General features: G+C 52.5%; 74 protein-coding genes and 1 other RNA gene (2 of these 75 cut by a window edge). 20 read left to right on the top strand and 55 right to left on the bottom strand.

The annotated features are described in order from the left end of the window. From lepA to rpoE, 5 genes are all read right to left on the bottom strand, one after another. On the bottom strand, positions 1-544 hold the beginning of the coding sequence (gene lepA / locus QNH99_RS06265) for a translation elongation factor 4 (RefSeq protein WP_063880599.1). It extends 1,256 nt beyond the left edge of the window; the window shows 544 of its 1,800 coding nt (coding positions 1-544); it begins with the start codon at positions 542-544; its stop codon lies beyond the left edge, outside the window. Between the two features lie 219 nt (positions 545-763). After that, positions 764-1,228: a SoxR-reducing system protein RseC gene (gene rseC, locus QNH99_RS06260; protein ID WP_096012799.1), complete on the bottom strand. Its 465-nt coding sequence runs from the start codon at positions 1,226-1,228 to the stop codon at positions 764-766. Continuing rightward, on the bottom strand, positions 1,225-2,181 hold the full coding sequence (gene rseB / locus QNH99_RS06255) for a sigma-E factor regulatory protein RseB (protein ID WP_109717519.1): 957 nt from the start codon (positions 2,179-2,181) through the stop codon (positions 1,225-1,227). The genes rseC and rseB overlap by 4 nt, the downstream gene beginning before the upstream one ends. Beyond that, positions 2,181-2,834: an anti-sigma-E factor RseA gene (gene rseA, locus QNH99_RS06250; RefSeq protein ID WP_109717518.1), complete on the bottom strand. Its 654-nt coding sequence runs from the start codon at positions 2,832-2,834 to the stop codon at positions 2,181-2,183. The genes rseB and rseA overlap by 1 nt, the downstream gene beginning before the upstream one ends. Positions 2,835-2,860: 26 nt before the next feature. Beyond that, the gene (gene rpoE, locus QNH99_RS06245; protein ID WP_006120509.1) at positions 2,861-3,439 is read right to left on the bottom strand and encodes an RNA polymerase sigma factor RpoE; all 579 of its coding nucleotides are present in this window, start codon (positions 3,437-3,439) and stop codon (positions 2,861-2,863) included. 371 nt (positions 3,440-3,810) lie between these two features. Between rpoE and nadB the strand changes: the two genes are divergently transcribed. After that, complete coding sequence (nadB, locus tag QNH99_RS06240; protein WP_096012796.1) at positions 3,811-5,472, top strand: L-aspartate oxidase; 1,662 nt, start codon at positions 3,811-3,813, stop codon at positions 5,470-5,472. On the opposite strand, the gene trmN is transcribed toward nadB, so the two are convergent. After that, a complete protein-coding gene (gene trmN / locus QNH99_RS06235; RefSeq protein WP_410517447.1) occupies positions 5,454-6,206 on the bottom strand; it encodes a tRNA(1)(Val) (adenine(37)-N(6))-methyltransferase TrmN in 753 nt (250 codons plus the stop codon). The genes nadB and trmN overlap by 19 nt on opposite strands. 167 nt (positions 6,207-6,373) lie before the next feature. Here trmN and srmB point away from each other — a divergent pair, with 167 nt between their 5' ends. Further along, positions 6,374-7,702 carry an ATP-dependent RNA helicase SrmB gene (srmB, locus tag QNH99_RS06230; RefSeq protein WP_410517446.1) on the top strand — a complete coding sequence of 443 codons (1,329 nt, stop codon included), beginning with the start codon at positions 6,374-6,376 and terminating at the stop codon, positions 7,700-7,702. Between the two features lie 208 nt (positions 7,703-7,910). On the opposite strand, the gene grcA is transcribed toward srmB, so the two are convergent. Then, on the bottom strand, positions 7,911-8,294 hold the full coding sequence (gene grcA, locus QNH99_RS06225; protein ID WP_063880605.1) for an autonomous glycyl radical cofactor GrcA: 384 nt from the start codon (positions 8,292-8,294) through the stop codon (positions 7,911-7,913). A 258-nt stretch (positions 8,295-8,552) separates the two neighbouring features. On the opposite strand from grcA, the gene ung reads away from it, so the two are divergent. Continuing rightward, a complete protein-coding gene (gene ung, locus QNH99_RS06220; RefSeq protein WP_241567947.1) occupies positions 8,553-9,233 on the top strand; it encodes a uracil-DNA glycosylase in 681 nt (226 codons plus the stop codon). Between the two features lie 57 nt (positions 9,234-9,290). On the opposite strand, the gene grpE is transcribed toward ung, so the two are convergent. Further along, positions 9,291-9,872, bottom strand: a complete 582-nt coding sequence (gene grpE / locus QNH99_RS06215; protein WP_063880607.1) for a nucleotide exchange factor GrpE — start codon at positions 9,870-9,872, stop codon at positions 9,291-9,293. A 122-nt stretch (positions 9,873-9,994) separates the two neighbouring features. Between grpE and nadK the strand changes: the two genes are divergently transcribed. From nadK to bamE, 3 genes are all read left to right on the top strand, one after another. Next, the gene (gene nadK / locus QNH99_RS06210) at positions 9,995-10,873 is read left to right on the top strand and encodes an NAD(+) kinase (RefSeq protein ID WP_063880608.1); all 879 of its coding nucleotides are present in this window, start codon (positions 9,995-9,997) and stop codon (positions 10,871-10,873) included. Positions 10,874-10,957: 84 nt separating this feature from the next. After that, a complete protein-coding gene (recN, locus tag QNH99_RS06205) occupies positions 10,958-12,619 on the top strand; it encodes a DNA repair protein RecN (protein ID WP_063880609.1) in 1,662 nt (553 codons plus the stop codon). Between the two features lie 186 nt (positions 12,620-12,805). Beyond that, complete coding sequence (gene bamE, locus QNH99_RS06200; protein WP_063880610.1) at positions 12,806-13,153, top strand: outer membrane protein assembly factor BamE; 348 nt, start codon at positions 12,806-12,808, stop codon at positions 13,151-13,153. Positions 13,154-13,255: 102 nt separating this feature from the next. On the opposite strand, the gene QNH99_RS06195 is transcribed toward bamE, so the two are convergent. Together QNH99_RS06195 and QNH99_RS06190 are read right to left on the bottom strand one after the other, a co-directional pair. Then, complete coding sequence (locus QNH99_RS06195; protein WP_063880611.1) at positions 13,256-13,549, bottom strand: RnfH family protein; 294 nt, start codon at positions 13,547-13,549, stop codon at positions 13,256-13,258. Further along, positions 13,542-13,976 carry a type II toxin-antitoxin system RatA family toxin gene (locus tag QNH99_RS06190; RefSeq protein ID WP_063880612.1) on the bottom strand — a complete coding sequence of 145 codons (435 nt, stop codon included), beginning with the start codon at positions 13,974-13,976 and terminating at the stop codon, positions 13,542-13,544. The genes QNH99_RS06195 and QNH99_RS06190 overlap by 8 nt, the downstream gene beginning before the upstream one ends. A gap of 158 nt (positions 13,977-14,134) precedes the next feature. On the opposite strand from QNH99_RS06190, the gene smpB reads away from it, so the two are divergent. Then, the gene (smpB, locus tag QNH99_RS06185; protein ID WP_063880613.1) at positions 14,135-14,617 is read left to right on the top strand and encodes an SsrA-binding protein SmpB; all 483 of its coding nucleotides are present in this window, start codon (positions 14,135-14,137) and stop codon (positions 14,615-14,617) included. A 43-nt stretch (positions 14,618-14,660) separates the two neighbouring features. Then, positions 14,661-15,023: a transfer-messenger RNA gene (ssrA, locus tag QNH99_RS06180) on the top strand. A 195-nt stretch (positions 15,024-15,218) separates the two neighbouring features. Here the strand turns inward: ssrA and QNH99_RS06175 are convergent. The 44 genes from QNH99_RS06175 to QNH99_RS05960 all read right to left on the bottom strand — a co-directional run bounded on the left by QNH99_RS06175 (position 15,219) and on the right by QNH99_RS05960 (position 45,174). Continuing rightward, the gene (locus QNH99_RS06175; protein ID WP_410517445.1) at positions 15,219-15,737 is read right to left on the bottom strand and encodes a tail fiber assembly protein; all 519 of its coding nucleotides are present in this window, start codon (positions 15,735-15,737) and stop codon (positions 15,219-15,221) included. Between the two features lie 9 nt (positions 15,738-15,746). Continuing rightward, complete coding sequence (locus QNH99_RS06170) at positions 15,747-16,949, bottom strand: hypothetical protein (RefSeq protein ID WP_410517444.1); 1,203 nt, start codon at positions 16,947-16,949, stop codon at positions 15,747-15,749. Next, on the bottom strand, positions 16,949-17,629 hold the full coding sequence (locus QNH99_RS06165; RefSeq protein ID WP_410517443.1) for a DUF2612 domain-containing protein: 681 nt from the start codon (positions 17,627-17,629) through the stop codon (positions 16,949-16,951). Before QNH99_RS06165 ends, QNH99_RS06170 begins: the two co-directional genes overlap by 1 nt. Next, complete coding sequence (locus QNH99_RS06160) at positions 17,626-18,825, bottom strand: baseplate J/gp47 family protein (RefSeq protein ID WP_410517442.1); 1,200 nt, start codon at positions 18,823-18,825, stop codon at positions 17,626-17,628. The genes QNH99_RS06165 and QNH99_RS06160 overlap by 4 nt, the downstream gene beginning before the upstream one ends. Beyond that, positions 18,825-19,178, bottom strand: coding sequence for a hypothetical protein (locus tag QNH99_RS06155; RefSeq protein ID WP_410517441.1), 354 nt, complete (start codon positions 19,176-19,178; stop codon positions 18,825-18,827). Before QNH99_RS06155 ends, QNH99_RS06160 begins: the two co-directional genes overlap by 1 nt. After that, positions 19,178-19,930: a Gp138 family membrane-puncturing spike protein gene (locus QNH99_RS06150; RefSeq protein ID WP_410517440.1), complete on the bottom strand. Its 753-nt coding sequence runs from the start codon at positions 19,928-19,930 to the stop codon at positions 19,178-19,180. Before QNH99_RS06150 ends, QNH99_RS06155 begins: the two co-directional genes overlap by 1 nt. Before the next feature lie 58 nt (positions 19,931-19,988). Beyond that, positions 19,989-20,621, bottom strand: coding sequence for a hypothetical protein (locus QNH99_RS06145; protein ID WP_410517439.1), 633 nt, complete (start codon positions 20,619-20,621; stop codon positions 19,989-19,991). Between the two features lie 286 nt (positions 20,622-20,907). Then, positions 20,908-21,219 (bottom strand): hypothetical protein, encoded by a 312-nt coding sequence (locus tag QNH99_RS06140; RefSeq protein WP_410517658.1) that lies wholly within the window; start codon positions 21,217-21,219, stop codon positions 20,908-20,910. 29 nt (positions 21,220-21,248) lie between these two features. Beyond that, on the bottom strand, positions 21,249-22,271 hold the full coding sequence (locus QNH99_RS06135; protein ID WP_410517438.1) for a hypothetical protein: 1,023 nt from the start codon (positions 22,269-22,271) through the stop codon (positions 21,249-21,251). A 3-nt stretch (positions 22,272-22,274) separates the two neighbouring features. Then, complete coding sequence (locus QNH99_RS06130) at positions 22,275-22,577, bottom strand: phage baseplate plug family protein (protein ID WP_110957641.1); 303 nt, start codon at positions 22,575-22,577, stop codon at positions 22,275-22,277. Beyond that, positions 22,574-23,191 carry a phage baseplate protein gene (locus QNH99_RS06125; protein WP_410517437.1) on the bottom strand — a complete coding sequence of 206 codons (618 nt, stop codon included), beginning with the start codon at positions 23,189-23,191 and terminating at the stop codon, positions 22,574-22,576. The genes QNH99_RS06130 and QNH99_RS06125 overlap by 4 nt, the downstream gene beginning before the upstream one ends. Next, positions 23,191-25,167, bottom strand: coding sequence for a transglycosylase SLT domain-containing protein (locus QNH99_RS06120; RefSeq protein WP_410517435.1), 1,977 nt, complete (start codon positions 25,165-25,167; stop codon positions 23,191-23,193). The genes QNH99_RS06125 and QNH99_RS06120 overlap by 1 nt, the downstream gene beginning before the upstream one ends. Then, on the bottom strand, positions 25,157-25,315 hold the full coding sequence (locus tag QNH99_RS06115) for a DUF6889 family protein (RefSeq protein ID WP_015700135.1): 159 nt from the start codon (positions 25,313-25,315) through the stop codon (positions 25,157-25,159). Before QNH99_RS06115 ends, QNH99_RS06120 begins: the two co-directional genes overlap by 11 nt. A 29-nt stretch (positions 25,316-25,344) precedes the next feature. Next, positions 25,345-25,821: a phage tail assembly chaperone gene (locus QNH99_RS06110; RefSeq protein WP_272847324.1), complete on the bottom strand. Its 477-nt coding sequence runs from the start codon at positions 25,819-25,821 to the stop codon at positions 25,345-25,347. Positions 25,822-25,823: 2 nt separating this feature from the next. Then, a complete protein-coding gene (locus tag QNH99_RS06105; RefSeq protein ID WP_110957637.1) occupies positions 25,824-26,267 on the bottom strand; it encodes a DUF3277 family protein in 444 nt (147 codons plus the stop codon). 12 nt (positions 26,268-26,279) lie between these two features. Further along, the gene (locus QNH99_RS06100; RefSeq protein WP_410517434.1) at positions 26,280-27,425 is read right to left on the bottom strand and encodes a DUF3383 family protein; all 1,146 of its coding nucleotides are present in this window, start codon (positions 27,423-27,425) and stop codon (positions 26,280-26,282) included. 3 nt (positions 27,426-27,428) lie between these two features. After that, positions 27,429-27,977, bottom strand: coding sequence for a hypothetical protein (locus QNH99_RS06095; RefSeq protein WP_410517433.1), 549 nt, complete (start codon positions 27,975-27,977; stop codon positions 27,429-27,431). Beyond that, positions 27,967-28,356 carry a hypothetical protein gene (locus QNH99_RS06090; protein ID WP_064352507.1) on the bottom strand — a complete coding sequence of 130 codons (390 nt, stop codon included), beginning with the start codon at positions 28,354-28,356 and terminating at the stop codon, positions 27,967-27,969. The genes QNH99_RS06095 and QNH99_RS06090 overlap by 11 nt, the downstream gene beginning before the upstream one ends. After that, positions 28,343-28,972, bottom strand: a complete 630-nt coding sequence (locus QNH99_RS06085; protein ID WP_410517432.1) for a hypothetical protein — start codon at positions 28,970-28,972, stop codon at positions 28,343-28,345. The genes QNH99_RS06090 and QNH99_RS06085 overlap by 14 nt, the downstream gene beginning before the upstream one ends. Beyond that, positions 28,969-29,376 (bottom strand): DUF4054 domain-containing protein, encoded by a 408-nt coding sequence (locus QNH99_RS06080; protein WP_410517431.1) that lies wholly within the window; start codon positions 29,374-29,376, stop codon positions 28,969-28,971. Before QNH99_RS06080 ends, QNH99_RS06085 begins: the two co-directional genes overlap by 4 nt. After that, positions 29,360-29,728: an STY1053 family phage-associated protein gene (locus tag QNH99_RS06075; RefSeq protein WP_410517430.1), complete on the bottom strand. Its 369-nt coding sequence runs from the start codon at positions 29,726-29,728 to the stop codon at positions 29,360-29,362. The genes QNH99_RS06080 and QNH99_RS06075 overlap by 17 nt, the downstream gene beginning before the upstream one ends. Positions 29,729-29,768: 40 nt before the next feature. Next, positions 29,769-30,707 (bottom strand): DUF2184 domain-containing protein, encoded by a 939-nt coding sequence (locus tag QNH99_RS06070; protein ID WP_064352503.1) that lies wholly within the window; start codon positions 30,705-30,707, stop codon positions 29,769-29,771. A 14-nt stretch (positions 30,708-30,721) separates the two neighbouring features. Then, positions 30,722-31,219 carry a structural cement protein Gp24 gene (locus tag QNH99_RS06065; protein WP_410517429.1) on the bottom strand — a complete coding sequence of 166 codons (498 nt, stop codon included), beginning with the start codon at positions 31,217-31,219 and terminating at the stop codon, positions 30,722-30,724. Further along, positions 31,219-32,460 carry a DUF2213 domain-containing protein gene (locus QNH99_RS06060; protein ID WP_410517428.1) on the bottom strand — a complete coding sequence of 414 codons (1,242 nt, stop codon included), beginning with the start codon at positions 32,458-32,460 and terminating at the stop codon, positions 31,219-31,221. Before QNH99_RS06060 ends, QNH99_RS06065 begins: the two co-directional genes overlap by 1 nt. 56 nt (positions 32,461-32,516) lie before the next feature. Then, a complete protein-coding gene (locus QNH99_RS06055; protein ID WP_410517427.1) occupies positions 32,517-33,197 on the bottom strand; it encodes a phage minor head protein in 681 nt (226 codons plus the stop codon). After that, positions 33,157-34,635, bottom strand: coding sequence for a DUF1073 domain-containing protein (locus QNH99_RS06050; protein ID WP_410517426.1), 1,479 nt, complete (start codon positions 34,633-34,635; stop codon positions 33,157-33,159). Before QNH99_RS06050 ends, QNH99_RS06055 begins: the two co-directional genes overlap by 41 nt. Beyond that, on the bottom strand, positions 34,625-36,256 hold the full coding sequence (locus tag QNH99_RS06045; RefSeq protein ID WP_410517425.1) for a TerL protein: 1,632 nt from the start codon (positions 36,254-36,256) through the stop codon (positions 34,625-34,627). The genes QNH99_RS06050 and QNH99_RS06045 overlap by 11 nt, the downstream gene beginning before the upstream one ends. A gap of 204 nt (positions 36,257-36,460) precedes the next feature. Beyond that, positions 36,461-36,934 carry a DUF2280 domain-containing protein gene (locus QNH99_RS06040; RefSeq protein ID WP_410517424.1) on the bottom strand — a complete coding sequence of 158 codons (474 nt, stop codon included), beginning with the start codon at positions 36,932-36,934 and terminating at the stop codon, positions 36,461-36,463. Between the two features lie 31 nt (positions 36,935-36,965). Continuing rightward, the gene (locus QNH99_RS06035; protein WP_410517423.1) at positions 36,966-37,583 is read right to left on the bottom strand and encodes a putative metallopeptidase; all 618 of its coding nucleotides are present in this window, start codon (positions 37,581-37,583) and stop codon (positions 36,966-36,968) included. A gap of 1 nt (position 37,584) precedes the next feature. Further along, positions 37,585-37,770 carry a hypothetical protein gene (locus QNH99_RS06030; protein ID WP_105088211.1) on the bottom strand — a complete coding sequence of 62 codons (186 nt, stop codon included), beginning with the start codon at positions 37,768-37,770 and terminating at the stop codon, positions 37,585-37,587. 46 nt (positions 37,771-37,816) lie between these two features. Further along, positions 37,817-38,143 (bottom strand): hypothetical protein, encoded by a 327-nt coding sequence (locus QNH99_RS06025; protein WP_410517422.1) that lies wholly within the window; start codon positions 38,141-38,143, stop codon positions 37,817-37,819. Positions 38,144-38,415: 272 nt separating this feature from the next. Continuing rightward, positions 38,416-38,589, bottom strand: coding sequence for a hypothetical protein (locus tag QNH99_RS06020; RefSeq protein ID WP_410517421.1), 174 nt, complete (start codon positions 38,587-38,589; stop codon positions 38,416-38,418). A 50-nt stretch (positions 38,590-38,639) separates the two neighbouring features. Next, positions 38,640-38,897: a hypothetical protein gene (locus QNH99_RS06015; RefSeq protein WP_410517420.1), complete on the bottom strand. Its 258-nt coding sequence runs from the start codon at positions 38,895-38,897 to the stop codon at positions 38,640-38,642. A gap of 4 nt (positions 38,898-38,901) precedes the next feature. Beyond that, on the bottom strand, positions 38,902-39,402 hold the full coding sequence (locus QNH99_RS06010) for a lysis protein (RefSeq protein ID WP_410517419.1): 501 nt from the start codon (positions 39,400-39,402) through the stop codon (positions 38,902-38,904). After that, positions 39,399-39,887: a lysozyme gene (locus QNH99_RS06005; protein ID WP_277284384.1), complete on the bottom strand. Its 489-nt coding sequence runs from the start codon at positions 39,885-39,887 to the stop codon at positions 39,399-39,401. Before QNH99_RS06005 ends, QNH99_RS06010 begins: the two co-directional genes overlap by 4 nt. After that, on the bottom strand, positions 39,887-40,240 hold the full coding sequence (locus tag QNH99_RS06000; RefSeq protein WP_014605618.1) for a class II holin family protein: 354 nt from the start codon (positions 40,238-40,240) through the stop codon (positions 39,887-39,889). Before QNH99_RS06000 ends, QNH99_RS06005 begins: the two co-directional genes overlap by 1 nt. 354 nt (positions 40,241-40,594) lie before the next feature. After that, the gene (locus QNH99_RS05995; protein ID WP_410517418.1) at positions 40,595-41,380 is read right to left on the bottom strand and encodes an antitermination protein; all 786 of its coding nucleotides are present in this window, start codon (positions 41,378-41,380) and stop codon (positions 40,595-40,597) included. 38 nt (positions 41,381-41,418) lie between these two features. Continuing rightward, a complete protein-coding gene (locus tag QNH99_RS05990; RefSeq protein WP_238493428.1) occupies positions 41,419-41,778 on the bottom strand; it encodes a RusA family crossover junction endodeoxyribonuclease in 360 nt (119 codons plus the stop codon). Next, a complete protein-coding gene (locus QNH99_RS05985) occupies positions 41,775-43,187 on the bottom strand; it encodes a replicative DNA helicase (RefSeq protein ID WP_238493429.1) in 1,413 nt (470 codons plus the stop codon). Before QNH99_RS05985 ends, QNH99_RS05990 begins: the two co-directional genes overlap by 4 nt. Continuing rightward, a complete protein-coding gene (locus QNH99_RS05980) occupies positions 43,180-44,244 on the bottom strand; it encodes a replication protein (protein ID WP_410517417.1) in 1,065 nt (354 codons plus the stop codon). Before QNH99_RS05980 ends, QNH99_RS05985 begins: the two co-directional genes overlap by 8 nt. After that, positions 44,237-44,389, bottom strand: coding sequence for a hypothetical protein (locus QNH99_RS05975; protein ID WP_155270046.1), 153 nt, complete (start codon positions 44,387-44,389; stop codon positions 44,237-44,239). Before QNH99_RS05975 ends, QNH99_RS05980 begins: the two co-directional genes overlap by 8 nt. 55 nt (positions 44,390-44,444) lie before the next feature. Next, positions 44,445-44,630: a DUF4222 domain-containing protein gene (locus QNH99_RS05970; RefSeq protein WP_110957206.1), complete on the bottom strand. Its 186-nt coding sequence runs from the start codon at positions 44,628-44,630 to the stop codon at positions 44,445-44,447. Further along, the gene (locus QNH99_RS05965) at positions 44,623-44,925 is read right to left on the bottom strand and encodes a CII family transcriptional regulator (RefSeq protein ID WP_072404004.1); all 303 of its coding nucleotides are present in this window, start codon (positions 44,923-44,925) and stop codon (positions 44,623-44,625) included. Before QNH99_RS05965 ends, QNH99_RS05970 begins: the two co-directional genes overlap by 8 nt. A gap of 12 nt (positions 44,926-44,937) precedes the next feature. Next, on the bottom strand, positions 44,938-45,174 hold the full coding sequence (locus tag QNH99_RS05960) for a transcriptional regulator (RefSeq protein ID WP_238493431.1): 237 nt from the start codon (positions 45,172-45,174) through the stop codon (positions 44,938-44,940). Positions 45,175-45,251: 77 nt separating this feature from the next. On the opposite strand from QNH99_RS05960, the gene QNH99_RS05955 reads away from it, so the two are divergent. Continuing rightward, positions 45,252-45,896: a helix-turn-helix domain-containing protein gene (locus QNH99_RS05955; RefSeq protein ID WP_157982869.1), complete on the top strand. Its 645-nt coding sequence runs from the start codon at positions 45,252-45,254 to the stop codon at positions 45,894-45,896. A 640-nt stretch (positions 45,897-46,536) separates the two neighbouring features. Here QNH99_RS05955 and QNH99_RS05950 read toward each other — a convergent pair. After that, positions 46,537-46,794, bottom strand: coding sequence for a hypothetical protein (locus QNH99_RS05950; protein WP_410517416.1), 258 nt, complete (start codon positions 46,792-46,794; stop codon positions 46,537-46,539). A gap of 10 nt (positions 46,795-46,804) precedes the next feature. Between QNH99_RS05950 and QNH99_RS05945 the strand changes: the two genes are divergently transcribed. The 11 genes from QNH99_RS05945 to QNH99_RS05895 all read left to right on the top strand — a co-directional run. Continuing rightward, positions 46,805-47,002, top strand: coding sequence for a hypothetical protein (locus tag QNH99_RS05945; RefSeq protein ID WP_410517415.1), 198 nt, complete (start codon positions 46,805-46,807; stop codon positions 47,000-47,002). A gap of 292 nt (positions 47,003-47,294) precedes the next feature. Continuing rightward, positions 47,295-47,729, top strand: coding sequence for a hypothetical protein (locus tag QNH99_RS05940; protein ID WP_410517414.1), 435 nt, complete (start codon positions 47,295-47,297; stop codon positions 47,727-47,729). Further along, entirely contained in the window at positions 47,726-47,854 is a 129-nt protein-coding gene (locus tag QNH99_RS05935) for a hypothetical protein (RefSeq protein WP_267897934.1), read from the top strand. Before QNH99_RS05940 ends, QNH99_RS05935 begins: the two co-directional genes overlap by 4 nt. Beyond that, a complete protein-coding gene (locus QNH99_RS05930; protein WP_410517413.1) occupies positions 47,851-48,060 on the top strand; it encodes a hypothetical protein in 210 nt (69 codons plus the stop codon). Before QNH99_RS05935 ends, QNH99_RS05930 begins: the two co-directional genes overlap by 4 nt. Then, positions 48,029-48,697, top strand: coding sequence for an exodeoxyribonuclease X (gene exoX / locus QNH99_RS05925; protein WP_410517412.1), 669 nt, complete (start codon positions 48,029-48,031; stop codon positions 48,695-48,697). Before QNH99_RS05930 ends, exoX begins: the two co-directional genes overlap by 32 nt. Further along, a complete protein-coding gene (locus QNH99_RS05920; protein WP_410517411.1) occupies positions 48,698-49,375 on the top strand; it encodes an ATP-binding protein in 678 nt (225 codons plus the stop codon). After that, on the top strand, positions 49,375-50,073 hold the full coding sequence (locus QNH99_RS05915) for a hypothetical protein (RefSeq protein WP_410517410.1): 699 nt from the start codon (positions 49,375-49,377) through the stop codon (positions 50,071-50,073). Before QNH99_RS05920 ends, QNH99_RS05915 begins: the two co-directional genes overlap by 1 nt. Before the next feature lie 168 nt (positions 50,074-50,241). Beyond that, entirely contained in the window at positions 50,242-51,168 is a 927-nt protein-coding gene (locus tag QNH99_RS05910) for a hypothetical protein (protein ID WP_410517409.1), read from the top strand. A 163-nt stretch (positions 51,169-51,331) separates the two neighbouring features. Continuing rightward, positions 51,332-51,871 carry a hypothetical protein gene (locus tag QNH99_RS05905; protein WP_410517408.1) on the top strand — a complete coding sequence of 180 codons (540 nt, stop codon included), beginning with the start codon at positions 51,332-51,334 and terminating at the stop codon, positions 51,869-51,871. 279 nt (positions 51,872-52,150) lie between these two features. Then, positions 52,151-52,432 carry a hypothetical protein gene (locus tag QNH99_RS05900; protein ID WP_410517407.1) on the top strand — a complete coding sequence of 94 codons (282 nt, stop codon included), beginning with the start codon at positions 52,151-52,153 and terminating at the stop codon, positions 52,430-52,432. Between the two features lie 476 nt (positions 52,433-52,908). Continuing rightward, positions 52,909-53,736 carry the 5' portion of a phage N-6-adenine-methyltransferase gene (locus tag QNH99_RS05895; RefSeq protein ID WP_410517406.1) on the top strand. 45 nt of this gene lie beyond the right edge of the window, so the window shows 828 of its 873 coding nt (coding positions 1-828); it begins with the start codon at positions 52,909-52,911; the stop codon falls past the right edge of the window.

The following is a 53,736-nucleotide window of genomic DNA, read 5'->3' as shown; positions in this document are numbered from 1 at the left end:
GCGGAATGTCGCGGACTAAACGCTCCAGGACTTCAGGAACGCCCACGCCAGTTTTGGCCGAGCAACGCACAGCGTCGGTCGCATCAATTCCGACGATGTCTTCGATTTCCTGAGCAACACGATCGGGATCGGCAGCGGGCAAATCGATTTTATTCAGCACCGGCACGACTTCCAGATCCATCTCAAGTGCGGTATAGCAGTTGGCCAGGGTTTGTGCTTCTACGCCCTGTCCGGCATCAACCACCAGCAATGCGCCTTCACAGGCTGCCAGTGAGCGGGAAACTTCATATGAGAAGTCAACGTGTCCCGGTGTGTCGATGAAATTGAGCTGGTAAGTTTCGCCGTCTTTCGCTTTGTAATCGAGCGTTACGCTCTGCGCTTTAATCGTAATGCCACGTTCACGCTCCAGGTCCATAGAGTCAAGAACCTGTGCGGCCATCTCGCGAGCAGTTAATCCGCCACAAATCTGAATCAAGCGGTCAGAGAGCGTGGATTTACCATGGTCAATGTGGGCGATGATGGAGAAATTTCTTATGTGCTTCATTTATAGGAATATCTTCACGTAGAGAATCAGTTAGGAACCTGAGCACAGACACATTCAGGAAGATCGCTCTTAACCCACAATCCTGTCAGCCTCATTAATGACGACGCATATTACACTGTTAAGGCCGCGCATAAAAGAATGGAACGTTGTGGAAACGAAACAGTTTTTTGCGAGGAGTCATAATGGCAAAAGCCGCAGCAAGTGCGGCTTGAGTGAGGATCAGGCTTCGCTTTCAACGCGCAGCGCATCAGGCGGCAAAGCGATGTTCAAAATAACAGGCTGGAAGGCTTCACGATCGCCAAATTTCATGGAAATGCCTTTAGCAACGATAAACCCGCCCACACCGCCTAACAGCGCACCGCTGGCTGCCGCAAGGTCGCTGCCAAACAGCGCCTGAAACAGGCCGGCAAACAGGAACAGGCCGAACAGTGGCGTCATATAAACCAGCAGCGCAGAACCCAGCAGGCTGCTCTCTTTGATTCCCAGTTCAACGCGCTGACCTGGCTGCAGTGGCTTGCTGCTGGCTATCTGCATCACGTGCGCATTCTTAGGACCCAGCTTATTCAGCATATGGCTGCCACAGCCTTTACGAGCCTGGCAGCTGTTGCAGGACGTTTTTGCTTCTGTGTGCAGCGTGGCGATGCCATCCTGCCATGCCACAACGGTGGCCCATTCTCTCATCATTTTTTTGCCCCGAGCTCGACGCTGTCTGCGATACGTTTTGCCGTCACGGGCGGTAGCTCGCCGACGACCGTAATCTCGTTATTATCGCGTATTACGGTCTGCACCGTACGACGTCCCGTGCGCAATGTCTGTGCGGTGCTGTTTTTATCTGCTGGCGTCACGTTGACGGCAAAGCTAAACAACCCATCGCTGTAAAGCCGTGACTCTAGCGATTTATTTAATGTGGGAATCATTCGACGGCTTTGAGACACCAGCGTCATTCCAGCGGGAAGCCAGTCGGGCTGCCAGTCTAACGAGACGTTATCGGCTTTAGTTAATGACAACGACGGCGGCAGATTAGCTTTCTCCAGCCCCTGCATCAGATTACGTACGCCATCATCGACCGCAAAGCTGATAACACGGAATTGCTCCATCGTTTCGCCATCGCGGTCCAGCAAATCGACGCGAAGAGGAAGCTTGGTATCCACGTCCAGCCATACGACATAGCTATAGCGCGTGCCATCGCGTGAAACGATGCGCACCACGTCACACATCTGGTCGGCAATGCGCGAGCGGCCTACGGTAATAAAGTCATAGGCGACATCCAGCTTGGCGAAATCGGCATAAATAATGGACGGGAGTGCATCCACAATGTGATTGCCCGGCAGAGAGAAAGGTTCAATCCCGGGTTCAAAATAGCTGATATCGTTGCCGCGCTGAATCACTTCACGACGCGGGCCGTCCATCTGCAGCACCTGCGCATACACGCGATCGTCAATAACCGCATGACGATAGCGCAGCGATTCCATGCCAAGGCGGGACACATTGATATAGGCGAATTCGTAGTTGAGGGTCTGGCTTGCCTGCTCCATCTGCTGCAATAACGCCCCAGACGCAGAAACCTGCGCTGGGGCGGCAGATGACCACAACAGGCTGCCTGCCAGAAGGCTGACGGCATACCATAGCGGCTTCATTACTGCTGCTGCATTCCTAATGACTGATTACCAGGGACATTGGCCTGCGCTTGTTTAGGCGCATTGGTTTCAAACTGCAGCTGGTCCGCATGGAGGCGACGCTGGAGTTCATAGTCCTGCAGCATGGCATTGACGCGGCGACGCTGGTCCTGCACCTGTTGCGTGACATTACCGCCGCCAAAGGCATCAGACGGCACGCCCAGGCTCACAGGTGAGGCTTTACCCATCACAGGTAAGGTATTAAACACCGGCGAGTCGGAACTTTCGACGCCGCCGCCGGCCGGTTGGTTGTAATGCTGGACGCCAACGATAACAGCCAGGGAAACACAGGCGGCGACGCCAACCTGGGTAATCTGTGCCGCCCACGGGCGAACTTTATGCCAGAACGGCATTTTTTCCCAGCGAGAAGGTTCGGGCTGTGCTTCGGGGATCAAGGTTGTAACGTTGCGCTGTGGCTCTTTTTCAATAGCAGCAGCGACGCGTGCAGCAATATCAAAATGCAGGTGCTCACCAACATCACCGCGCATGGTATCGCGGATGAGATGGTAGCGTTCCCAGCTTTTTTGTAGATCTGCATCTTTAGACAGCGCTGAAAACAGCTCGTTATCTAAAGCCTCACCATCCATTAAAGCGGAAAGTTTTTCTTTCTGCATGCCTAATACCCTTCCAGTAGCCGTTATCACTGACGTTGGATAAGCGGTTGAACTTTATTATCAATGGCCTCACGTGCACGGAAGATACGCGACCTCACCGTGCCCACCGGGCAATCCATAATGACGGCGATCTCTTCATAGCTCAGACCGTCAAGTTCCCTGAGGGTAATTGCCATTCGCAAGTCCTCAGGAAGCGCCTCGATGGTACGAAAGACGATTTGTTTCAGTTCATCTGACAACATTAAGTTCTCAGGGTTCGAAATTTCTTTCAATGCGCCCGCACTTTCGAAGTTTTCAGCATCAATTGCATCAACGTCACTGGAAGGCGGACGCCGTCCCTGAGCGACCAAATAATTTTTTGCTGTATTCACTGCTATCCGATACAGCCATGTGTAAAACGCGCTATCGCCACGGAACGAATCCAGTGCGCGATAAGCCTTAATGAATGATTCCTGAACGACATCAGGCACATCGCCTGAAGGGACATATCGTGAGACCAGGCTCGCCACTTTATGCTGGTAACGAATTACCAGTAAGTTGAAAGCCTTCTGATCCCCCTTCTGAACCCGTTCAACAAGAACCTGGTCCGCTAACTGCTCGCTCATCCGAGGTAATGTCTCCCCAAATACTTTCTTATGCGTTAAGGAACTGCCAGCACACCGCTATTGAGCAAGCATGCGCTTTGAGTCTTTGCGTGGCGAAAAGTTCACTCTCAGCCTCTTTTTAGCCACTTTACGGCAGAATTACACAGTTTGTTGGTTTTCGTTCAGTGTAAAGCGCGCAAATCGCAGGCAGAGTAACCTATGACAACAGCTTTTTCATCTTTAAATCCTTGTAATCGATTAAGTTTGGTATCAAAAACCCTGCTTAAAGCCGTTATACATTAACCTTTTGATATATCTGATAAATTAATTTAAAGGCGCGAATCCTGCGCCGTTTGTGTTCAAAATACTTCACAAAAAACGACCAAACGCTTATGCTCGGTCCATTCTTGTTTAGTAAATTAAACACCATGACAACTTTCTCTCCCTCAGATTATCAGTGCGATGTACTCATTGTGGGCAGCGGTGCGGCAGGATTGTCGCTGGCATTGCGTCTGGCAGAGCATTATCAGGTCACCGTATTAAGCAAAGCGCAGGTGAATGAAGGCTCGACGCTGTATGCGCAAGGCGGCATTGCGGCGGTCTTTGACGAAACCGACAGCATTGATTCGCATGTTGAAGACACGCTGGTCGCAGGGGCGGGTTTATGCGATCGCGCTGCCGTCTCGTTCGTCGCCAGCAATGCGCGTCACTGCGTACAGTGGTTGATTGATAACGGGGTGGCCTTTGATACCGATCCACAGGCTGCGGGAGAGATGCGCTATCACCTGACGCGAGAAGGCGGCCACAGTCATCGCCGTATTCTGCACAGCGCGGACGCGACGGGCCGCGAGGTAGAAACCACGCTGGTAGGTCAGGCGTTACATCATCCGAATATCCGCATTCTTGAACGCACCAACGCGGTGGATCTTATTCTTTCAGATAAGCTCGGCCTGCCGGGCCCGCGTCGTGTTACCGGTGCCTGGATCTGGAACCGCAATCGCGAACGGGTTGAAACCTGCCGCGCACGTGCCGTCGTACTGGCCACAGGCGGTGCCGCCAAAGTGTATCAGTACACCACGAATCCCGATGTCGCATCGGGCGATGGCATTGCGATGGCATGGCGGGCAGGTTGCCGTGTGGCTAACCTGGAGTTTAATCAGTTTCACCCCACTTGCCTGTTTCATCCCCAGGCACAAAACTTTCTGCTCACCGAAGCGCTGCGCGGCGAAGGTGCCTGGCTGGTGCGGCCTGATGGTTCGCGTTTTATGCCCGACTTTGATGCACGTGCTGAGCTGGCACCGCGCGATATTGTCGCCCGCGCCATCGATCATGAAATGAAACGCCTGGGCGTGGACTGTATGTATCTGGACATCAGTCATCAGCCTGAAGCGTTTGTGCGTTCGCACTTCCCCATGATTTACGAAAAACTGCTCACCTTTGGCTTTGACCTGACGAAGGATAAGATCCCGGTGGTGCCCGCTGCCCATTACACCTGCGGCGGCGTGATGGTGAACGAGCAAGGCCGCACCGATATCAACGGCTTGTACGCGATTGGCGAAGTCAGCTATACCGGCCTACACGGTGCCAATCGCATGGCGTCAAATTCACTGCTCGAATGCCTTGTTTATGGCTGGTCGGCGGCGGAAGATCTGCTGCGTATTTTACCCGAGGTTGACGCTGTAGACAGCTTACCGGCCTGGGACGACAGCCAGGTGGACGATGCCGATGAACGGGTGGTGATTCAGCATAACTGGCATGAACTGCGGCTGTTTATGTGGGACTACGTGGGGATTGTGCGCACCACCAAGCGGCTGGAGCGGGCATTGCGCCGCATCACGCTGTTGCAACAGGAAATTGACGAGTATTACCGTCACTTCCGCCTGTCTAATAACCTGCTGGAGCTGCGAAACCTGGTGCAGGTGGCTGAACTGATGGTGCGCTGTGCGCTGCAGAGGAAAGAGAGTCGCGGGTTGCATTTTATCCGCGACTATCCTGATTTGTTACCCGAGGCACAACCTACCGTGCTGCAACCCGGTCATGACATAAATAAATAGAAGTCGCGCGTCAGGCTTTGCCAGGCTTCAGAGTATTGTCTGTCCGCGTCGCGAATAGCCAGCCGTTCAAACAGGGTTTCGCCCGCGCTGGGGGAAAACCCCAGCAGCACCCGATGAGGTGGGCGATGCGCGTATTCCGCAACGTCAAAGCGAAAGCGTAAATGCCAGCCGTCAGCCTGCGCCTGGGCGATAACCTGCTGCCCTGTCGCTTCGGGTAAGATCACGCAGAAAAACCCCTCTTCTTCAATCAGCGAGGCCGCACAACGTAATAATGTTTGGTGATCTAACGAGCCGGTGGCGCGCGCGCTGGCTCTTGCGGACGTCGCGCAGGCCACACCGGGCTCAAAATAAGGAGGATTACTGACGATAAGCGAGTAGCGCGCTTCGCAGTTTTCAGCCCACTGGGCGATGTCCTGCTGATGGACATGAATCCGCGTTGCCCAGGGAGAGCGCTGGATATTTTCGCGCGCCTGCTGTGCGGCATCGGGATCTAACTCTACCGCATCAATGTCAACCGCTGACGGAGTACGCTGGGCCAGCATCAGGGCAATCAGCCCCGAACCAGCACCGATATCAAGAATCCGCTTAACCCCGGCCACCGGTGCCCATGCGCCCAGCAAAATACCATCTGTACCGACCTTCATCGCACAGCGGTCGTGGGCAACAAAAAACTGCTTGAAGGTAAAACCATTCTTTTTTAATTGTGGCCGCGTCTGCGGCTTGTCCTGCATCATACTCAGCGACCATTCACCTTTTTACCTGCCGTACGGCAAGGGCTCAGTGTAACGTGGTGGGTTGGGGAATTCACGTCGTTGACGTAATCTGGCGCAGTCAATACCGATAAACAGATGAAGATTACGTCCGATCTGTCTATAATCAGCGCCCCAAACTGAGGTAGAACATGACCGTAACCACATTTTCCGAACTTGAACTCGACGAAAGCCTGCTTGAAGCGCTGCAGGAGAAAGGCTATACGCGCCCTACAGCAATTCAGGCTGCTGCCATTCCCCCCGCGCTGGAGGGCCGCGACGTTCTGGGTTCGGCACCTACCGGGACCGGGAAAACCGCTGCGTATTTATTACCGGCGTTGCAGCACCTGCTCGATTTTCCACGCAAAAAGTCTGGTCCGCCACGCATTTTAATTTTAACGCCAACCCGCGAACTGGCGATGCAGGTTGCCGACCAGGCGCGTGAACTGGCTAAGCATACGCATCTGGATATTGCGACGATCACGGGCGGCGTAGCCTATATGAACCACGCCGAAGTGTTTAGCGAGAATCAGGACGTGGTGGTGGCGACCACCGGACGTCTGCTGCAGTACATTAAAGAAGAAAACTTTGATTGCCGCGCCGTTGAAACCCTGATTCTGGATGAAGCTGACCGCATGCTGGATATGGGCTTTGCCCAGGATATCGAAACCATCGCGGGTGAAACGCGCTGGCGCAAACAGACGTTGCTGTTTTCAGCCACGCTGGAAGGCGAACACATCAAAGATTTTGCCGAGCGCCTGCTCAACGATCCGGTCGAACTGGAAGCCGATCCCAGCCGTCGCGAGCGTAAAAAGATTCAGCAGTGGTATTACCGGGCCGATGACCTGGAGCACAAAACCAAACTGCTGGTTCACCTGTTAAAACAGCCAGAAGTCACCCGCACCATTGTGTTTGTGCGTAAGCGTGAACGTCTGCATGAACTGGTCGGCTGGCTTCACGATGCCGGCATTCGTACCAGTTACCTTGAAGGTGAGATGGTGCAGGCGAAACGCAATGAGGCGATTAAGCGCCTGATTGAGGGACGCGTAAATATTCTGGTAGCAACGGACATCGCTGCGCGCGGTATCGACGTTGACGACGTGAGTCACGTGATTAACTTCGATATGCCACGTACGGCGGACACCTATCTGCACCGCATTGGACGCACCGGTCGTGCCGGTCGTAAAGGCATTGCGATTTCGCTGGTCGAAGCGCACGATTATCTGCTGTTGGGTAAAGTCAGCCGTTATGTGGATGAGCCACTTAAGGCGCGCGTCATTGATGAGCTGCGTCCTGTGACCCGTGCGCCATCACCGAAATCCACGGGAAAACCGTCGAAAAAGGTGCTTGTGAAGCGTGCAGAGAAAAAAGCGAAAGACGAAGAGAAACCACGGGTTAAAAAACGCCACCGCGATCTTAAAAATGTCGGTAAGCGCCGCAAGCCAAGCGGCAGCACGCCGGACAGCGAGAGTGCGGAATAATTCAACACCCGCTCAAAAAAATCGCCTCTTTATGAGGCGATTTTTATTTTATCAGGCCAGTAAATACCGCTTTAGTGCCATTTTAACGCCCAACAGGTTACTCCGGCCTCACAGTCAGGCGTGACGCGCCTGCCCGAAAAGTTATCTCCTTGTTAATAGAAATAAATTCCCGGATAAGGCATTGCGTTTTATTTCGACACCAGAGCCGTTACAAACTTTCTGTAAAGGTGCGGGTAATCACGTCGCGCTGCTGTTCAGCGGTAAGTGAGTTAAAACGTACGGCATAGCCCGACACGCGGATAGTCAGCTGTGGGTACTTCTCGGGATGTTTCACGGCATCTTCCAGCGTTTCCCGGCGCAATACGTTGACGTTTAAATGCTGTCCACCCTCGACGCGCACCTGAGGTTTCACCTCGACAGGCACTTCACGGTAAGCGACGTCGCCGAGTTCCCCAATCGTCACAATCTGATCCTCCTGATAGCCTGCGACGGCACAGAGACAGCGCGCCTGCGCTTTTTCCTCGTCCAGCAGCCAAAACGAGTTAATTAATGCCGGATTACTCGATTGGGTAATCTGAATACCTGTGATCATTTCAATCCCTCCAACAACGTGCTGACGGTTGCCAACACCGTGAATCAGTCAATTTGAGACTGTTGGTATATCACCCGATAGCGACCATGACTTTGACCTGCATCAATTACAATCGGGCGTTTTATCCTCACGCTGGTAAGCTTTTGATTTTAAAAACGCGCCTTAAGAAAATTTCGTTTAATTTTTAAAAAAATTTTGGGCTTCATGTCTGCAGAGTGAACCGCTAAGCTTAAGGTTCGAAATACAAGGGAGTTGATCATGGCTGAAAAGCTGACCTGGCATGACGTGCTGGCTGAAGAGAAAGAAAAACCCTACTTTATCGAAACCCTGAAGCATGTCGCTAACCAGCGGGCTGCAGGCGTAACGGTTTATCCGCCGCAGAAAGATGTGTTTAACGCGTTTCGCTTAACCGAATTAGGCGATGTGAACGTGGTGATTCTGGGACAGGACCCTTATCACGGCCCGCACCAGGCCCACGGGCTGGCTTTCTCTGTACTGCCGGGCGTGCAGACGCCGCCGTCATTGCAAAACATGTACAAAGAGTTGCAGCAGGATATTCCGGGCTTTGAGAAACCCAATCATGGTTATCTGGCAAGTTGGGCGGAACAGGGCGTGATGTTACTGAACACCGTACTGACCGTTGAAGCCGGTAAAGCGCATTCTCATGCCCGACTGGGATGGGAAACCTTTACCGATACGGTGATCAAGGCTATCAATGAGCAGCGTGAAGGCGTGATCTTTCTACTTTGGGGCTCACACGCGCAGAAGAAAGGCAGCATTATCGATCGCCAGCGCCATCACGTTCTGCAGGCACCGCACCCTTCCCCGCTTTCGGCACATCGTGGCTTCTTTGGCTGCCAGCATTTTTCCAAAACCAATGCGTTGTTACACGATGCCGGTAAAACGCCGATTAACTGGACGCCGGTCTTACCTGAGTAAACGCCATAAATACAAACGGCCGCGTCAGTGCGCGGCCGTTGCAGGATAAAGCAATAATCAGGCTTTCGCTTTCGCCACGGCAACCATGGCCGGACGCAGCAGGCGGCCATTCAGCGTATAACCGGGTTGCATCACCATCATCACGTGGTTCGGCTCGAAATCCTCAGATTCCATCATCGACATCGCCTGGTGCACTTCCGGGTTAAACGGCACACCGGTTTCACCGACCACTTCAACACCGAATTTACGCACCGCGCCCAGCAGGGATTTCAGCGTAAGCTCAATGCCTTCAACCATAGAGGCAGACTTCTCGTCTTCTTTGTTTGCCAGTTCCAGCGCACGTTCCAGGCTATCAATCACCGGAAGCAGCTCATTGGCAAACTTCTCCAGCGCAAACTTGTGCGCTTTTTCAATATCCATTTCGGTGCGGCGGCGAACGTTTTCAATTTCGGCCTGCGCACGCAGTTGAGCATCCCGTACGCCCGTCTGCAACTGGGCTAACTCAGCTTCAAGCTGAGCGATGCGCTCATCACGCGGATCCACCTCTACTGCTGTCTCCGCGTCCTGAGGTTGATGTTGATCCTGTTGAATTTCGTCTGAGACTTGCTCGTTTGGGGTGTTCTGTTCTTTACTACTCATGAATTTCTCCGCGTTTTGCACATTCACTTCGCTGGTTGGCTTATTATGGGGATTGGTTTGACGGTTTCAAGGGAACACGTCACATCATCGTGCCGATTTGGCTTATGAGGAACACCCACTCGATGAACAAACACTTTAACTGTATTGGTATTGTGGGCCATCCACGCCATCCTACCGCACTGACGACGCATGAAATGCTGTGTCGCTGGCTGACCGCCAAAGGCTATCCCGTTATTGTTGAACAGCAGATTGCGCAGGAACTGTCGCTTGGCGATGTCCAGACCGGTACGCTGGCTGAAATCGGTCAAAAAGCCGATCTGGCCGTTGTGGTGGGAGGTGACGGTAATATGTTAGGCGCGGCCAGAGTGCTGGCGCGTTATGACATTAAAGTGATTGGCATTAACCGCGGCAATTTGGGTTTTTTAACCGATCTTGACCCCGATAACGCGCATCACCAGCTCGATGAAGTGCTGAACGGCAACTATTTTGTTGAAAGCCGCTTTCTGCTGGAAGCACAGGTGTGCAAGTCGGATTGCTCGCCGCGTATCGGCAGCGCTATCAATGAAGTAGTGCTGCATCCGGGCAAAGTCGCCCACATGATTGAGTTTGAAGTTTATATCGACGAAGTTTTTGCCTTCTCGCAGCGTTCAGACGGCCTGATTATTTCTACGCCCACCGGCTCGACCGCCTATTCGCTTTCCGCCGGCGGCCCGATTTTAACGCCCTCTCTGGACGCCATTACCATTGTGCCCATGTTCCCGCACACCTTGTCCGCGCGCCCGCTGGTGATCAACAGCAGCAGTACGATTCGGCTCCGTTTCTCGGCACGTCGTAACGACCTTGAGATCAGCTGTGACAGCCAGATTGCGCTGCCTATCCAGGAAGGGGAAGATGTGCTGATTCGCCGCAGCGAAAACCATCTCAATCTTATCCATCCTAAAAATTACAGTTATTTCAATACGCTGAGTTCGAAACTGGGCTGGTCAAAAAAATTGTTCTGAAAATGACCGCGCCCTCTTTACTGTATAAAAAACCAGTTTATACTGTATGAAAAACCATATGTGTTTATTCATACAGGTGACGCTATGCTGGCACAACTGACCATCAGCAATTTCGCTATCGTTCGTGAGCTCGACATTGATTTTCAACGCGGTATGACCGCCATCACCGGTGAAACCGGTGCAGGTAAATCTATTGCTATCGATGCGCTTGGGTTGTGCCTCGGCGGCCGTGCCGATGCAGATATGGTGCGTCAGGGCGCCAGTCGCGCGGACTTGTGTGCGCGCTTTCAAATCAAAGCCTCGCCGTCGGCACAGCGCTGGCTGACTGACAATCATCTGGACGACGGTAGCGAGTGTCTGCTGCGCCGTGTTATCAGCGCCGATGGTCGCTCACGCGGCTTTATCAATGGCACAGCCGTTCCCCTCTCTCAGTTACGCGACCTGGGCCAGTTACTGATTCAGATTCACGGACAGCATGCCCATCAGTTGCTGCTCAAGTCCGATCATCAGAAGCATCTGCTGGATGCCTACGCCGGTCATGACGACTTGCTTGTTGCAATGCGTGCGTCCTACCAGACGTGGCACCAGAGCTGCCGTACGCTGGCGCAGCATCAGCAGCAGGCGCAGGAGCGTGAATCCCGCCGTGAGTTGTTACAGTATCAGCTTAAAGAGCTGAACGAGTTTGCCCCGGTGGCAGGCGAGTTTGAGCAGATTGACGAAGAGTACAAACGTCTGGCCAACAGCGGCCAGCTGTTGTCGACCAGCCAGCAGGCGCTTCAGCTGTTAGCCGACAGCGATGACACCAACCTGAACAGCATGCTGTACAGCGCGCGTCAGATGCTGTCTGAACTCAGCGCGCTGGATGACAAAGTGAGCGGCGTTTATAACCTGCTGGAAGAAGCGGCGATTCAGTTGAGCGAAGCCAGTGACGAACTGCGCCACTACTGCGACAGTCTGGATCTGGACCCGAACCGCCTCTATGAGCTGGAACAGCGTATCTCCCGACAAATCGCCCTGGCCCGCAAGCATCATGTGGCGCCAGAAGGCCTGCCCGCTGTGCACCAGCAACTGCTGGATGAGGCGGAACTGCTGTCACAGCAGGAAAGCGATCAGGAAAGCCTGCAGACGTTGGTAACCGAGCACTACAACGCAGCCCTCCAGTGTGCAGAGCAACTGCACGCTCAGCGCAGCCGTTATGCAACCGAGTTACAGCAGTTGATTACCCAAAGCATGCATTTGCTCTCTATGCCGCACGGTCGCTTTGCCATTGAGCTGATCTTCAACCCTGAGCAACTGACCGCTGACGGTGCCAGCCGCATTGATTTTCAGGTGACCACCAACCCCGGACAGCCATTACAGCCGCTGGGTAAAGTCGCCTCTGGGGGTGAACTGTCGCGTATCGCGCTGGCGATTCAGGTTATCACCGCTAAGAAAATGGAAACGCCGGCGATGATTTTCGACGAAGTTGACGTGGGGATTAGCGGTCCGACGGCTGCGGTAGTGGGTAAAATGTTGCGCCAGCTTGGGGAATCCACCCAGGTCATGTGCGTAACCCATCTGCCGCAGGTGGCGGGTTGTGGGCATCAGCATTTCTATGTCAGCAAGGAAACCGATGGCGAAATGACGGAAACGCACATGCAGCCGCTGGATAAGCGCGCACGCCTGCAGGAACTGGCACGCTTACTGGGCGGCAGCGAGGTCACCCGCAACACACTGGCTAACGCGAAAGAACTTTTAGCGGCCTGATATGCACTTTTTTACCACAGCGTGGTCATATGCATGCTCTGTAGAGGTTTCCAATAGCGAAAAGGTTTATTATCATCGACAGCTAATGTCGCCTGAATAATAAAGCCTGCCGCAGGCAGAGTTCAGAATTTGATGGCAGAAGAACAGCCTGTAAAAGGCGTTTCGCCCCGGAAAAGGAATGTATAGATGCGCTGTAAAACGCTGACTGCCGCGGCAGTAGTAATGTTAATGATGACCGCCGGATGTTCCACTTTAGAGCGCGTTGTTTATCGCCCCGATATCAATCAGGGTAACTATCTGGTTGCCAATGATGTAGCCAAGCTTCATAACGGTATGACACAGCAACAGGTGGCCTATACGCTGGGTACGCCAATGATGAAAGATCCCTTTGGCAGCAATGTCTGGTACTACGTGTTCCGTCAGGAGCCAGGTCACGAGAAAGTGAAACAGCAAACGCTGACGCTGACCTTTGACCGCAGCGGCGTACTGACCAACATCGACAACAAGCCAGCGCTGTCTTCGCAGGATAACTAATCGAAGAGGCAAAGGTCGTTACCGACAAACGACCGGGCATCACAGAATGTAAAAAGGCGCTGATAAGCGCCTTTTTTAATGACCGAAGTTTGAACCAACTGGTTATTTTTTACTGCTCGCTGCGCGCTCCGCACGTTGACGACGAAGCTCTTTAGGATCGGCGATAAGCGGACGATAGATCTCTACCCGATCGCCTTCCTGCACGCTGTCGCTCAGTTTTACCGGATGGCTGTAAATCCCCACCTTGTTGCTGGCCAAATCGATTTCAGGCCGCAGTTCCAGTAAGCCTGATTTGCGGATAGCCTGCTCAACCGTGCTGCCCTCTTCCAGTTTTACATAGTGCTGATACTGTTTTTCGGGCAGGGCGTACACCACCTCGACAGAGATATCAGGCACTGTAAACCTCTTTGGCGCGCTGGGTGAATGCCTGCACCATGCTATTAGCCAGTTCTTTAAAGATTCGACCAAATGCCATCTCAACCAGCATGTTGGTGAATTCAAACTCCAGGCTTAGCTCAACCTTGCAGGCATCCTCCCCAAGATCGATAAAGCGCCAGCCACCGGTGAGTTTACGGAACGGCCCATCGACCAGTTGCATATGAATGCTCTGGTTGTCAGTCAGCGTATTTCGGGTGGTAAATGTTTTACTGATGCCCGCTTTCGACACGTCGACTGAAGCCGTCATTTGGTTTTCTGAGGCATCCAGTACGCGGCTTCCGGTGCAGCCCGGCAGGAATTGCGGGTAAGCATCCACATCATTTACAAGTTGGTACATTTGTCCGGCGCTAAAGGGGACCAGCGCCGAACGACTAATCTGAGCCATAATGGTTCCTGTTCGTCACAAAACCGCTAAATAATAGCATTTTCAGCGATTAAACAAAAATTCCTCATTGTCATGGTGTGCTAGAATAGCCTGTTTCCTGCTGCCCCGCTGGACTGGGGATGCGATAACCGACCAAGTGATGTAAAATACGCGGCATTATGACAAAGAAAAAAACACACAAATCCGGTTCTGCCACCATTGCCATGAACAAGCGCGCTCGCCATGAATACTTCATTGAAGAAGAATTCGAAGCTGGTCTGTCGCTACAGGGATGGGAAGTTAAATCACTCCGTGCAGGTAAAGCTAACATCAGCGACAGCTATATTTTGCTGCGCGACGGTGAAGCTTATCTGTTCGGTTCCACTTTTCAGCCGCTGGCGGTGGCCTCATCGCACGTGGTCTGCGATCCCACCCGCAGCCGTAAACTGCTGTTAAAGCAGCGTGAGCTGGACTCACTCTACGGTCGTGTCAACCGCGAAGGCTATACCGTCGTTGCGCTGTCGCTCTACTGGAAAAACGCCTGGTGTAAGTTAAAGATTGGCGTTGCACGCGGTAAGAAAGAGCACGACAAGCGCAACGACATCAAAGATCGCGAATGGCAAATGGATAAAGCACGCATTATGAAGAATGCCAATCGTTAAACACTGGAATTCGATACGCTTTTTTGCTAGTATTTGAAGTTCTGGGGCTGATTCTGGATTCGACGGGATTGTGAAGCCTTAGGAGCATGCCGAGGGGCGGTTGGCCTCGTAAAAAGCCGCAAAAAAATAGTCGCAAACGACGAAAACTACGCACTAGCAGCTTAATAACCTGCTTAGAGCCCTCTCTCCCTAGCCTCCGCTCTTAGGACGGGGATCAAGAGAGGTCAAACCCAAAAGAGATCGCGCGGATGCCTTGCCTGGGGTTGAAGCGTTAAACTGAATCAGGCTAGTCTGTCAGTGGCGTGTCTGTCCGCAGCTGACCGGCGAATGTAAAGACTGTACTAAGCATGTAGTGCCGACGGTGTAGTAATTTCGGACGCGGGTTCAACTCCCGCCAGCTCCACCATTTTTAACAGGACCACACCCGGACAATGGTAGTCAGAACAACCATTTACGGACACTGACCAGACAGTAAGTGGACACTGATAAGAAAATTAAGTGCACGTGAAATGCACGCGCAGTTTGGATCCAAACAAAAAGCCTCTGATTAACGTCAGAGGCTTTTCTGTTTGTGTCTGATTGCAACAAATTATTTAGTCGCTCAGGACGGGTTTGCAGGCCAGGTAATTTCTGGCGCTTTGCTCAAATCAACCCTGTTCACATCAATGCGATATTTTTTCCAGAGCGGGAGCAGTCGCTTTTCCTCATCTGTAGCTATCCCTAAATCGACTGCATCCTGCAGCGGGTTGATCGCGTCTGTTGCCACGCCGAGATAATAGGCTTTCAGCCCTGTGGCTTTTGCGACTGATTCCTCATGCGGAATGACGCGCGGCAAAATTTTTTCCCCGTCAAACATCCATTCGCCGTTTGCGGCAAACCCCTTCGGAATATCCTTTTCTTCAATGGACGTGACAGAGCGGTTTTCAGGATACAGGCCGGTGGCATCGTAACCGCACGTCCGGATGATGTTGTCCGACTCAAAAGCAATCTTTAGCAGGCCGTTATCCAGTTCTTTCAGCACAGTTCCGTACCAGTCCTGCCCGTCGTCCGTCCTGAATGCATAATCAATAAAGGTCGGCACTTCCAGCGGATACTTTTTAAAATTCTTGTAGATTGTCATTCTCACTCCTTAAAGCCAGGTTGCATCAATCCAGTTACCGCCAACTTTTCGCTGTAGCCTGCGGTAGAATATTTTCGTGATGCCCACATAGTTACCCGTTGACGTTGAAGTCAGGCCGGTAACATAGCAGCCACTTGGTACAACACTGTCGGTAGATTGTCCGGTCGCGGGAATACTCACATTCATGGATTCCTGCTGGCCCAGACGGAGGTCTGACGCCATATTTCCGTTCAGGAATGTGCCGTCACGGCCTATTTCCAGATAGCGAATACCGTTGATTTCCACGGCAAAACTTTTAAGGGTATTGTCGCCAGCCCTCACTATGCCGGTGCGGACATAATCGTTGTACCAGGTATAACTTGACCAGGCGACAAAGGTATCAGCAGACTGCCCTGCGGCTGCAGATACTATCTGCACCGGGTTCGATTCTTTAGGAAGCGTCTCAACCTGATTAAAGCGGAAAAACTGATTGTAATTACCGCCACCGGCAGATACCGCCCCCACATTGCCCGGCCCTAAATTAATATCTCCGGTTCCGTCGAACGGCACGCCCGCAATATTTCTGGGGGTGGACAGTTTTGTCGCACTGTCTGCGGTGCCTGCGCTGGCAGCTTTACCGTTTACCGGCAGTGCGCCCACATCACTGGCTGAAGGTTTATTCAGGGTATGATAAATCTCTCCCCAGTTCGAAAAGTTGCCGTTTGAAAGCATCATGCGCAGAAATGCACGGGGCGAACCGCCAGCAGCCCCCTGTCCCAGACCTGCAACCTGCCAGCCTATCTGGTCACCCATTGCATGAGTAATCCCACCCACCCACTGACCAGGGATCGGGCCGATATTGTCTTTCGGAGCAAAGTAATCGAAACGCGACACATCAACCGCCGCCATAGTGCCGGGCAGTTTTTCATTACGGATCCCCAGCCCAAAAGCGCCTGTACCCATAAAATCCTTACTCAGACCTGTGACCAGCTTTGAGATAAAACCATTCACATCACCGTCATCCAGCACATCCTGTCCTGATTTATTCGCAACATACTGCGCCAGCGCTGCCGCGATAAAGCTTGCCTGCCTTAATACCTTGTTGATCTGCGCGGAACTGGCCTTACCGGACTGAAAGCCGCTGGCCAGCGCCACCAGCGCCTCGTAATCAGTCTGGCTGGTCACGTTCGCACCGTTGCCCACCGCAAATGGTTTAAAATTATTTGCTGCCATCAGAGTTGTTTCTCCCATGAACCACTGTCGAAGCCCGATATAAACTGGTTGTCCATATCGAACCCAAAAAACGTACTTCCCTCAGACGGGGTAATGACCGAGGGGATTTGAATGCTGCCCGCGTAAACGCCCGCCGCCTTTACTGTCAGATAGCCCTGACGAATAGCCGCAATGAGCTCTCTCGACACCAGGCTGATATCCTTTTCAGGAAACACCCACAGGCCGACCGTCATATCCTGACCGTCAACGATCTGCATTTGCAGCCCTGAGCCGGCCAGCGCGTTATCCAGAATCGCTTTTAACGAACCGTTGGTGCCGTCCCAGTTGTTAATAGCTATCTTGGCTTTGAGGATAATCCGGTAGGTTTCATCGCTGAGGCGGGTATAACCGCTGTCGGGATCATACGGCCCCTGCCAGACACCCTGATCCCAGCCCAGACCATCCGTATCAAAGGAAAAATAAACCCCTGATATAGGCACGGCCACCGTGCGGCTCCGGCCAATCCATTCACCGAGGATGTCCAGCTGAACGCCCACGGCCTGATCGATATCAAAGGCCGTTAATAGCCCGTCTATGGCACTGCCGGTATCCGTGAGGGGGCGTGTGGACAAATCGACATGCTGTGTGAAAAGTGGCTTTGTGCGGTGATAATTGGTTATCAGGTCGGTGTATTTGCTCATGACGCCACCGTGACAGTGATGTTATCCACTGAGCAGGTCACGGCCTCGTTAAACGCCGTCACGATATTGGCCGGTGCGACCGTAGCAGCCGAACGCCCGATCTGCAGGCTGTTGATGTCGTAATACCGGCTTTCCCCACCGCTGACCACGCCCAGATTTGCCGGTGAATAAACGCGGCTCAGCAGAAGGTCATCGCCGATATCCAGCGAATTAACGTAATCCGCAATCGCTTTTTTGATGTCATTGCCGACCTGCGTCGTGTAGCCCTGAAACACCTTAAGCGTGATGGCTACAAAAACGGGTACCGGTGATGATCTTGAAAAACTGATGGTGTGGGGGTTTTGCCACGCGTCAGGCACAATTACAGAGGTGCTGCCAAACGTGGCGACGCCCTGCCCCTTTTTGCTCTGAATCACCTGAGCAATGGCGTTAACGTCTCCACCGTCCACAATTGCCGCAACGGAGTGCGCAGGCAGTCCGTTTGCGTCCTGGCTACCGGTGTCGTTTTCATACAGTTTGTGACGTGTCACGCCAGTGACGTTTGCGATCGCCCCGTCCAGCGCCGCAAAAGGCGTCAGGGACGGAAGCGCAACGCTCTGCCGCTGACGGATGCGAAGTTCTGAGTCCTTTTCTGCTGCACTGCCTACCGTTGCCGCTGACGCATTGGTCACGCTCAGCCAGCCGCGCGTGGGCGTGTTAATTTTACTGACCGAGCCCGCCACAGCAGCGACAGCACCCGATACCGCACATGTGGAAGTGGCAATCACGGTACCGCCCGGGCCGATGGTCACGCTTGCAGGCAGGTTCCAGATAATGCCGTTGGCGTCCTTCACCGAACCGTTGGTAATCGTGGTACCTGCCGTACCGGCCAGCGTCAGGTCAGCGGTTGAGTTCGTGGCCGCCCGGCGGCTGATACCGTTAATTTTAACGTTGCGTGAAAGCGCGTCGGTCATACCTGTTGACGGCGAAAACGAGTTGTAAACCGCAATAGCGGTATTGTTGGCATCGTGAATGGCCAGCGCCACCAGCGCCACCATCTGACCGTCTTTACTGTCAGGATCCAGATAGGCATCGGTACCGTAAATCTGCTGAAAGTAGCCGGTAATTGTGGTGAGGATGGTCTGATAAGCAGGCGCACTGATGCCCTGGGCGGTTACCGTTGCCGATAGCCCCAGCGTGTCTAGGTTGAGAGCCATTAAGCCTCGCTTGTAACGGTGGTCGTCCCGTAAATGGTGTCAATCGTCGCGGTGAAGATTACCCGGCGACTGGTGGTGTTCAGGTTGGTATCGAAAGAGATGAGGGATTTCACGCCCTGTGTCTCAAGGATGCGCTGGCGTATGGCGAGGCTGTACGTTTCCGGCTTCTGCTTACCCAGTACCGACTGTATCCATGGCGTTCCCGCCGTGGTATCAAGAAACCACTGACCGTACCAGAGCAGAAAGCGCGTTTTCACAGCCTGCGCCACAGCGTCGGGTGAGTTAATCAGCCAGGTGTCATCGCCACGGCCAAACGTGTAATCGCCATCATCATCTTCGCGCCGGTATTGCATCAGTTAACCCCGCCTGTTTTATCATTGCCTTTTTGAACACCACTATGAGTGTGCTGATCGCTGATGTCTTTGCCGTTAGATGTAAGCGAGCCAATGAACTGAATCGCGCCCGTAATTTTTGCGGCTGTGCCTGCTGCTATGCTGCCCACCATGCCGCCTGCCCACGTTAACAAACCTGAAATCGTTACTGCCTGGCTGAATGTGGCCAGCGGCGTTGTAACGTTGAAGCCGCCCGGAGCCACGACATTGACGCCCTTGCTTTTTGGGTCAAGTTCGATATAAGCAGAACCATCATCAGTGCGCATCTGTAGGGTTGTGGTGCTGATGCCGGATATTTTCTGCGCCTGTGACTGTGGGCCAACGAAAGCAAACGCATCGGATAAATCATGCTGGCGCGGATCGACAGGCTCCTGAACGCCTCCGTTCTGCCACCAGAAATCGATACAGCGGTCAGAAAACAACACCAGGCATTCATCGCCGGCTTTTACAGGGAAAGTAATGGTGCAGCCACCACCGCGGGGAAAGATTACCGGCACATCAGTAAGCAGCGGTAGCGGCGCTGACTGAACCTGCCCTTTTTCATCTACTCCCTGACCTGCAATAGCGGGCTGTATCGTGCAGGTGCATGTCGCCGGATCGAAAGACTGGACAATTCCGGGCAAAGACACGCGTAACATGGAAAAAATGGTGCTGTACAGCTGCGAGCTCATGTGCTCACTGCTGCCTACCTGAGAATTTAACGAAACGGGCATTTGCTTTTCTCCGGGCATAAAAAAACCCGCCGTAGCGGGTTTTTTGTTTTCAAACATCTTAATGTAACTGCTCTGTGCTGATCACGAATAGCCTGTGAAGATGGCAATCTCTGTCATTACCCCAACAGAAATCTGCCCATGTCCCGTAAAAATCATCCCAGTTTGTCATAAATGTTAATGGGCGATCTTCCTGGGTTCCATCAGAAACGTAAACGTGATAACCGTCAGACTGGATTGCCCAAGCAATCATTCTTTCCCAGAATCGGCGGCCTTCTAATGTCTGTTCAGCATCCGATACCACGATAGAGTAATGAGATAGCAGGTGACGGAAAAATTCCTGTGGTAAACCTCTAACAGCAGATTCATGCTGAGGTTGCACAGTCCGCCAAACAAGTATCTGAGTACATGTTTTACGTGTTGGAACGATATGCTCTAACAGAGCCAGTTTAACTGCGTAAACAGTTTCAGGTATCTCACTATCAGTTACTAAGCGATACTGATCGCCTTTCATTGAAGCCAGTAACCTGTAGCCATGTGGCGTTACGAATCCAGGCAAAGAAAAATCCTTCACACCTGAAGCCATAAACGCTTCAGTATGATCGATATTTTTCTCACTCATATTCAGTTTGGCATCGAAGCCAGCTGACGGGATTAGTAATGGCATTTTTCTGTTCACTATAAATGTTTGCATAATGTCCTCCGTGCGTTGCAGGAGTACTTCTGACAAAAAGGCCGAAACGAGAAGGTTTCGGCTGATCAATCATGAGTTACCTATTTGGTAATGGAAGTGTATTACCTCTAGGTACATGCTGCAACTTGTTCTTAAGGATAGTTTGTAACCGTTGCACTGTAGTTTACTACTATCTGTAGTAGTTATCGGTTCAGTAACTGGAAGGCTTTAGGCTTCTTTTGAAGATATATGTAAACATCTTCGGATGGTGATAAATCAGACGTTTCCATATACGGAAACAGTACAGTTACTTAACACGCTTACAGTCATAGGTCCAAAACTGCCGCGGCTCGTCCATGTTCTTGCGGATCACCTCGACGTTGAGAATCGCTTTTCCGTTGCGCTTTACGTAGTCAAGGCCCAGCCAGCGGCCCACGCTCGCGTCCGGTAACATCCACTGCATCATGACGTTATCGAAATCGTCCTTCTGCTTAAGAAAAGTCATCTTTTGCGTTTCAGGTGCCTGGCCATTGATGTGCATCAGGCCATCATTTTCACCTTTAAGGAAAAAGGGGCCGCATTGTGATGCTGCAAAAGCGGAAACAGGCGACAAGCACATTAGCAATGCTGCAACTTTTAAGAGTTTCACTATCCGACCTTATTGATTGTGGAAAGGCTTTGTAGCTCTTTGGCTCCTTTGGCAAGACAGAGTAAATCCATGTACCAGTTCTGCCCGCGTGTATCGCCAGTATAATCAATACTGCCTACGGTGTAATCACCATCAGTATTTATTGCGGCCGGTTGCGAAACCGGAATGCCATCGACATACAGATTGCCGTCGCTGGCGCGTTCACCCAGCCGGGCGGGCGACATCCCGATTTGCTCATTGCTGAGAGCCACGCGATAGACGGATGCCTGATCGAGGCGAACCAGTCCGCCCAGCTTGATGGCCGGATTAATCAGGCACCGGACGTTTACCCCTGCCCCCATTGTCTGCTGCGGCATCCCGATCAGGCCGGTACTGGAGTTAAGTACCACCACCTCATCGATGTATTTCGACTCAGGAACAATGTTCACCTGATTATTTTCATACCACCAGTTGGCCTGGCACTTCCTGGCGATGCCGTACATCACATCAGATGTGTTGCCCACCAGCACGCGACCGCGGGGGAAAACCGTATCAGGGAAATCGGGTACCGATCCGGCCGTGATGCCATACGGCTGATACGTCTTCATCCCCGCTTCGAACAGGTCTGAATATTTCCAGCCGGCTGCCACGGTGGTTCGGACTGACGCATATAAATGCCCCTGCCAGCCGTCAATACACTGCAGCAGCAGCCAGGAATCGGTAACGTTGTCTTTACCGGCCACGGTGAAACGGATGTCGCCGTTAAAAATCATGCCGGTATTGCGGTCGGGATAATTACCCGCTTCATCAGGATTACCGTTATAACCGGCAATCACCTGAATGCGGGTGAATTCCTGCGACATGATGCGATTCTGCGTGGCCGGTGACAGGTTGTAAATTTTAAAGTTGCCCACGAACCCGTTAAAAATCGTCGCGGGCATCTTCTGAATATTAAAGGTGACTTTCAGATCGGTAAGCGCTATCCCGTCGCCCTTGTCATTCAGCAGCTGTAATTCAAAATGGCGCATCCAGTTCTGTGACATTTTTTACTCCGTCCGGATAAAAAGGTGACTGCGGATCCCGAGGTCGTTCTCGCCGGGATAATCCTGATCGTCAGCATCGCAGACCACGAACAGCGAAAAGCCCAGATTCAGATACGCATATTGCGCCAGCAGGTCAGCGCCGGTCACCAGAGGTATGCCGCCCGCTATCAGCGAGCCAGAGCTGTCGCTTAAATCCAGATACCAGCAACCGGCGCGCCAGATGACGGTGACCTTATAGAGGCTTCCCGCTATCGTGGTGCTGAATGTCTGATTCTGAGGCTGTAGCGGCATTTCGGTAATCGTCATGAGAAAAGCCCTTTCGCTGCGGATACTGCCGATCTCAGAATGGATTCAGACGGCTGTTTAGGCGTTTTGACTCCGCTGTCCTGAACCGCGCTGGTGTTAGCACCAAGCGTCATGTTTTCTTTTGGTGCGCCTTTAATGGTCTGCGCCTGCGTGGTGATGACTTCGCGAAGGGTCAGCGTGGCCATCAGCACATTTTCCGTTGCCTTGTCCGTGGTGACGTCCAGCACACGGATCAACATGTTGCTGTAAAGCCGCTTGCCGGTTACCACGTCGAACGGCTGACGGGAGCGCTGCATATCAAGCAACTTGGCATACATTTCTTTAGGGCTGCTTCCCAGCGAAAGGCCGATGGCTGAGGTGTTAAGCAGATCCAGCACCGAACCGCCCCCGGAAAATCCGATTTCCATGACCAGTTCAGAGGCGCGCCGGTAGGCATGATCGGCAACAAAACCTGCGCCGTCAGCGCTTGCGCCTGCGGCCTCAGACGTCACCCGTTCAACGGGATGTTCGGTAATCTCCAGCACGTCACTGTGCTTTTCGCTGATGACCACATCGGGGATGATGATGCCGATTTTCCGCGACCGCTGGTGCAGCAGTACCGAGAGAATGTCCATCAGTTGCCCCTGTTCATCTGCTGTGTCGCGCGTGAATTAACCTGGTTCTGTTTGTCGGCAATAATGTTACCTGCCTCGCGCGGATCCGAAACGCCGTGAATATTGATGACCGTTTCCTGATGCATTGAGGCACCGCCCGGCATATTGCTGAGCACGCGGGGAACGTAGTTGCGCGTTTCCTGCGGCATCAGCGCCATGCCATATTTCTGGACGTTGCCCAGGCCCCAGTTATACGAGGCCAGCGCTTTGGTCAGGTCGCCGCCATTGGCTTTCAGCAACTGAGAAAGGTATTTGGCTGCAGCCTGCGCGGCCTTCATCGGGTCGAACGCTTCACCACGGCCCAGCCCCATATCGCGGCCGGTACCCGGCATCAGCTGAAAAAGCCCCTGCGCACCGGCACCGGAAACGGCGTTGGGATTACCGGATGATTCGGCTATAGCCACACTGCGCAGCAAACCTTCCGGCAGCCGGTAAAGCTGTTCCAGCCTTTGCATCGCCGGTTGCATCCAGCCCAGCAGCGCGGCACCGTCTTTTGTCGGCTGCGGACGCTTACCGTCACCAAACCAGCCGTTAACGGTCTGGCCTATGCTGCGCGGATCAAAGCCGGTTTTGTCTTTAAACCAGTCGGCGGCATTGTTTGCGCTGGATGACACGACAGGCATCGCATCAGGATTTTCTTTGCCCTGGTGCAGTATCTGACTGCCAATGCGGGCGGCATCAGACCAGCGGCCCTCGTTAATGGCGCTGAGCAGGTCGCCGATCATCGACAGCATTTTACCGAACTCGCCAAACTGCTTTGTCAGGCTGGCAATGTCACTTTTCAGCGTCCAGTTTTTCAGGTCGATGTTGAGCAGGCGCGCAACCTGATCGCCCGCGTCCCTGAGCGACGATTTCAGTTCCTTTATGGCTTTCAGGGCAGCGTCAACATCCGGCTGCCACTTTTTCCAGTCGATCAGGCTTTTGCCGCCTTCCTTCCAGACTTTGTAATCGTCATAAAGCGAGAAGATTGCCAGACCTAACGCGGTGACGATCCCTACCGGCGACGTCAGAAAAGCAGTATTCAGCAGCCGCCAGGCACCCATCAACGCACCGAATATCTCGATAAGCTGGCGCGTGCTTTTGTCCAGTGTGTTCCACCAGTCCCGGATGTCGCCCGCTGCCTCGATGAGCCGGAAAACCACCTTCCCGATGGTGTCAGCCAGCCAGAGGATGAGTTTTATCCCGCCGGTCAGCGCCGCTTCGATTTTCGGGAAATTATCGATGACCTGTTTGCGCAGGCTGTCGATGGAGCCCGCCAGACCGCCCGCGAGGTTTGAGCCGATTTTGTCCCGCGCCATGCCCGCCATTTCACCGAACGACCGCAAAGAAGTCATGAAATGGTTAGAACTCACGGCGGCCGCATCGGCGTTATAGCCAATGGCCTTTGCCATCTGCGTATACTGCGCGGAAAACTGGCCCACGCCACGGCGCATGGCCATCAGAGTGTTTTCATCAATGCCCAGCATCTGTGCGTACTGGTTGGCGCGGTAATACGGCATATTGCGCAGCTTATCGCCGACACCCGTAAAAATGCTGGCCATGTCGCGCATGTTGCCGCTGGCGTCCCGCGTCTGCACGCCCAGGCGGTTAAGAAAGCCCTCCGCGCCCGGGTTGTTGCGCATGAAGTGGGCGAGACTTTCCAGCGATGACCGCGCCGCGTCAACGGTACCGCCCATCTGAGACACGGCAAAGCCGATCTGCTGAATGCCCGCCACCGTTGCCCCGGTGCGCTGCGACATCCAGTAGAGGTTGTCCAGCCCGCTGGCGATTTTGGCCGTAAACGCCACCACCGACAGCGCCGCCGCCTCGACTGCCGCACCCAGCTTTACCGCCTGCAGCGTGGTGGCCGCTATCGTGGCGTCAAACTTTTTCGCACCGGACTCGTCCACCTGAAAGCCCAGGGAGATCAAAAAATCCTTGATAACATCAGCGTTCATTCGCGGCTCTCCAGCGGGCTATGCGGGCTTCGTTGTCTTCTTCAAGTCCGAGATAATCAGCACCCTCGGCAATACGGCACAAATCGACGGCGCCCGATTCAAGGTCTTTGAAGTCGATCCGGAAAGCCTTTGCCACCTTCCAGATCATGTCGGTACCGTCCGGCAGCGTGTCGAGCGTCAGCCCTGTGGCTGCTGGCCCTCCGTCTCTTTCTCTGGGGGTGCGGGCAAAAAATTTCCCAGGCTGTCGCCCACCACGCGACCGACAATCTGCAGCATGCTGAACAGGTCAATGTCGTCGAACGCCAGATCGTTGCCCTGCGCAACCGGCACCCAGCGGTCTTTACCGTGCGCTCGCTGTACCACTGCCAGGCACGGAAAGATGATCGCGTTGGTGTCTTCTTCACTGAGCATCGCGAGCTTGTCCGCCACCACTGGCAGCAGCTTTTCGAACACCGGGGCATAGCGGGTAAAATCACTCGCCTTTTCTGTATCTGCATCCTGCACAGGTTCAGATTTCGGCAACAGATTCTGGATGCTGCCGAATTCCGCCAGCAAACCGGCCAGCACTGGCAGCAGCTTGCGGGACACTTTAAGCTGGTCGAACACGCTCAGCTTGTGAGCGCTGTAGCGGATGCCTTTAATCTCAAACTGCATGATCAGAACTCCCCTAAGATTTCGTCGATTTTGCCCGCATCAAACACCCAGGAGACGTTGCCGGCCACTTTCGGGTTGTTCCAGTCTGGCTGTTTCTGAAACGCGCAGGCGCGTGCGGTCACGATGTCACCGGATGCCTTGTTGCGCAGGACGATCACGTTATTGCCCCACAGCGCGGACGAAACCGACTGCGCGTTATACATCAGGGACAGTTTCTTGTTCACGGGTGACGTCTTCTGCAGGTTGACGGTGACGGTCCCGGCTTTGCCTGCATGCAGGCTGTGCATCACCTCACCGTCAGCGCCGATCGTCATGGTGTTTTTGGCCTCCGACATGGTGACCACGATCCCCTCATCAGAATTTGCGGAACCGTAACCCAGATCGATAATGCCGGTCGGCCCCGTCAGCGAGGCCGTGATATCCATAAAACTGTATGCACCACTCATTGATTATTTTCCTCAGCGCATGACGTTAATCTGAACGCTGGCGTAGTGGATTGCTCCCGCCAGCTTACAGGCCACCTGAACCGGTACCGATTTACGCGCTTCGCGGTCAGCCTGTGCCTGAGACGAAATCGCGGGCATGTAGACGTAATACCCTTTGGTCAGGGTATCGCCCGGGGAAAGCTGGCCAATCTTGCCGCCGTTCCAGACCCCGGGCGCGATCAGACCGTTGTTCACCGCCTGGTCCATCGACGCTTCCACGTTTGCCATGATGCGCGTGTTGCCCGCATCGGTCTGCGGCACCTTCGTTCCGCTGGTGTACAGCAGATTAAAGAGGTTGGTTTGTACGTAGTTCTGCAGCCAGTCGAGGCCGTGGCGCTCATCAAAGAAATCGCCGTTGCCCATGACGCCCTGCTGCAGAATGGCCGTGTCGTTGGCGTAGTACACGTAAACGTTGCAGTTCTTCGCATCCAGCGCGGCCGCCTGTGCGGGCGTCAGGCTTTCATAGGTGATGCCGGGCTCCTGCTTGAATTTCAGCGTGATGGTGGTACCGAACCCGTTAAAATCCACGGTGAACGCACGGCCAAACGCCGAAATTGCCCCGTAATTGCTGGTGGATGAATACTGCACGAACGTGCGGCTGTATTTCGCCGCTTTCACTTTCGACGCGATATCGGTGTTCACTGTAGTGAGCAGCGCATCGGTGTTTTTCGTGGTAACGGCAAGGATGCGGCTTAACGATGAGGACTCAATCGCGGCGCATACCGGCAGCAGGTCGTCGTCTTTACGGTCGGCGTCATACGTCACCCCGAGACCGTACCAGTTGGTAAAGCCCAGGCAGGCGTTAACGCCATCGAGTAAGGTCTCAACCTTACCGACCTCGGCCGCCGCCAGCGTTTTCGCCCAGCGACCGACATACACCTGCGAAGGCGTCGGCGACTGTGAGAAGTACGCCACGGCGGCAAGGTATTCCTCACTGTTGGTACCGAAGTCAGTTCCGATGCTGGCCGCCGAGGTATACAGGCGGATACGTTCGGTCAGCGGAATGGTGGTTGCGCTACCCAGGATGAGCAGTGAGCCAAAGTTACGGCCCGCCGCCGCCCTCGGCGACATAATGATGTCCACGCTGGCAACGTTTGAAACGGGTAAGCCCTGCGGCATGGGTTATTCTCCTGAAATACTGAAAGGGGCGTCGGTCAGCGACTGGATGCCCCAGGTGCTGATGACTTTGCGGCGCAGGCGGACCATCACGTCGTAACGGCGTACCCACTGGTTATTGATGAGTTCCGGCGCCGGCCGGATGCTGTCGCAGTCAGCCAGGGTTAATCCCCACTGGCCCAGCGTGTCGTTGTTCTGGTTAACGGCGAGTCCGTCCCGAAACTGCGCGGCAACCTGCTGGCCGGCTGGCCCGTAAAACGAGGCCAGGCACTCCACCAGCTCATGCCACCACTGTTCGACGGCAGCGTCGGTCTGGTTAACAAGCGCGGGACCGGCATCAGCTGCAATGCCCGTGATGCCGAATGCACACCAGTTAACATCGGCAGGGGGAATGGCAGGCTGGTCAGGCTGCCAGCGGGCAATGACGCGCCCGGCTGCCAGCCCCGACAGGTTGCGGATCCACTGGCTCAGGTGCACATCCAGCGGCGTATCATAGTCGGTCGCGGCCTGCTGCGGGGTTAGCCAGCCGGGCTGGCCCGTGGTGTTACTGCTCAACGGGCGTTCCTCCGTCAAACGGCAACAGTTCGCAGTGCGCCTGAACAAAGCCCGCGCCGTATGCGGTGTACGGATCGACAAAAGAAACACGGTAATCGCGCCCCTGATACGTCACAATGTCCGCATCCCGTCCCGTCTGGCCCTGCGTCAGGCGCTCTGTGGTGACGATCAGGATTGCACCATGCACCACCTGCCCCGCCTCAAGCCTGCGGCTTTCCAGCGCCTTGTCCACCGTCACCACGCCCGCAAACGGGGAACTGGTGACGGTATTTTTCCCGAACCCGTCATCATTGACGACCATGCTGCGGCGCTTTACAACTAAGGTGGTGTCGCAGAAGTCGGGATCGAAAAGGATGTCTGTTACGTCAAGATCCGGCATTTTTATCCCTCACAACGTAGGTGATCGAGCGGAGCAGTTGCCCGGTGTCATAAAGCGGTTTTGTACCGCTGCGGCCCCGGCTGCGGCGGGCGCGTAACGTGGCTTCGGCAAGCGGGGTAAGCTGGTCACCGGCCGTGATGACGTTTCTGGCAGCGTTTACCGCCTCAGTCCCTGCGCGGTTCAGCATGGCTTCGGCAGCGGACGCATTACCGCTGAGGACTTCAAAAGCGGCCTGCTTCATCAGCCCGGCCACCTTATCGCGCGACTGCGCCACCCCCATATGCAGAAACGGACGCGGCGGCAGCTGAACGCTGTAGGCAGCGACTTTGTGCTGCGTGGCAAAGTTGCTTTTCGCCTGCTGCACAAACTGCCCGTTGCGTTTGAAACTGCCATCGTCAGCAATCTGGCGGTAAACGGTGGTCATGTGCTCCGGCACGCGGATAGTGCCGCCAAAGCTGTGCAGATAGCCCAGTTCGGCGTTGTTGATTTCCATCCCGTCTGAACGTTCGGCACGGTCAGACGGAATACCCACCAGCACATCGCGGTTGCCCAGCGTTTTGAGCGCATCAAGCACCGCCTGAGCATTGTCCGCACGGAGCACAAGACCGGATTTCACAGTTGCCGCCCTCCCGCACCGAACATGCAGATTGTCTGGTAAAACTCAGCGCCATAGCGGGTGTTGTTCCAGAAACCCGCGGCAGGGTTGAGCGTTGATGAGTTGTCATAACTTACGCTCACCTTATCGACCGATTTCGACGAAACAATCCCGCTGCTGGAGCCGCCCGGGCGTCCCAGCGCTGCGGAACGGTTGTCTCCCGCCTGCAGCGTGAGGTAATGCGCGACAAACAGTTCCACCATGTACGGAAACAGGCTCCCGAGCCGGTTCTGATCCAGCTGGATATCAGCCAGATTCAGCCTGAACTGAACCAGAGGATCGGGATAGAGGGTGTCACTGGAAAACTGAGGAAAGTCGGTGCGGAACTGCTGGACAGACGGGAGAAGGCTATTTTTTGGCTCCATTGACCTGCTCCGTCAGCTCGGCAATTTTCTGCTTCTGCTCTTCGATAAGCGCATTACGCTCGGCCAGACCATCGGCAGCGGCTGTGACCTGCGCGGTCAGTTCGCCGTTTTTAGCCGTTAACTCAGTATTCTGGGTAGTCAGATCGGCAATTTTGGCATTCAGTTCGTCGATTTTGCCCTGGTTCGCCCCGTCACCGCCGTTGTCTGTCTTATCCAGCACTTCGGCATAGCGCTGCGTAAACCAGTGATCGGCAATTTCGTTTTTGACGTTATGAACACCGACATCAAAATCCGTTTTGTTGTACTCGGAGTCGTTGAACGTAAAGGGGGTATGTACACGAATTCGTTTCATGGATTTTCCTGAAAGAAATGGCCCCCTGCGGGGCCGGTTGTCAGATACCGTCCACGTACAGCATGGTATCGCTGTAACGCAGCTCAACCGCACCTACCTTGCTGTAGTAGGTCACCAGCTGGCGCAGGTCGCGGTATTCCATCGGGGTGCGCTGAAGCGGCACCAGCGGGAACTGAACGTACTTGCGGTCTTTGGTGTAAAACACCATGCGGTTAACGTTCTGCATCGCGCCCGCTTCCAGCCATTTCACAGGCTGAATATCCAGTGGTTTACCGTTCTGCTTGTAGGCGATGGTGTTTTCGCTCAGGTAGTCGAGCAGCGAGCGGTTACCGGCATCGGAAACGATGATGCTGGACAGCAACGCATACTGGTCAGGCGGGAGTCGCAGCGAATCCGGTACTACGGCACGTCCTGTCTGTTTCCAGGCTGTGGTGAGGCCGTCATTGATGGATTTAGCAATCTCCATCGCCGTGCTTGACGCCCATGTTTTTGCGGCAGGAATGGTTTTAACATTCGCCTGGTTAAACAGCCCTTTCACACCCAGGATGGTGCTGCCCACGTAAACCTGACGGTCAACGTTCAGCTGGTAAGTCTGGTTCATCGCTTCCAGCTTCTGGGAGTCAATCGGGCGTCCCATCTGCAGCGCGGAGGCCAGTTCGAAAACCGTCCATGACAGCTGGCGCGACCAGGGCGTCAGCGGCAGCGAGGTTTTCTGGATATCCAGATCCACACCGGCAATCACGTTGGTGCTGTTACTGATCCACGATTCGCCATCGGTACCCACTGAACTGGGCGCGGCGAAACTGCTGTTTGAGAAGCTCGAAATTTCATCCGCAATGGAGACGTCTTCGCGCAGGTCAACGTCACGGCTCCACGTGTACGCCAGCAGCGGCATGTTGAGAACCGGATCGAAACGCTCCAGTTGCCCAATCAGGAACGCACCGGAATTATCGATGGTCTGTCGGTCGTAGGTGATCATATTCAGTGCTTTCCTTAAATATTGAATGCCAGTTCGGCGATGCCGTTGGCGTCGGTGGTACCGATAAAGTGCGCGTTGGTCACCAGCACGGTATTGGCTGCGGTGGCATCCGCCACGGCTTCAAAACCGCCGATCGGCTGTGTTGGCGTTGCACCTCCCACGCGGATGTAAACCGCCCCGTTGTCCGCCACGTTACCGGCATTCACTTTGACGCCGATATAGCCACGCACCAGCGCATCGCCGGTGTAGTTCGCCGGGTTAGTCAGCTGGCGGGCCAGGTCTTTGTCAGAGGTGAACGGATAGGAGCGCACGCGGATACCGTATAACACGGCAGCGGCGTCACCGGCCGCCAGTGGCACAAACTTGCCGTTCACTTTTTTACCCGGCAGGCCGTCACCGGCGAACGGGTTGGTGGTGTCCATCACGACAGGCTCTACCGTTGAGTGATTAGGACGGGTTAGCGCACCGGCGTAGCTGAACGGCTGCGTTAAATAAATGGACTGACCTGTCATTACTTGGCCCCCTTCTTAGCCCAGAAATCTTTGTTTTTCTCATTCAGCGCGGCCACATCGCCGGACTGCGAATTTGCGGTAAACACCGCCAGGCTCAGGCCGCTGTTATTGCGGCTTTTTGCCAGTTCAGACGCGCCGTTAAAAATGCTGTCCACGGTCGCCATGCTCATTTTGGCGAAATCAGGATTTTTACCTGACAGCGGTTCGATGAGTTTCAGACCGTCAGCGGTGCGCAGCGCAGCGCCCAGCACTTCGCGCTTGAGCGTGCCCATTTTGGAGCCTTCAGGCAGTGAGAAACCCGGCAGGATGAGCTCTGCACGTGAGAGAACGTCCTGCTGATAGCCGGCATCGCCGGTCATCTTCTTCTCTTCTTTTTTCTCGTCGTCGTCATCAGCATCGCCAGTTGGCGGCGCCATCTTGTCGGTCAGCGCTTTCACTGCGGCTTCGATAGCGGCAATGCGCGTTTCGAGGTCGCTGCTTTCATCAGCAACAGCGTTCCCGGGCGCGACAGGCGGAACGGCCGCATCCGGACCTTCTACTTTCACCACCACCGTGGTTACGCCGTCATCATCCTCGTCACCGACCATGTTGTCCGGCGCGTTATTCAGCAACTCTTCGGCAGCAGCTGAATCTCTGGTTTTCACCGCCTTGCGCAGGCTGGCTAACCACTGCTTTGCTTTACTTGCCATGCTTATTGCATCTCCTATTGAACAGCGAATACCGGCCCGCCCATTAGGAACAAGCGCGATGTGATTACCCCGGATGTCATACTGATTAGCCCGTCCGGGGGCGGTTTCGTCATACTCTGCGTTGTAGCCGCAGGAAACCTGACGAAGGCCATCGTTGATTGCCTGAATGCCCAGGGCGTCTTTTATGACGAGATCGGCAATCAGGAGGTCTGACTGGTCACCCTGACCGCGCCGGACGTTGGCCGCATGACCAATTGCCAGCTGTCGCCAGTTGGCCGGATCCACAAAAAGAATGTCGCCCGCCTCGTCCTCGGGATGGAGGATCACCACGGTCATGCCTTCAAAGGACGCCATCGCCTCGGGCGAGAACACCTCATCGGCTGATCGGGTGACGATGATTTCCCCGTCATCGTCGGGCGTGAGTTCCGGCAAATCCTCTGCACGGTAGGCCTGGTCACCCAGGCGGGCGATCGGCACGTCTTTACACAGCAGCGAGCCATCGCCCAGCAGGTAACGGTTAGGCCCCAGCCGGGTATTGAAGAAATATTTCATTGTTCACCTGCGAAATTCAGGCATAAAAAAAGCTGCACAAGGCAGCTGTAATAAGGTCAGCGTGAGGGATGCGGTGCCGCTATCAAATCACCATCAGGAAAAACCACCTCGCACCAGCAACGGCAGTTAGGTAACGCGCCTGCATGGCCGGTCATGCCGTCCAACGTAGGCGGATCACTCCAGTAGACGAACTTGCCTTCCATTTCGGCATGAGAGTGACGGACATCCCCATCATGAGCCGTCCGCCAGATGTAGCCCATTGACCCACTGGCCGTTGATCGCGCCTGCGTCAGTGCGGTGACAGCCCTCCCGACCTCGGTTCGCGCGATGAGTTTTGCCCGTGAAGCCGCCACATCACCGGATGCTGCGATTTCTTTCGCAAACGCATCGGCACGGCCACCCGCCGCCATGGTTTCAATCGCGCGGTTCTGGATGTCGTAAATGCGGCCTGCGGCTTCGAGCGGCAGCGATTTGATGTATTTCACCTGCTCAGTAACGATGCTGCGCATGACATGCCCGATGGGCGTGTTGTTAATGACATGACGCAGCTCAGCGCCGATCTGCTGGCTGTTCTCGCGCCACTCTTTTTCGCTGTGCCGCGCTATTGATGCGGCAAAGCCCGTGGCGACCTGATTAGCCCAGCCGTCAATGATTTCGCTGTAGCGCTCCAGCGCATCCATAATTTCGGTGACGCTGTCATTTGAACCATCGTAACGGCCATTTACGATGTCGCCCACTGCCCGCGCTATCTTGCGTAGCTGTGTGGTGTAGCTGATTTGCACCTGCTTCGGGATCCGGCGCGTCGTCATCACTTTCTTCGGTGAACCCTGGCGGCTCGACCCCTTTGGCATTCTCAATATCCTCATCGGTGATGTTTGAGCCAATGCCCGTTACGCGGGATGATTCGCGCAGTTCAGCCATAGCAACGTGCAACGGCATCAGGCCGCTGTCGATTGCCGCATTAAGCGTATCAACCGTGTTTTTTGCCACAGTGGAGCGGTCAGTGTCTGACATCTGCCAGAGCGGGTTAAACTCAAAATCGAAGTCATCCGGCAGCGGCGTGCCGAACTCAGAGCGGTGAAGGATTTCAAACAGTCGCCGGACAGGGCGACGCTCCCGGCGTTCCTGTAGCGAACCCACGTTGTCGTAATAGTTCGCCAGATCGGATTCGCCGGTACTGAAACCGGCTGGCGACTGGCCCAGCATGCGGATCAGCGGAATCCCCGTCGCACCCGCAATCTGCTCACCGAACTGAGAAAGGATGTCCGACAGGCCCGCAAACGAATAGCTGTGCGTCTGAAATACGTCTTCTTTGTCCATCAGCGTCATGCCTTCGATGGACTGAAACAGGCGGATCAGGTCGATGTGTTTCATCAGCGCCGCTTCGCGCTCACCACCAAACCCGAGAATCTCACGCAGCTTTTCGATGCTGTAGGTGCGCAGATGCGCTTTGTTCACCAGCTGCGCCGCGCCGGTTGATGCGCTGTCGAACGCCATGATGCGATCGTAAAGACGTTCAACCACCGACATGCCCCAGCCGTTTTCGGTATACGCCTGCTGATAAGGCAGGCCCACACCGTCCATGCGGATCAGACGGCTGTGGTGAATTTTCCACGCCGGGATGCCGTTTTGCGCGGCTACCACCTCATAATATTTTGGCTTGCCCAGGTCGGGACCGGGCTCGGTGATGATTTCCGTGATGGTCTGGTTGAGCATCCAGCGATCGAGCACCAGCATGCCCTTAAACTGGTCGCGACCGATGGTTTCCATGCGAAGGGGCGACGACATGTCCTGACCGTCAATCAGCAGCACACCTACCGCGCCACCGTAAAGGCGTGACCATTTAATGGTGTCGCTTAATCCTTCCCACAGTGACAGTTCTTCCCAGCGGCCGGTCAGTCGGGCTTTTGCCTTGTGGTCCATCTGCGACGTGATGGTGACGCCCTTGCGCGTCATATCATCGGCGATGGTGTCTACAGCCGCGCCCACAATCCACGATGAACGGTAGGCAAACTCCAGCAGCACGCGGTTGCGTGAGGTGAAGTTCGGCATATAGGTGCCGTGACCGCTGAGGTTGCCGGACTGGAGGCCCAGACGGGATACAAAGTTGTCGTAACCGTCGATCGTCTTTGTTGGTGCCGCACTTTGCTGGCGCGGGCGTTTCTTACGAGCCATTTTTACCCCTTGCCAGTAAATCCCAGATATCCATCGAGGTGAACTCCATCGGCGCATAGGCAATCATCGCGGAGTCAGCCAGGTTAGGCGATTTGGTGCCGTCCGGCTTTTTGTCCACGACGATTTTGCCCACGCCGTTCACCGAATAGGTGGGCTGTGAGAGTTCGACGATAAGTTTGTTTTTAAGCGGCATGCTGCCTGATATCGAAATGATTTCGTCAGGACTGTACGGCATCTTTTCTTCTACGGCACGCCACGTATTGCGGAACAGGGTGCGCAACCGCCACCAGCCCTGCGCCTTGGCATTCGCGAAGAAATCTTTATTTAGCCGGCCCTGCTGGCCATATTCACCCGGAACCGCTTCATCTTCGGGATTGGCTGGCGATCCGCTGCCACGATATGGCGTGGCGGTTATCTGGCGTTCACGCCTCTCTTTTCGCTGCTCGTTGATAACGCGGGCATCGCCTCGCGCACCCGCCCCGAGACCGTCAGAGTCAAACCGGTACATTTCAAGACGGCGCTGATCGCAAATGCTGAATGCCCTCTGGACGGTGCCAAAGATGTCATCGCCTTTCCCTGACCACTCTTCAATATCTTCCAGCAGGAAGCCGTGACGCGAAGTAAAGGCGTTAGTGTCTTTGCCTTCGTCAGCGACATCGAGCGCGCCCATTCGCTGGCCAGTGGGCTGAATACCCAGCTTGATATGAGCATCGACAGCCGCCTGCACCCAGGCGGACGGAATCAACACGCCTTCCACAGACGCGCTGTAGTTGATGTCGATTTCCTGCGCCACGGTCACGGCGTCGAGTTCTTCGCACTGCTTTTTATACCAGGCATCATCTTTGCGCGGATCATCACGCCAGTGGAAAGTAAACACGTCCACCTTGCCGCTGTGGCGGCGCTCAGCAAACGAGTTCGCCATGCCGTTGGGCGTTGAAATGTCCTGACGGCAGTTTGTGGTTGCCGATAATGAGGCGTCCACCAGATAGGGGCGCTCAAGGAACGCGGACTCATCGACGATGTAGAACGATGTGCGGTCACCGCGCCCGATGCCGTCACCGGCTTCACCCGTCATGGCTGAGTCATTCTCAGGGAACAGGATCCGCATGTGGGGCGCGTGTGCTTTGGGATTCCAGCCGCCCCGGAACTCAACGGGCAGCAGGCCAATGAAGTTACGCGCTTTGTCAAACAGCGACTTAGGCGAACCGATTTTGTCTACGTATTCCTCTTTGCGCGAGCCAAACCCGGCAATAATGCCGCGATTGAACAGGCACAGCGATGCCGCCATACCCACGGTCAGCCAGGACATGCCCATATCACGCGTTTTTTCGGTAATACCGGGCTTTGAGGTGCGCCAGTGTTCGACGAACCACTGTATCCACTCTTCCTGTTTGGAGAACAGCAGGAACGGGATACGGGCTGGCAGGCCGCGCTCAACGTTACGCGGATCAACCGTCATGCCCCAGTCGATGATAAACTGGGCCGGATTGTCACGGTAGAAAGCCTTCATCGCGGGCAGCATGCCGGGGTTTTGCCTGATGCGCTGCAACCTCTCCATGCGCCATTCAAACACCTGCGTGTAATCCGGATTACGGAAATCGAAGGGGAAAGGAATAGGCATGAAATTGTTCCGATTTAAACGCTATTTAACATAATAGATGTTACCCGCCCTGGCGAAACAGCACTCACGCGCAGTTAGCCGATAAACACGTATTTCCTGATGATTTCATTACGGAAAAGCTGAAAACGGACTGCATAAACGGTGCATAAAAGCCGCCCGAAAATGCATAGCCCGAAAAGGTGATGAAACCGTTATTTCCGGCAGTTATCCCATCATTTTGCGATAAAGCTCTGCGGCCTCGTCAGAGGTCAGCGAAACGCTCTCGGTTTTGATAGGCCCACCATTTGCCCCGGTGCTTTCAACCTTCAGCTTGTTGGTGTATGCGTCGCCAACCTCTTTCGCCGCCTGCTCAATCAACTGGGCCGTAAGGGCAAAGTTCTTCATGGTTTCGGTGCGCGTTGCCATGCGGTCGAGCGTCCGAAGCCGGTAAGCCTTATTGGCGATCGGGATATCCGCTATTTCGGTCTGGAACCTGTTGCGGGTGTCGCTGAACATGTCCACCCATTTCTTTGCCAGTCCCTTGCCGTTCGACTTTGTGGGGTCGTGGGATTCCACCTGCTGGCGAGTGATGGAAATGCCAAACTCTTTTTTGACGGACTCCACCACCATTGATGGGGTATCGAAACAGGCAAGCGACTGAACGATGAAGGCTTTGACCTCACCTCTAAGTGTCGCCATGTGATACCTGCCCGTCATAATCAGTCAAGAATTAAGCCAGCTTTAACATGCATGTGCCGCATGCCCTGGCGATGTCGATATTGGCCACCTCTGCTGGTTGGCTGGCAGCGTCGATAAGCTGCTTAACTTCTTCGCTGGCGCCGTAGCGGCGAACAACGCCCGTGAACTCTTCGACGTCATGCCCACGCATGCAAAGCTTGGGCTGTCCATCCCGCGTAAACTCAGGTGCGCCAAATTCGTCTGTTTTTTGCGCAATGTGATAAAGCTCATGCTCAACCAATGCGCAGAATTCCAGATCGCTACAGTTCATACAGAAATCAGCAGCAAGGGTGATAATGAAATCAGGCTTGCGGCCAAACCATTCATATATCTGCTGTTCCATGCGTGCCTTTTGCCAGCCCCCGGCACGCATCATCACTTCCTCAGCCTGCCCCAGAACGGTACGCCCTTTTTTGGTGAATGCTGTAGCGGCCCAAAGAAACGCTATATCCCCCTCAGCGAGATGAACATGATCGGGGTTATGTAACCGGCCATCACTGCTGATGATTTGTTCCTGCACCCAATACCAGACCTCATCAGCAGGAATGAGAGAAATGTACGGCTTAAACTCCTCTACTAAATGCTCTGGCGGCATGGGTCGTTCGCTCATATCAGTTCCTGACGAAAGTCACTTTGGTGGTTATGAGACGGCGAATTAGCCTGGCGGCCTCGCGTTCCATATCGGCAATGGTTTCTGGCGTGGCAGCTTTACCGGCATACTTACGTTCTATCTCACCCAGCACTGCGTTAACGTCTGCATTGGCTGGAGGGAGGATTTCGACTTTTAGGCGGGACATATTTACTCCAATAAAAAACCGCCCGAAGGCGGTTCGTATTTGCTTATCAGGCAAGTTCGCTTAAGAAGTTCAACTGCCCAAAAATAGTTCGAGACATATCTCCTTTAACATGCCCCTTGAACAAGTAATGGCTCATATGATCTTCAATTTGAATCTCAAGATCTAACACCGAGTGGCCATTAAAAGCAGTTGTATCATTTTTGTTATAGGGAATTGACTTTACTGAGGCCGTTTTCCCATTGACCGAACCCTTATAGATACAAACATAATCGCCGCCATTAATTTTGCCGTTTTGGACAACTACAATGCCATCAAGCGTCCCGTTTTTATTAACATTTGTGTTGAAAATCAGCTTATAGATCCCGTCTTTCATGATTCACCCCTGAGATATTATGCCTTTTGGCATGAGCATTATATCACTGCCACTAATGCTTTCACCCTCCACAACAGCGGCGAAAAATTCTCGGGGGAGGTAGCGAAATTTAAATCTCGCCAAAAAAATCATAAAACCCACCGCTTACGCTTGCGATGCATAATCCAATAGCTAACATTACCGAAGTAATAAGAAATGAAATCCGCAAGTTTGGGTCCCGCTGGGGCCTTTTTTTCATCATCAGGCGCACTCGTAAATGCGCCTTGTGATGCTTACGCCAGCTTTTTAGCCAGTGAAGCCACATCGTCAAATACGGTATCAACGTCATGGCCTGCCACTTTCAGCAGTTCTTTCACCTTTGCCAGTACGGCATCAGTTTTATCGGTTGCTGTTGTGGCCGGCTGTGCAGTGGTCGCGGTGGTGCTGTCATACAGTGGTTCGGACATCGTTACTTCCTCTCTTTTTAGTAAAGCCCAGTCACTTAACCAGGCGTAGCTTAAATCTTTTTTGGCGCTTCACTCTGCGCCCCCTGTGGTTGAGACACTGCCTGCTCATCCAATTTGCTTTTCAATTCATCAATCTGAGCCTGAAAGCGCTGCTCTACATCGTGCCAGCCGTCGCGGATGGCTGTTGATTCGGCCTCTGCCTTCTGCGGGCTGTTCTTCCAGCGAAACAGGCCCACCAGCCAGCCAGCAGCGAAACCAGTAACAAGCGCAATCAGCGCCCACGTAATGAGTGCGGTAGTGGTGTACATTGATTCATTTACCTTTAGAGTGTGCGGGAGGTAAGCAGACTTTACGAACGTAGTCCTGCAAGCCGGTCAGTTGCTTTGTGACAGTTTCGATTCGCTCTCTGAGGGTGAAATAATCCCGCTGAGCGGCGTCTGTAAGTCGGGGGCTGCCATCATCATCCACGCGGGTGGCGGAGGATTTACCGGACACTGGCCGATCACATTTGGCTGAGACGCGCAGGCGCTTAGCCCCAGAATCGACATCCCTACGCAGATCGCTAATGGTTTTTTGCGCATCGGCTAAATCCTTCGTGTATCTGGCATCGATTGCCGCAACAGACTGCTGGCGGCGCTGCATATCGTCAATGGTTGCCTGGCGCGTGTCGGCAATGTTTTTTTGCGCATTTCGCTGCTCCTGAAAATGCAGGGCGTTGTCACGGTAGCGCCCCACAGCCATTAACAACCCGGCTATCAGCACCACCAGCATGAACGCCAGCACAATGCGCCAGTTAATAATTAACCAGGTCATGGGTTCAGGCTCCAGTTGCAGATCTCCCGCTCAACGTCACGGCGGTTCGCCAGCCCCTGAATCCTTACGCGGTCAACATATACCCAGCTACGAAGGCCATCACAGGCTTGCTGATAACGACCGGCATTAAGGTTGCGCAGTACCGATGAGTGCTCGAATGCATTAACGCCAACGTTATAGCTAAAACTGATAAGAGCGGCTTTCTGGTATGCATTCGCAGGAACCTTTACCGAACGATCAACCGAACGTGCGAAAGGTTTTAGATCCTTATCCAGCAGGGCTTTGCATTCAGCCTTGGTGTAGGTTTTTCCAGGGACAATGTCTTTCCCTGTGTGGCCGTAGCATACGGTCCAGACGCCGCCGACATCACGGTATGGCGTGTAAGAATTGCCTTCGAGGCTCGGGATCAGAACAGCCGCGATGGCCAACGCACCACCACCAGCAGCTGTAATGAGGCTTTTACGTAAAGCGGGTGAAATAGCCATTATGCTTTCTCCGCCAGCTTTAAAGCCTTGTTGACTGTATCGACTACTTCGGGCGCTTTGTCCTCGTCATGAGAGGGTGAGCGGTTTAAATAACTCTGGATCGCCGCAGTGCGTAGACTCTCCTGCTCTGCCTCGAACTTTCTGGCCAGTTCTTCCCGGTTGCTCTCTTTGCGTTTGTAATACGCGTTCACGACGAATGTCGCTATGCCGAGCATCACGCCGCTGACCAGTCCGATAAAATTCCAGTCCAGGTGATAAACCCAGTCATACCAATTAAAAAGGCCGTTACAGACCAGGCCACCCGACGCGCAGTAGGTAACCCCTGATGCAATTTTGTCAGGCATAATTTTCATATCCACCCCCGTGCGGGGACTTGTCCAATTAGGAATTGTCTACTTTCTGAACTGGACAAGCCCGGTTAGCCTTTTTCGTGTCGAATGAAAAAGCACCGTGCTGCCGCTGGGTAGCCAATGAATGGAAACTGTGTTTTGCACAGTCAGTTATGGATTGCGCACCACCCCTTCGTTACAAGGCGTGTAATGGGAAATGACGGGCGAGCGCAAATGAAAAAGGCCCGCCAGTGGCGAGCCTTGATGTGGGTTTGAGGTCTTTCTTTTAAATTCGCGCTGATGAACAGCACACAGAAATCCCATCATTGGCGTGATAATGGTCCATTTTATTCACGCCGTCAATACATAAGATAAATCTTATTGCTTCATATTCCTGATTTCGCTGTTTCCCGTCACACGCTGCAGCATATCGCCCGCTATAGACTCTTCCTTGTGGCACTGGTTAATGAGCGCTTCATAGAACGGTTTGAAATTGCGCGACCACGTTGGCTGGCTTACTGCCATAACGACATACCCAACAGCACGGCGCACAGTTTCAGCAGGCAGGCGCGCATAACCGCGGCCGGTGCATTTGGTGCAGGTTTTCATGACAGGTACGCCCTGAATCTCGCTCTGCTCAATGTCCAGCACTTTGCCTTTTCCATGACAGCGACACGCATTGCTGATCACGCCTTTCCCTTCACAGGTACCGCAACGGACACGCTGAATCTCTCTCACCTGACGCGTTCCCGGACGGCTGAAGACTGATTTCATTTTAAAAACTTCAGCATCAATAAAGCCAGTACCGTTGCAGCAGGTGCAGGTGCGTGTACTTGCCGCGCTACGCGAATAATCCATGTAGGCAAACGTTGCAAGCAATTGCACAAATTCGCGTTTAATATTCTCCTCGAGTTCGGCGACTGCCCGGAAAAGCCCCGCCTTACTCAGACCGAATTCAGTTAACATTTCAACGGCGCGATCACTGGACGTGATGCCATGCTTGGACAGGAATAATTCAAATCCGAAACGAGCCTGCGCGCCAGTCAGCCCGAAGGATGCCATTACATCTGAAATATCCAGGCTGTCACTGGCCGTTGCCCGTGGAGAATCGCTGAACATAGGTGATTTTGGTGCGAAAAACTTTATCGTGCTTTCAAGGTTCAAGGTGATTCTCCTTACTGAATTTTGCTGCGTTTATAATTTCAGGCAATGCTCTCGATCCTTATCTGCCCTTTCTCTCCCCAGATTTTTGTAATACGTGCATCCCATACGGCGCTGTCTTCTTCAAACACGGCATCCATCAACGCTTTGTGCAGATTATCGACATCGGGCCTTTGCTGGTGGGGCTGGCCGCTGAACTGCGCACGCTTCTTTTTGCTCCAGCTGTCGGGCATGGGCAATACAAACGTGATGTGACAACCGCAGTCAGGCAACTTGATTTGGTTTAAGCGCACCTCATCGCAAAATGCCCGGTACCGGAGGACAGCCGGCCGCTTTGCCCATCGGTCACGTTGAGTCTGACGGGGCTTACCCAGCGGTGTGATGTCATAAATTTTGATCAAAATAGTCTCCCCGTTGGTTCATTACCGTTGCGTGATGATTTATCCCGGCCAGCCTGCGCCGGTCTCTCGCGGGCAAGCTGCGCCGCTATTGCCTGATCCGTTTCGCGGAAATGCCCGTTTCGGAATTCCTGATAAACCACGCCGCCCTGTGGGCCATGACGGTTTTTACCGATAATGATTTCAGCCAGGTGCGCAGCCGGGCTGTCCGGGTTATAGGCACCATCGCGATAAATGAACCAGATGCCGTCCGCGTCCTGCTCAATGCTGCCACTGTCACGCAGATCGGCATTTAACGGGCGCTTGTTCGGGCGCTTCTCTACTTCGCGCGACAGCTGGCTGAGACAGATAACCGGCGTGTTAAGCTCCATCGCCATGGTTTTGAGGCCGCGTGTAATCTCACCGATCGCCAGGTCATTACGTTCTGCCGATGGCTTTTTGATGAGCCCCAGATAGTCAGCCAGGATAAGCGACAGGCCCGGATAACGGTTTTTATGACGTGTGGCCACCGCCCTGATTTGTTCAATGCTGAGGTTTGTAGCATCGACAACCCAGACATCAAGATTCGCAAGCTCAGCCAGACCCATGGAGATCCGGCCCCAGTCTTCATCGTCAAGGTGGCTGGCTTTGCGCAGTTTGGAAACGGATACGTTGGACGCGTTCGCCAGCTGGCGCTCAATGATCTGGCCTGCCTGCATTTCCATGCTGAAAATCAGAACGCCGCGCTGTACCCGCTCAGTTCCGAGCGAAACAGTGCGCTGGGCTATGCCCTCGGCGATTTTCAGTGCCAGCTCGGTTTTACCCATTCCCGGGCGGGCAGCGATAACGATCAGGTCGGTGTCGTTTAATCCACCTGTGATTTCGTCCAGATCATCTATGCCCGTTTTGATTGTGTTCGACTCTTCATCACCGGCCACGCGTTTTTCCAGCGTGTCCATATACCCGTCAAGCAGTTCACTGGCGCGGATCGGCAGCACTTCTTCATCTGGCCGACTGATGTTCATCAGCTGGCGCGTAAAGTCCTGGATACCCTCCATTGCGGTATCATGGTTATAAGCGCTGGTGATCTTCTCGTAATGGCTTTCCATGAGGCTGATAAAGCCACGAACCATGTATTTTTCATTGAGACTTTTTGCATAGCCCTTCATGTTCGCCGCGCTCGGCACCATCTTCATGGTTTCCATCACGTCAGCAAAAATACCGTTTTCACTGCCCATGGCCTCCGCCACCAGCAACGCATCAATCATTTTTTTCTGCGTCGCCTGGCGCTTAATCTCGGTATAAAGTTTTGAGTAAAACGGGTTCGTGAATGCTGCTGGCTCGACGGTAGCCAGCACGTCGTAGGCATCAGGCGTTAAACCGGAATGAAGCAGGCAACCCAGCACACTGGCTTCGAGATACAGGTCAGACATGATTGCCCCTCCGTACCAAAAGCAGCGTGTCAGGCTTCATCAGCCAGTCGAAGTTGGCATGCCAGCCACTGTTGCTTTTGCCGAAATAGGATGCGCGGGCCTCATTGAAAAAAGCGCTGAAATAATTGCGGAAACACTCGTTTGCCGGTTTTTCACGTGGGAAGTGTGTCGCCAGACGTCGGATAGCCTTCACTCTGTCTTCGTCAATTTCGGCATACATCAGACGGCCGGCCGCCAAATCGTTGTAAGCATCGATCACGGCATCGCAGTCAACTTCGACCTGATTTTCATCCCACTGGGTGGCATCAGCCAGATAGCCGTCGAACCGGTTCACACGGCAGATGTTCGCGGGCTTGGCGACAGTACCGTTGCGGCGTTTCCACGTCTCAGCGACCCAGCGCACCACCAGCTTGAGGTCATTAACGGTGTAGGCTTCGCGGGACGGACGTTCAGTAAGTAAAACGGCAAAGGCTTCTGCAGAGCGACAGGTGGTGCCTGTGACCTCGTTGTAATACTCCAGGACCTGTTTTGCCTGTGATAAAACTTCCTCCGAAAATTCCCCCTTGGGGGCTTTAGGGGGATCTGTATTTATTGTCTTTTGAATATTGTCTTTTGTGTTTAGCTGTTTTAGCGAATGGGTATTAGCTGTTTCGGCTAAACTTTTATTAGCTGACTCAGCTAAACATTCGCTGACTTGGCTAATCTTCTTCATATCCCACATTGAGACATACTTGTTAATACCCACTTTCGAGCCACCCTGGACTAAAAAACCTCGCTCAATAAGCTGACGCTTAGAAGAGCAAACGTGTGTATGGTGAATGCCCGTCATTGCGGCGATCTGGGTATTGGTAATCCGGTCCATGGACTTGTTGAAACCATAGGTTTTACGCATCACGGCCAGCATGATTTTTAACTGACGAGCAGTAAGATCAGCCTGTAGTAGCTGATCGGTAAGCTCATTAGCGACACGCATGAAGCCATCATCGGTATCGGCCACGCGCTGCTCCTCACGCCCCGGACGGGCGCTAAATTGGATTATTTCTGCGGTATTACTCATGGCCGGACTTCTCCCGCTTCGCCTGCTCCAGTGCCTGACGTAGCAGCCGACAGGCATCAGGTGAATACTGGCGTGCGAGTTCATCCCGCGCCATGTCTTTATGTACAGTAGTTTCCTGTTGCGGCTTACGGCGTTTTTGTCGCATAATTAACCTCGCTTCCCAAAAGCAACGCTGTACACGACTGGACAGTTGGCGCTGTTCAGTCGCTCTTTCCCACCTCGGTGAAATACTTCTCGAAGTACCATTTCGGTACACAGCACAGGTGTTCGTAATCAGGACGCATGAATATGACCCTACGTTCCTGCCTGTCGTAACTGATGATGCGCACGACAATGCCGCGCTTGTCCCGAAAGCGCTTGTCGGTTTCAACAAACCTTTCATCCACCAGAGCCCCCGTCTTTAGAACGAATATGCTCAAGCATGCCAATCAGGCACTGGGCCAATTCACCAGTTTCATCGCCCTTGATGATCACCATGCCTGCTGGTTGTTGGAAATCTAAAGCAGCAAGTAAACGGCTGGCCTTTTCGACCAAACCGCCTCGACTCTGCCAGCGGCTAACCTGTGATTTGTCGACCCCCAATTTCTTCGCAACTGCCGTCACCCCCTCCGCGGCAATACGGCTCACGATCTCACTCTCGATGTCACGCGCTTTGTTGCGCGACGTTGTGATTGAATCCATTTAAATTTTTCCTTATTTGGAGTTCAGGTTTATAGGATGTGGAAAGAGTTGAGGTAGGTCTGGCCTAATCTCATAGGCTTTAACTTCTCCGTTAGTGGCTTCTACAATCGCGTTAACATTTTCAGGAGAAACCCTTTTTTTGTTATGCAACCAACTCCATACGTTTGGCTGGCTAACACCTACGTGTATGGCTAGCTTTTTTTGGCTTCCAACAGATTGGATCGCCTTTTGAATAGCTTTGTTAACCATGTTTATACCCTTTAGTCTGTAAAGCGAGAATAATAACTATGAGTTCACACAAAGTAAATACCCATGGATATTTGACGATGGATAACCACAGTTATATGTTCGCGGGCATGAATACAGAAACTCTCGCCGATCGGCTTAAGCTGGCAATGAAAGAAGCAGGGATGAGTCAGGCACAGCTCGCTGAAGCTGTGGGAATAGCTCAGCCTAGCATTTTCAAAATTTTGTCTGGAAAATCACAAAATTCTGGGTACATAGTCCATTTATCTAAGGCGCTTGGGGTAAGACCTGAATGGTTAGCGCTTAACGAGGGACCAATGCGCAAAAGCCATGAGAGTAATTACGACGCGCCATATCCCCCACCACAAACGCCAGATGTAAAATTCGTGCATATTTGGAAGGCAGAAGAGAAAACTAAGGATTTACAGGCAATTCCCAAAGAGCTGAACGCAGAATCATGTCGTGCCTTTTTTCTCGATCATGACTCGGGATTTCCTGAAGCAACTTTGAATTCTGTCGTGGTTGTTGATGTAAATGAACAGCCCAAAGTGCACGATTATGTGTTTGCCTGTGTTCATGGTTCTTACAGCGTATACAAATTCCTCCCCGGAGATGAGGGAGGTTATCTTTCCCCTTCTGATCCTCGAGCCTCTCTTTTGAAAGTGGGAGAGACAGCAAAAATCATAGGTGTTGTTGTATACATCTCTAAGAAATTCAATCGGTAAACGTTCAATCCGGTAGCTACATGTAAACATGCTGCCGGAATTTTTTCATACTCCCCGTTATCTCCCCTTATGTAGCCGACTTGCATAGAGCCCCCGTTTTTCGTTTAGAACAATCCTAGCTAATTTCCCAAATACTGTATATAAGTACAGTAAAGTTTCCAACAAAAGCGTAACGGTAAATCTCCAACCATCCATCAATAAACATCCCGCCTGCTCTCGAAAAATTAAATTCATATATTTTACAAAAACATATTACTTTAAGTTCAAATATTCATACCTAAAGGTATTGATTGATAAAATACCTATTGTTATATTGCAGTCACAGCAAGACGCAGCCCACCGCAGACAGCTGTTCTGCTCTTTAACAAATGAACATGTAATCACCGCGCTGGTGGCTGAGAGGCCCGAACTCAGCACCCTGGCATCCCCTGACCTCACGGGGTAAAGGCATCCCAGGCATGCGGCGGACAGTGTGGTGATTCAGTTTTTTTTGAGCTGCGTGAGATAGCAGGCGCAGCATCAAAACGAACTGGCCAACATATCGAATGAGGAAATTTGAGATGGATAAAGCCTACTAAGAATATTTTGAACAAAAAAAGTAGTGGAGCCAGCCCGGACTGACGAGCTGACTTTACTCACTTTAGCTAATTCGCTGAGGTGTCGGCAGTTCAGAGTCACCATTTTTATCACGATAATTTTGGCGGATATCCAGTAATCGCATTTTGAAAGATTGCAGTTCTTCTGCGGTATCAGCTACGCCAACCACAACGAAATCCACTGACACATCTGATACGAACAAATCCATGTTGCGCTTAACCGTATCAGACAGCCGCTCAACGATAAAAGCGTCCTGGGTTTTGCTGTGCAGTAAAAGGAAGTGGTCACCTTGAATTTTCATTGGAGCCCTTATGTATAAAGTTGAAAATGCGAAAGTTTTGTTTATTGATGATTCTGACATTCAGGACTCAAACGTGTCACTTGGCGATGGAGCGCTGAAACCTGAAGTAGATTTAGCCAACCTCGACGCAGAGATCATTATTTACCAAAACAAAATGATCAAGAACGTTTACGGTCCGGCTGAAAAATTCCCTTTCAAAAAAGGTTAACGCCTCACCAGGGCAAAGTCCGGAATACCGCAGCAGTTTAGTTGGACTTAAAAGTAAACGCGGGCTTGAAGCTGGAGGATGGGGCCAGCACACAACGAAAAGAGCGCTGGCATGCAAAAAACAATTTCGCAGCCGTTGCAGTACCAAACGCCAGGATGGGGCGGCAGAAATGCGGTAGTGCTCTTTTCTTTGTGGTGAATTGCAGTCCATTGAGACAACCAGAAGAGCAGCACCTGGCGCCACAACCCCACATTGCTGTGTAGTCTTTGGCCCCCGCCTCGGGGGCATTTTTTTGACTACCTATCAGCGCTCCGAGGTATCCATGAATTTCATCCCAAAACTGACCCGGCAGCGCATTAGCGAACTGCCCGAGGGTACGCCGATCCGCATCGGTGCCCGCGTTGTTATTTTCGACAGCTGCACCCTCGAACCGAATTACAAGGGTGAGAACGAAACCTTTGTGTATTACATCGACGAGAGCGGCCAGCGGGAACGCCATTTCGAATGGCTGTTACTCGAGTCAGGCACGGAATTTATTGAATCGGAACTGTGCGAGTACTGCGCCCGGTTCCGGCACCCAACGGACATAAAGCAAGTTTCTATCAGGTTCTGGAACCGCAACGAGGTCCGTTCATTCTGCAGCGATAAAGGCTGCGCCCTTCTTTACCAGCAAACAATCCGCGTCCCGGCAGCGCGCCAGGGCAAACCAAGGAGACGTATCTCATGACCCCTGTCGAACGCCTGCAGTTCAAACATCGCCTGACGGGCGCTGATTTCCACCCGAAGCCACGCCACTGGCTGACTCCGCTGCTTATCGCACTGTGTGTGGTGGCGGGAATGTGTTTGCTATGACAGTGACAACCATCCCCACTGAATTCGCCCTCAACGAGGCCATGCGTTCGCTGGCGCTGAGTACCATCCTGGCGCTGTGTGAGCAAAATCAAATCAGTCCGGCAGATCTCGAAATGCTGGCCCACCAGATGGCCCAGCGTGAAGCAAACGCGGACGCTAAATCAGGAGCTTTAAATGTCCACCACCATTCGCGTGATAGACACTGAAACCACCAGCTTTGAGGGTGGCGTGTGTGAGCTGGCCAGCATCGACATCGTTGGTGGCCACCTGTGTAACCCGATGAGCGATTTTGTTAAACCGCCTGAGCCGATTACCGTTGGCGCCATGGCAGTGCATCACATCACTGATGCGATGGTTGCCAATGCCCCGCCGCTCAGCGATGTAATTGACCGTTATCTGGGTGCCGACGTTTATGTGGCGCACAACGCCGCGTTTGACCGGCCAAAGCTGCCACAAATAACGGCGCCGTGGATCTGCACGCTCAAGCTGGCCCGCAAGCTTTATCCGGAGCTGGAAAGCCACTCCAACCAGTATTTGCGTTATCACTTCATGCTCGATGTTGATGTGCCTGAAAACCTTCATGCGCACAGGGCGCTTTACGACTGTTACGTCACAGCGGCATTGCTACTTCGCCTTAACCGTGACGCGCGCCTGACGATAGCCCAGATGCGTGAGATCTCCGCGCGGCCTTCCCTGCTTCACACGATGCGCTTTGGCAAGCATAAGGGCAAAACCTTCGAAGAAATTGCCGGACAGGACCAAGGTTATCTCCGCTGGGCGCTGGCAAATATGGATCTGGATGAAGACCAGAAATTTACCATGCAACATTATCTGGAGGTCTGAATGGGAACCCCTGTATTGATTCTGGGGGACAGCGGCGCGGGCAAGTCCTACAGCCTCAGAAACTTCAACCCGGACGATTGCCTGCTCATCCAGTGCATCCCCAAGATGCTGCCTTTCCGGCATAAAGGCACTTGGAAAGTCCACGGCAAATTAGACGAAGAAGGTAAACCTCTGCGGGGTAATGTTTTTCGCACGGATGACTGGGTTGATATTGAAGACAAAATTCAGCGCATGGTGCTTTCAAAAAATCGACGTGTGCTGATCATTGATGATTTTCAGGTAGTGATGCAGCACGAAAACATGCTGCGGGCCTATCAAACTGGTTACACCAAATTTACGGAGATGTGTGATCACGTCTGGCAAATCATCAAAGCAGCAACTGAACTACCTGATGATATCCGTGTTTATTTTCTTGCCCATACCGAAGAGTCAGAAGGTAAGGTGAGGATGAAAACCATAGGAAAGATGCTGAATGAGAAGCTTACTCCAGAAGGTTATTTTTCGGTCGTTCTCCGCGCCATAAAAAAAGATGGCAAACACGTTTTTCTGATCAAAGGCGATGACAACGACACCGCCAAAGCCCCACCAGATTTATTCCCCGATCAAACCGAAATGGAAAATGACCTGTTCGCTGTAGACCAGGCCATTTGCAACTTCATGTCCGAAGGAGACATTTAATGCAGCCTATGAGCTTTAAGTTCGATCCCGAAGCGGCTAAAAAAGCTGGATCCGCAGCAATCATCAATGAAACGGGTGCTTACGAAGGGATTATCCTTCATGCACAGGTTGGTTTCGGTACCGACAGTAAGTCGCAGTCACTCGAATTACGCTTCGAATCCAACGGCGCCAAATCCGATTATCTGCGAATCAACTTTATTGGTCGCGACGGTGAACCCACTTTCGGGATGGACCTCGTGAACGCCCTGATGTGGACAGCTGGCGTCCGTGACCTTATTCCCGAACAGCAGCAGACAAGCGAGGGTACTGCGTGGGTATTTCCTGCGCTGACCAACAAAAAAACCGGCCTTGTGCTTCAAAAGGAATTGCGTACTAAACAGTCTGATGGCTCAGACACTTACCAGATGAACATCCGGCATGTCTTCCAGCCAGGCACGCGCCTGACTTATGCCGAGTTTGCAGAAAAACTTCCAGCCGAAGCCATTGATAAACTAATGCTGAGCCTGAAAGATGTTGATAAGCGCCAGCCAGTTGCTGGTAACGGGCAAAACACTGCTCAGCGCGGCGCGCCTACCGGCAACCGTTACGCAAATCAGAACACCGGCGCTGCACCTCAATCTAAACTCCAGCAGGCTGCTGCCAATCGCAATAATGCACCTCAGCCTTTACCTGACTTCGACGACGATATCCCATTCTGAAGAAGTACAAAAAACACTCGCAATTTTGATTTCCGTTCACCATAACCGCCTGCATCTGAGGCGGTTTTATACCTATCGCAGCTGGTAACATTTTTTTCATTTAAGACTATTCTTAAGCATATGATCAGGGTAACATTCATTAAAATATGTTACCTATCAGGTCAAATAATGCTCGATTTCTTTAAGGATATTTTTTCTGCTTTTCGCCAAAGCTCATTAGAAAGGATTAAAAGCCCCTTTCTCGGTGCTTTCGTTTTTTCTTGGATTGGTTTTAATTGGCAGATGCTATCAATACTTTTTTTAAGCAAACAAAATATCTTAGGACGACTTGATTACATAAATACTCACTTCGATGTTGGTAATTATATTCTCGGCCCCATATTAACCACATTTATCATATGCTTACTTTTACCTTCTGCTAACAAATTCGTTACTAAGTTTCAAAAGGGAACCAATCACGAAACTAATATGCTTATATTGCAATCTAAAATCGATATTGCCAGTAAACAGGTAGAAATTGCAGACTATGAAGCAAAAAAGAAACTAGCAGAAGAGAGAGAAAAGAAAAACATTGAAGCTAATATTCACGCAATACTTGAAGAAAACATTGATTCACGCGAAAAATTAAAATCATTAAATGAGCAGTCTTTGCTGAATGACAGACTAATTAGCGCTTTAAACAATGAGGTCGCCGATCTTAGAAAGGAGGTAAAGGCGTTAAATTCATCCTCGGAAAAAACCGCAGATGAGTACCTCAAATCATTGAAAGAAATCTCTTCATTGAAGGTCGAAATAGAAAAAAACAAAAGAGATAAATTGGAACACTCTCAACTAAAAAAACAAAATGAAGAACTAGCACAGAAACTGATGGAAGAAAATTCAGTTTTAAATAGTAGAGAAAAATACATTTTGAAGCTTGAAAGTGAACTGCAAAGCATAAAAACAAACTTAGCTTTTTTATCGCCTTTACATCCTGTAGGATTGGGCTCTCTTGCTAAATATGATAATGCAGTACCAAAGAGTATGTCTGAAGCATTGACTCAAAGTGACTACACTTTAAAAGATGAAACTAACGATAAGAATTATAATCAGTAAGATTCACTCTCACCATTTAAATGCGAAAAAATTTCTGTCATTTCATAGCATCAAAAACCAGCATTAAGGACGTCCGAAGAAATATCTCAAGAAAAATATTAATATAGAAGGCAATCCATCAAGACATCAATAGTACATTACAAGTTCATCAAAAGGAGAAAAAATGAACCCCTGGGGAGCAATAATTGCAGCATTAATTGCCGGATTCATAGCATTTATCGGAATGGTTATCACCAAAGAAAATAAGGTTTCAGAATTCAGACAAGAATGGATTAAGGAGTTAAGGGGACTTATTGCAAAGCTTTATTACCTATATGGTTTTATCAGAACTGATTCTGGGTTGAATGACAAGGAGAGAAAAGAAAAAAACAATGAAATCAATGAAGTCATTGCAGATATCAACCTACATTTAAATTATGGAAATCAATCAACCAATGAAGAAAATCTTCAAAAAGCAATTACTACGCTCAATGGCAAGATTGAAATTGGTATAACCACGATGGGACCCTACTTTGATGATTTATTAAAGCACTCCCACCTAGTTTTAAAAGAAGAATGGGAAAGAGTTAAGAAAGGTGAGAAGAGTTACATTTTCATAAAGGATGTTTTATTTGTAGTCGGCTTCTTCTCTATGGCTTTACTTATGCTAAGCATGATTATCTATGCTATTTCTCACTCTGGCATTTTACTACTTTCAAAATAATCATTAATCATACTGTCAAACCTCGCCCCTACGAGGTTTTTATTGCCCTTTTCACTTCGATTACTCTGCGTTTTAACAGGAGGCGTTATGCTGATCGGCTTCGTCCTTATCATTTCCTCTGTACTCCCCGTACCTGTAAGCGAAGGCATCTACCCAACCTTAGCCGCATGAGAACACGTTAAAGAACAACTGCTTAAACGAGAACCGATTTCTCAGCTTGAATGTGCGGAAGTGAGGCGCTAAATTACTGTATAAATAAACAGTAATTTGATGGTATGTATGCGCAGGTTTGTCAGCGGCGGTTTAACTTTCTATCTTCTGGATCCGGGTGACACTGAGCCAAATTTAGCAAAGGAATATCTCAACATCCCAAGATACCTTGTCAAGCCTGTCGATAATGGATGGCGTGCTTTAATCCTGCACACTAACGAACGAGACTGGCAACAAATCAGCGACCGCTTGTTTGTTTCAGAGAACGAAGCGTTTAACTTCGCGTATGAACATTTTTCTGTTGAGCAGAGTAAAACTGAGCGACTTCTCCCTGGATGGAAAAGTGTCTGATTAACCTAAACCGCGAAAGCGGTTTTTTTATGTCCCTATCCCAATGAAAACAAAATTCCTCGCGCACTACGCGCGGCACAAACCCCTGTATGACGTGTCCGTTTCTGGGTGCGTCTGGATCCTGCTGCTCATGGCTATGCTTTGTCTTGAGCTTTATCTCCAGTGAGGTGAGTTCATGGATACTCAGTTATCCCAGGGAAAGCCTACTGGAACGGCCGTCAGGTTACCTGCTGCTGTTCCGCCTATGATTTCCCGCATCGCTTTAGCGGTGGTCGGTGCAATGGCTACCAGATGGCAAAAAACTGCTTTGAAAATCGTCTCAGTTGCATGAACTGCATTTGCCTTCATGAAGGTGGCTGCGACGTAGTGAACGAAACGGAAACCCCTGCCGAATGCCCTCACGTAGTGGACTTTTGCTCTTACTACCAAATTGATCTGACCAAAAAATTCAAACGCTGATTTGAGGTATCCCCCGAATGGAACCAACCCAACTATCGCCATATTGTCTGGCGCTTGAAACTTTGCGCGCCCAGCCTACCCACCAATTAAAACAGATTGGCGATCAGTGGCGTTCGCCCGATCGTCTCTGGTGGGGAATAAATTCGATGTTCGGCCCGTTCGTGCTGGACCTTTTCGCCGATGAGAGTAATGCCAAATGCGAGGCGTATTACAGCGCCGAAGATAACGCACTTTCGCAGAACTGGTCGGAACGCCTGGCTGAGCTAAATGGCGCAGCGTATGCAAATCCGCCCTACTCCCGCGCCTCGCAGTACGACGGGCAGTACATTACCGGCATGCGCCAGATAATGGCCCATACGCTGGCAATGCGTGAGGCTGGTGGTCGCTACGTCTTTCTGATTAAAGCGGCAACTGGCGAAGTCTGGTGGCCAGAGGATGCCGACCATATCGCATTCATTCGGGGCCGAATCAGTTTTGACCTGCCCGCATGGTACCGGCCAGAGGAAGGCCAGCCCAGTGAATCGTCTGCCGGGTTCGGTGCTGCTGTCGCTGTTTTTGATAAATCATGGCGAGGACCAAAGTTCGATTACATCAGTCGTGATCAGCTTGAAGCGCGCGGCGCCACGTTTATGGCTCAAATTGAGCGTGCAGCGCAACGTCTGGCGACGCGGCATATTCAGCCCACCATCCCAGAGTCAGCGAATGATGTCTGGCCAGCCGAAGTACAGCTATTAGCTGAACAACTGCCAGGCATTAAATCACTCGCAACCGAGCACCAGCGTAAGGTCATGCATCACATTAATCGCATGCTGCTGGAGCGCCAGCCCTCAACAGAAATCATTGCT

The organism is Pantoea allii, assembly GCF_046529425.1.
GTDB lineage: Bacteria > Pseudomonadota > Gammaproteobacteria > Enterobacterales > Enterobacteriaceae > Pantoea > Pantoea allii.
Note: the sequence above shows the minus strand (reverse complement) of the source record. Positions and strands in the feature narration are given on the sequence as shown.

Coding starts and splice junctions, on each gene's coding strand:
- rseC (WP_096012799.1), bottom strand. CDS start 1,228: ATGATGAGAGAATGGGCCACCGTTGTGGCATGGCAGGATGGCATCGCC.
- rseB (WP_109717519.1), bottom strand. CDS start 2,181: ATGAAGCCGCTATGGTATGCCGTCAGCCTTCTGGCAGGCAGCCTGTTG.
- rseA (WP_109717518.1), bottom strand. CDS start 2,834: ATGCAGAAAGAAAAACTTTCCGCTTTAATGGATGGTGAGGCTTTAGAT.
- rpoE (WP_006120509.1), bottom strand. CDS start 3,439: ATGAGCGAGCAGTTAGCGGACCAGGTTCTTGTTGAACGGGTTCAGAAG.
- nadB (WP_096012796.1), top strand. CDS start 3,811: ATGCTCGGTCCATTCTTGTTTAGTAAATTAAACACCATGACAACTTTC.
- trmN (WP_410517447.1), bottom strand. CDS start 6,206: ATGATGCAGGACAAGCCGCAGACGCGGCCACAATTAAAAAAGAATGGT.
- srmB (WP_410517446.1), top strand. CDS start 6,374: ATGACCGTAACCACATTTTCCGAACTTGAACTCGACGAAAGCCTGCTT.
- grcA (WP_063880605.1), bottom strand. CDS start 8,294: ATGATCACAGGTATTCAGATTACCCAATCGAGTAATCCGGCATTAATT.
- ung (WP_241567947.1), top strand. CDS start 8,553: ATGGCTGAAAAGCTGACCTGGCATGACGTGCTGGCTGAAGAGAAAGAA.
- grpE (WP_063880607.1), bottom strand. CDS start 9,872: ATGAGTAGTAAAGAACAGAACACCCCAAACGAGCAAGTCTCAGACGAA.
- nadK (WP_063880608.1), top strand. CDS start 9,995: ATGAACAAACACTTTAACTGTATTGGTATTGTGGGCCATCCACGCCAT.
- recN (WP_063880609.1), top strand. CDS start 10,958: ATGCTGGCACAACTGACCATCAGCAATTTCGCTATCGTTCGTGAGCTC.
- bamE (WP_063880610.1), top strand. CDS start 12,806: ATGCGCTGTAAAACGCTGACTGCCGCGGCAGTAGTAATGTTAATGATG.
- QNH99_RS06190 (WP_063880612.1), bottom strand. CDS start 13,976: ATGGCTCAGATTAGTCGTTCGGCGCTGGTCCCCTTTAGCGCCGGACAA.
- smpB (WP_063880613.1), top strand. CDS start 14,135: ATGACAAAGAAAAAAACACACAAATCCGGTTCTGCCACCATTGCCATG.
- QNH99_RS06175 (WP_410517445.1), bottom strand. CDS start 15,737: ATGACAATCTACAAGAATTTTAAAAAGTATCCGCTGGAAGTGCCGACC.
- QNH99_RS06170 (WP_410517444.1), bottom strand. CDS start 16,949: ATGGCAGCAAATAATTTTAAACCATTTGCGGTGGGCAACGGTGCGAAC.
- QNH99_RS06165 (WP_410517443.1), bottom strand. CDS start 17,629: ATGAGCAAATACACCGACCTGATAACCAATTATCACCGCACAAAGCCA.
- QNH99_RS06160 (WP_410517442.1), bottom strand. CDS start 18,825: ATGGCTCTCAACCTAGACACGCTGGGGCTATCGGCAACGGTAACCGCC.
- QNH99_RS06155 (WP_410517441.1), bottom strand. CDS start 19,178: ATGCAATACCGGCGCGAAGATGATGATGGCGATTACACGTTTGGCCGT.
- QNH99_RS06150 (WP_410517440.1), bottom strand. CDS start 19,930: ATGCCCGTTTCGTTAAATTCTCAGGTAGGCAGCAGTGAGCACATGAGC.
- QNH99_RS06145 (WP_410517439.1), bottom strand. CDS start 20,621: ATGCAAACATTTATAGTGAACAGAAAAATGCCATTACTAATCCCGTCA.
- QNH99_RS06140 (WP_410517658.1), bottom strand. CDS start 21,219: ATGTGCTTGTCGCCTGTTTCCGCTTTTGCAGCATCACAATGCGGCCCC.
- QNH99_RS06135 (WP_410517438.1), bottom strand. CDS start 22,271: ATGTCACAGAACTGGATGCGCCATTTTGAATTACAGCTGCTGAATGAC.
- QNH99_RS06130 (WP_110957641.1), bottom strand. CDS start 22,577: ATGACGATTACCGAAATGCCGCTACAGCCTCAGAATCAGACATTCAGC.
- QNH99_RS06125 (WP_410517437.1), bottom strand. CDS start 23,191: ATGGACATTCTCTCGGTACTGCTGCACCAGCGGTCGCGGAAAATCGGC.
- QNH99_RS06120 (WP_410517435.1), bottom strand. CDS start 25,167: ATGAACGCTGATGTTATCAAGGATTTTTTGATCTCCCTGGGCTTTCAG.
- QNH99_RS06115 (WP_015700135.1), bottom strand. CDS start 25,315: ATGATCTGGAAGGTGGCAAAGGCTTTCCGGATCGACTTCAAAGACCTT.
- QNH99_RS06110 (WP_272847324.1), bottom strand. CDS start 25,821: ATGCAGTTTGAGATTAAAGGCATCCGCTACAGCGCTCACAAGCTGAGC.
- QNH99_RS06105 (WP_110957637.1), bottom strand. CDS start 26,267: ATGAGTGGTGCATACAGTTTTATGGATATCACGGCCTCGCTGACGGGG.
- QNH99_RS06100 (WP_410517434.1), bottom strand. CDS start 27,425: ATGCCGCAGGGCTTACCCGTTTCAAACGTTGCCAGCGTGGACATCATT.
- QNH99_RS06090 (WP_064352507.1), bottom strand. CDS start 28,356: ATGCCGGATCTTGACGTAACAGACATCCTTTTCGATCCCGACTTCTGC.
- QNH99_RS06080 (WP_410517431.1), bottom strand. CDS start 29,376: ATGGAGCCAAAAAATAGCCTTCTCCCGTCTGTCCAGCAGTTCCGCACC.
- QNH99_RS06075 (WP_410517430.1), bottom strand. CDS start 29,728: ATGAAACGAATTCGTGTACATACCCCCTTTACGTTCAACGACTCCGAG.
- QNH99_RS06070 (WP_064352503.1), bottom strand. CDS start 30,707: ATGATCACCTACGACCGACAGACCATCGATAATTCCGGTGCGTTCCTG.
- QNH99_RS06065 (WP_410517429.1), bottom strand. CDS start 31,219: ATGACAGGTCAGTCCATTTATTTAACGCAGCCGTTCAGCTACGCCGGT.
- QNH99_RS06060 (WP_410517428.1), bottom strand. CDS start 32,460: ATGAAATATTTCTTCAATACCCGGCTGGGGCCTAACCGTTACCTGCTG.
- QNH99_RS06050 (WP_410517426.1), bottom strand. CDS start 34,635: ATGGCTCGTAAGAAACGCCCGCGCCAGCAAAGTGCGGCACCAACAAAG.
- QNH99_RS06045 (WP_410517425.1), bottom strand. CDS start 36,256: ATGCCTATTCCTTTCCCCTTCGATTTCCGTAATCCGGATTACACGCAG.
- QNH99_RS06040 (WP_410517424.1), bottom strand. CDS start 36,934: ATGGCGACACTTAGAGGTGAGGTCAAAGCCTTCATCGTTCAGTCGCTT.
- QNH99_RS06035 (WP_410517423.1), bottom strand. CDS start 37,583: ATGAGCGAACGACCCATGCCGCCAGAGCATTTAGTAGAGGAGTTTAAG.
- QNH99_RS06030 (WP_105088211.1), bottom strand. CDS start 37,770: ATGTCCCGCCTAAAAGTCGAAATCCTCCCTCCAGCCAATGCAGACGTT.
- QNH99_RS06025 (WP_410517422.1), bottom strand. CDS start 38,143: ATGAAAGACGGGATCTATAAGCTGATTTTCAACACAAATGTTAATAAA.
- QNH99_RS06020 (WP_410517421.1), bottom strand. CDS start 38,589: ATGTCCGAACCACTGTATGACAGCACCACCGCGACCACTGCACAGCCG.
- QNH99_RS06015 (WP_410517420.1), bottom strand. CDS start 38,897: ATGTACACCACTACCGCACTCATTACGTGGGCGCTGATTGCGCTTGTT.
- QNH99_RS06010 (WP_410517419.1), bottom strand. CDS start 39,402: ATGACCTGGTTAATTATTAACTGGCGCATTGTGCTGGCGTTCATGCTG.
- QNH99_RS06005 (WP_277284384.1), bottom strand. CDS start 39,887: ATGGCTATTTCACCCGCTTTACGTAAAAGCCTCATTACAGCTGCTGGT.
- QNH99_RS06000 (WP_014605618.1), bottom strand. CDS start 40,240: ATGAAAATTATGCCTGACAAAATTGCATCAGGGGTTACCTACTGCGCG.
- QNH99_RS05985 (WP_238493429.1), bottom strand. CDS start 43,187: ATGTCTGACCTGTATCTCGAAGCCAGTGTGCTGGGTTGCCTGCTTCAT.
- QNH99_RS05980 (WP_410517417.1), bottom strand. CDS start 44,244: ATGAGTAATACCGCAGAAATAATCCAATTTAGCGCCCGTCCGGGGCGT.
- QNH99_RS05975 (WP_155270046.1), bottom strand. CDS start 44,389: ATGCGACAAAAACGCCGTAAGCCGCAACAGGAAACTACTGTACATAAA.
- QNH99_RS05965 (WP_072404004.1), bottom strand. CDS start 44,925: ATGGATTCAATCACAACGTCGCGCAACAAAGCGCGTGACATCGAGAGT.
- QNH99_RS05960 (WP_238493431.1), bottom strand. CDS start 45,174: ATGGTTAACAAAGCTATTCAAAAGGCGATCCAATCTGTTGGAAGCCAA.
- QNH99_RS05955 (WP_157982869.1), top strand. CDS start 45,252: ATGGATAACCACAGTTATATGTTCGCGGGCATGAATACAGAAACTCTC.
- QNH99_RS05950 (WP_410517416.1), bottom strand. CDS start 46,794: ATGAAAATTCAAGGTGACCACTTCCTTTTACTGCACAGCAAAACCCAG.
- QNH99_RS05945 (WP_410517415.1), top strand. CDS start 46,805: ATGTATAAAGTTGAAAATGCGAAAGTTTTGTTTATTGATGATTCTGAC.
- QNH99_RS05935 (WP_267897934.1), top strand. CDS start 47,726: ATGACCCCTGTCGAACGCCTGCAGTTCAAACATCGCCTGACGGGCGCT.
- QNH99_RS05930 (WP_410517413.1), top strand. CDS start 47,851: ATGACAGTGACAACCATCCCCACTGAATTCGCCCTCAACGAGGCCATG.
- exoX (WP_410517412.1), top strand. CDS start 48,029: ATGTCCACCACCATTCGCGTGATAGACACTGAAACCACCAGCTTTGAG.
- QNH99_RS05920 (WP_410517411.1), top strand. CDS start 48,698: ATGGGAACCCCTGTATTGATTCTGGGGGACAGCGGCGCGGGCAAGTCC.
- QNH99_RS05915 (WP_410517410.1), top strand. CDS start 49,375: ATGCAGCCTATGAGCTTTAAGTTCGATCCCGAAGCGGCTAAAAAAGCT.
- QNH99_RS05910 (WP_410517409.1), top strand. CDS start 50,242: ATGCTCGATTTCTTTAAGGATATTTTTTCTGCTTTTCGCCAAAGCTCA.
- QNH99_RS05905 (WP_410517408.1), top strand. CDS start 51,332: ATGAACCCCTGGGGAGCAATAATTGCAGCATTAATTGCCGGATTCATA.
- QNH99_RS05900 (WP_410517407.1), top strand. CDS start 52,151: ATGCGCAGGTTTGTCAGCGGCGGTTTAACTTTCTATCTTCTGGATCCG.